This window comes from Shewanella sp. 10N.261.52.F9 (genome assembly GCF_041471165.1).
GTDB lineage: Bacteria > Pseudomonadota > Gammaproteobacteria > Enterobacterales > Shewanellaceae > Shewanella > Shewanella marinintestina.
In genome coordinates, this window is record NZ_JBFRNX010000012.1 from 1 (window position 1) to 57135 (window position 57135).

Genomic DNA, 57135 nt, shown 5'->3' on the forward strand with positions numbered 1-57135 from the left:
CTCGTTATCAGTAACGAGGCATTTTTTTGTGTAAGAAGCGCGATGTATATCAGGGGAGTTCGATGTGCGCCATGAAGACCCTGATTTTAAACAAGAGTATATGAGTGAAACAGGCCCAGTATGGTTCACCAAGCCTGCGCACTCAATCGATGACCCATTTGGTTACGAAGCGTAATATTTGCAATGCCTCGTTATCAGTAACGAGGTTTATTTGACTAAAAAAACGCTGTTGCCAGTATCAAATAAAAAGCCCGCATGGTTATCCATTCGGGCTTTGTTTTTTAGAATCAATAAATCAGTGTTAGTCGATACTGATCAATTCAACATCAAAGATTAAGGTTGAGCCACCGCCAATCTTACCAGCACTACGATTACCGTAGGCAAGTTCACTTGGAATAAAGAAACGGGCTTTTTCGCCAACAACCATTAGCTGTACGCCTTCAGTCCAACCTTTAATCACACGGTTAAGCGGGAAGGCAATTGGCTCACCACGCTCAACTGAACTGTCAAATACACTGCCATCAATTAGGGTGCCATGATAATGCACGGTAACGGTATCGCTAGCCTTTGGATGTACTGTGCCAGTACCCGCTTCAAGTACTTGATACTGCAGGCCTGATACTGTGGTTGTTACGCCGTCTTCTAGTTTATTCTCGGCAAGGAATGCATTGCCTAAAGCGATATTTTCTTTGGCCGCTTTTTGGTTGTTCATTGAGGTAAAGAAGTAAAACACCACACATGCAATCACTACAACAGCTAAAACCACTTTCATTATTGAGACACCTTGTTTTGATTTGACCGCTAATAATAGCGAATCCCTCACCATAGGTAAATCTGAGCCAGCATTGTAAATATTAAGCCAAGTTGATATTTATCAGCTGCTGTTGCTCAGCGAAATAAACTAAGCCTGCACAGATGGTTATATTGCTAATAATGGCTAACCAAAGTATGACTTTAAAGCGACCTTTAGCTGATTTGTGTCTTAGCCATTGCTGCGCCAGTAATGCTCCTGGCCAACCGCCGAGTAAGCTTAATAGGTGCAATCTTGCTTCGCTTATGCGCCAGCTGTTGTTTCTGGCGGCACGTTTATCCCATACAAAGGTCAATAAAGTCATCAGACTGATTATGCTGATATACACAAATGGCCATAGCGGCAAAATTGCTAATGAGTAAGCCAGAGCGAATACTCCAATAAAGCTGACTGCGATAAGGAGTATTAGCGGGTTAGATGAGGTTTTGATTTTATCGGACGCTTTGGCCTTTTTGCCTTGAGCTATCTTTTTTGTAGCACTGGATTTGAGTAAGCGAGCATTTTCAGCATGCACTTTACCGCGTTTATTGAATAGGTCGAACTCTACTGAGTCACCTGCAACAGGTCTGAGCTTAGTATTAAATGCGGAGATATGGATAAATACCTGCTGTTTGAGATTATTGCAGCGGATAAAGCCAAAGCCTTTGGCATCATCCCAACTCTCTATAACACCGATTTGCGACATTTATGTTAGCTTTAATAGTGATTGATACGATAACAGAGTATATGCATTCAGCGAATGGGCCATGCGCAATGGTTCATGTGTGATGGCTCACCCGCGTTAGATATGTATCTAAGATTTAGGATAATTAACAAGACTCGTCTGAGCAGCACTCTTCTTGTAAAAACTGAATAAGCCCTTCTAAGCAATCAAACTGAGGAATGCAGTGTAATACTCGACCTTCACGGTGTTGTTTAACTAAACCTGCCGACATTAAGCTTGCTAGATGGTGCGATAGAGTTGAATTAGGGATCTGTAAGCTTTCTTGCAAATGCCCAACAGGCAAGCCTTTATGGCCAGCTTTAACTAAACATCTAAATAACGTCAGGCGGGTGGGGTGGCCTAGCTCTTTTAAAGCTTTTGCTGCAATTTCAGTATCCATATGCTAACTCTCAACCAATAAATATGTTTCTATAATAATCGAAATAATAGCAGGAATCCGCTAACCGACAAGTGATATTTTTATTAGCAAGTGACCATGCTTACTCTAGGTTGATATTTTCGCTGGTTTTTCAGAGATCCACAGCTTGATTGTTCCTTTCACAACCACTACGCCGTCGGTGTCATAAGCGTTAACTTCAACCAGCATATCACCGGGCACCCATTGCTCAGGTTTCACTTCGGCAATACAGGTGATATCGCTGCCAGCTTTAGCGGTATAATCAACACTCATGCCTTTAGGGATCCACCTTAAATGGTTAGGAATAGACGCTTCAGCCATCACACCCATCGCCATTTCTAGTCCGTTACAGATAGCAATCACATGTACAGTTTGGATGTGGTTATGTACCGCTTTACGTTTTTTGATTAAGCACACACAGCGATTCACATTTAATTCACTAATCATGGGTTTTACTGTTGCGAAATAAGGCGCCATACGGCTCACCATTTTTGAAAAAATCTTGTTGCCAAAAGGCAGCTTGGTGACTCGGTTATACAGTGACATGACTTTAGTGGGCTTATTATTAGTATTGCTCATCTGCTGTTTGTCCTTTGGTTATTCGCTGTTGTGAGCTTACGGCTCGTATCCTATTCAAAGTTGGAACTATAAATAGTCGTGCAACTGGTCGGATGAGGTTAACATTGAATTAACATTGATTGCTAGCATCGATTATTCTGTGTGCAGAAAATAAATACCAATCAGTATAAAGATTTGGTCGCTCAGCGAGAGTTTAGCGGCACTGAGACAAGGTCATTAAGTGCTCCTGCTTTAATGTCATTCGCTGCATCCATGCAGCTCGCAGCGAGTGAAGAGCATAGTTATTCTACGTTTAAGCTCGTTAACGCAGTATCAGAGCCGCTAAAACTCGCCATTCTGGAGCGTTTTTGGCTGCCTACTTCTTCGTTGAACAACTTCACAAGGGACTAACCATTCTTTCAGTTATTCGCCTTGAATTAGTTTGCCCAAAAAACGCTCTGAGTAGATCAACTTCTTATACTGATTGGTATAAACTGTATTTCATTTCTTTTTAGAGGAAGTGGCACGTATAATTTCGGCCGATTAAAACATCTCAGTAAATTAAGGAATAAAGTGAATTATTTAAAGACCTACCTCAAGGGGATGGCAATGGGCGCTGCAGATGTGGTCCCAGGTGTATCAGGCGGTACAATCGCATTTATCGCTGGGATTTTAGACCCACTGCTTGAAAGCATTAAGAAGATTAATCCGTCTTTATTTGGAGTGATTAAAGAAAAAGGCATTAAAGCGGCATTTATGCATATTAATGGTCCATTTCTAGTCTGTGTTTTTGGTGGGATCTTGACGAGTATTTTGACCTTAGCCAAGCTAATCACTTATTTACTCGACACTCATCCAATCCCTGTGTGGTCGTTCTTTTTTGGTTTAATTGTCATCTCAGTCATCCATATGCTTAAGCAGGTTAAAGGCATCACTTTCGCGCGTTTAGCTTTATTTGCTTTAGGCGTAGTGTTTGCTTGGGGCATCACCATGCTCAACCCAATTGCGCTTGAGATGACTTACTTAAATGTATTCTTAGGTGGCTGTATCGCGATTACAGCAATGATCTTACCCGGTATTTCTGGCAGTTTTATTTTGTTATTACTGGGCTTATATACCCCAGTAATCGGTGCGGTTAAAAACTTTGAATTGGGCATTATGGCAACATTTGCCGCGGGTGCTGCGATCGGTATCCTTTGTTTTAGCCATGTATTATCGGCGTTGCTGCGTAAGTTCCACGATGCAACGTTAGTCTTTTTAACCGGATTAATGCTGGGTACACTCGGTAAAATCTGGCCATGGAAAGAAGTACTGACTTTCCGTGAAAACTCTAAAGGCGAAATGGTACCACTTGATGAGCGTGTCTTGTCTCCTATGCAGTATGAGCAAATCACCGGTCAGCCATCACTACTGTTATATGCGGTTATTGCTATGTGCGGCGGTATTCTTCTGGTGTGGGGATTAGAGCGGTTTGCCAATAAAACACGATAAGCGTTTTATTCATTAATACATTGAAAAGTCAGTTCTAAACTGGCTTTTTTTATGTTTAAAAACAACTAGAAAGCGATTTGAATTTGGACTAAATTAAAACTTGTACAAAAAAGTGATCCTTGTACAAGTATGTGGCGTATTGAACATTCTATAAGGGAGTATTATGACTATGAGCCAATTTAATCCAGATAAAATCCAGATCGGTATTAGTGCCTGTTTACTCGGCGAGAAAGTGCGTTTTGACGGTGGTCATAAGGCTTCAAGTTATTGCCGCAAAGAGATAGCCGAACATTTCGATTATGTGCCAGTGTGTCCTGAAATGGCCATAGGCATGGGAGCGCCGCGTAAATCAATCCGTCTTGAAAAAGATGGCGATATTATCTTTGTCAAAAGTGCCGATGGTTCGGTTGATGTTACCGACAAACTCAATGAGTTTAGTGATAAAAAAGTCGCGCAGTTAGATTTCTTAGGAGGCTACATTTTATGTGCTAAGTCGCCAACCTGTGGCATGGAGCGAGTTACTGAGTACAAGTATGGCACTAACAATGGCTGGAAATCGGGCATTGGTGTTTATGCTCGAAAATTGATGGAGCGTTACCCGCTGCTTCCAGTTGAGGAAGAAGGGCGTTTACATGATCTACCTATCCGTGAAAACTTTTTCACCCGAGTTTATGCCTACCATGATTGGCACATGCTAAAAGCGTCAGGTTTAACCAAGAGTAATATTTTAGATTTCCACGCGCGCTACAAATACATGCTGATGGCACACAATCCAAAGTTATATCGCGAACTAGGCCCTTTGCTCGCGGATATGAGCGGCGATCTAGAAAAGATTGCAGACATTTATTTTACCGGCTTTATGCAGATCTTAAAGATTAAAGCGACCCGTAAAAATCACACAAGTGCGCTGCAGCATATCCAAGGTTATTTTAAAAAGCATTTATCAAGTCCGCAAAAAGCGGAACTTGCTGAATCAATCCTTAAATACAACCAAGGACTGCAACCAATCTTAGTGCCGATGACGCTGATTAACCATTATCTGCGTGAGTTTCCAACGCCTTACATTGAGAACCAAGTGTATCTTAACCCGCATCCTCAAGAGCTCAAGCTTCGTTATGCCTATTAGGCATATTGTTTGATTTCTGACGAGGAGTACTGCATGGATAAGGCTGAAGATGAAGCAATATGGTTAACTATTGGAGACGCTGCCCTGCGAACAGGGGTTAACCCGGTGACCTTAAGGGCTTGGCAAAGACGCTTTGGTTTAGTTGTCCCTAAACGAACCCCAAAAGGACACAGGTTATACGGCGAGTCTCATTTAGCCCAAATTGAAGAGATCCTGTTTTGGCTAAACCAAGGTGTGGCCATTAGCAAAGTGAAGCCACTGCTTAAAGCTTCGCAGACAAAAGCTGCGGTAAAGCCTTTAGCTAAACAAGCCTTAAGTGTAGAAGAGCAAAACCTTTGGTTAGATCATATTGAATATTTAAATCAATCTTGTCTCGATTTTAATGCCACCGCTCTCAACGGTAAGCTTACCGAGCTTTCAGGCCTGTATCCGTTTTCAGTACTAAAAAATGGTCTGTATTGGCCTTGGCTAAATGGACTCGAAGGCTTGCTACTGGGACGTCCCGATGCATCTAGTATTGAAACTTGGGTTGTTGAAGAATTGTCAGCTCGTGTCGCCAAACGGCGCTTGGCTCAACTGCAAGGCGACGCTCAAAAGCCTTCGTTGCTGGTTGATTTTCTGGGGGGGAAACCAAGCAATGCGTTGCTTGTTTCTGCCGAGTTATCTGCCTACCACGTTAATCATAACCTTATAAAAATCACCAATGTTAGTGAGCTAAGTTTTATCGTGCAGCGACTCAACTGTAGCCAAGTATTTTTAGTGGCGCAGCCACAATTAACTGCAACGCAAACCCAAGTATTACAAGAGTTTATTGCTAGTGCAAATGCTGACGTTTTTCTGGTTGGTAGTTACGCCAAAATGGTTAATCAAGCATTAGGAATGGCTCAATACGACATACCAAAACTCCTGATGCAGTGTGGCATTGGAACTCCAGCAAAAACCATAATCTCCAACGAAAATAACGCTATAAAAAATACCTCTCAAGAAATTGTCTCTGAAGAAGCTGAGGAAGGAAAACAAGATGCCAAATACTGACTCAACGAATGGCAATACGCTTGTGTGGTTTAGACATGATCTGCGCATTGATGATAACCAAAGTCTAGCGGCTGCTTGCCAGTATGCTACAGAGCATCAAGGCGTTGTGCGGGCAATATTCTTTGTTACGCCTGAGCAGTGGACATTACATGACGCCGCGCCCATTCAGTTAGACTTTATAGAAAGGCAGGTTAATCAACTTGCTATAGAGCTGGCAGAGCTTGGGATCCCGCTGGATATTTGTCACTCGGAAGACTTTGAGGCGATGCCTGCACTGCTGTCGAAATACATCAACTATTGGCAGATTGCTAAGGTGTTTGCCACTAGCGAGCCAGAGTGTAATGAGCAGCGTCGAGATCACGCCGTCATTGAGGCTGGAGTCGATCTTGAGCTTAGTCAGCAACATTGTTTTTTACCGCCTTTATCCGTGCTCAACTTGTCGGGTGAAATGTATAAGGTATTTACGCCTTTTGCTAAAAAGTGGCGTGAGATAGCAAAGCAAGCTCCAATCCAAACTTTAGCCCGCCCAGAGCCGATAGCTACGCCATTACCAATGCCAAACTATGTTGAGTTTGATTGCGAAAAATCCAGTAGCCGCCGCTGGCCGGTCGGTGAGCTGGCTGCACATGCCAAGCTACGTCAATTTGCAAAAGATAAAGTGGCAGATTATCAAGCGAGTCGAGATTTTCCTGCGATTGATGGCACTAGCCAGCTTTCAGCTTATCTCGCTGTAGGCATCATTAGTCCTCGTCAATGTTTGCAAGTGCTGTTAAGTCACTATCCTGATGCGTTAGTGCATGACGAAAGTCCTGGGCGCTGCTGGTTAAACGAATTGATTTGGCGTGAGTTTTATCGTCACTTGCTGGTGGCATTTCCCAAGTTATCTAAAAGTGCCAACTTTAATGCCTTGGCCGACCAAATCAAATGGCGCAATAACCCTCGGGAGTTTCAAGCTTGGTGTGAAGGTCGTACAGGGTACCCGTTAGTGGACGCTGCCATGCGACAGTTAAACCAAACGGGTTGGATGCATAATCGTCTACGTATGGTGACTGCGAGTTTTTTGACTAAACATTTGCTGGTCGACTGGCGCTGGGGCGAGCGCTATTTCAGACAAAAACTAATTGATGGCGACTTAGCGGCTAATAATGGTGGCTGGCAATGGTCAGCAGGAACAGGCTGTGATGCTCAGCCCTATTTTCGAGTATTTAATCCGATTTCACAGTGCGAAAAATTTGATCCAACCGGCGCATTTATCCGTACCTACTTACCAGAGCTTGAACAGGTAGATTTGAAGTTAATTCATAAGCTTAAAATACCCACTCAAGCACAACTTTTTGTTGAAACGGACTATGCTTCTCCTATAGTGGACCATAAGTTTGCCAGAATGCGCGCGATAGATGTTTTGTCAGCGATGAAGAAAGGAAGCGTCAATGCTCAGCAAGTACGTAGCGACAGTAGTGTGGATTTAGACAAGGAGATTTTCGGATGACAGCTAGCGCAGAACGATTAACCACAGACTTGTCATCTTTGAGTGAGACTCAAGGCGACTATGAGCCATCAAGTGACAAACCGTCGCAAGCACAAGTGATGCAGGAAAAAGCACTGATAGATAGCTTCATTCGTCTGTATCAACACCTCAATAAGGACAATTTGCACCTACTTGCTCAGGTTTACAGTAATGACATCGAATTTAGCGATCCGCTACATCATGTCTCAGGTCTACCCGCTCTAACCCATTATTTTGCCAATCTTTATCAGAATGTGGCGTCAATTGATTTTGATATTCATCAGGTTATCCATCAACAAGGTGCTGCAACCCTTAAGTGGACCATGGTATTTAGTCACTCGAAGCTCAATGCCGGCGAGGATATTACTGTTGAAGGCGTTAGCATTCTTGGGCTAAACAACAAAATTTATCAGCATCAGGACTTTTTCGACCTCGGAACCATGTTGTACGAACATATTCCTTTAGTAGGAAGCTTGGTCAAGCTAGTTAAGTCAAAGGCATCACGATGAATACCGCAAAATTAATCAGTAAGCAGCAAAATAGCGTACTTATCACAGGTGCTAGTTCCGGTATTGGTTTGCAGCTGGCTCAAGATTATATCGCTGAAGGCTGGCAGGTATTTGCTTGTGGTCGTAATCAGCAAGCCCTATCGCAGCTTAAAGGTGCTGAACAGTTGGTATTTGATATCACGGATAATGACGAGCTTAAAGCACAGGTTGCTATCGTCAAACTTAAGCTTTCTGCACCGCTAGATTTAGTGATTTTAAATGCCGGAAGTTGTGAGTATATCAATGACGCGGTTAACTTTGACGGCGAGCTGTTTGAGCGCGTGATCCGTACTAATCTTATTGCCATGGGCTACTGTTTATCGGCTTTCACGCCGCTCATTGCCAAGGGCGGTAGGCTGGCATTAATGGGGTCCAGCGCTGTGTATCTACCATTCCCTCGAGCAGAGGCTTATGGCGCCTCAAAGGCTGCAGTGCAGTATTTAGCATCGAGCTTAGCGATTGACTTGAAGCCCCATGACATTGGTGTCAGCGTTATCTGTCCTGGGTTTGTTAAAACGCCACTTACTGATAAAAATGATTTTGCAATGCCGATGCAGCAAAGTAGTGAACAGGCATCAAATGCAATTCGTAAAGGCTTGCATAAAGGCGTTAGAGAGATCCATTTTCCCAAGCGTTTCACTCTGTTATTGAAGTTTATTGCGTTACTACCACGTGGTATTTGGGAGCATTTAAGCGGTGCAAAAGAGCCTGATGACATTAGTCAGATTGAAGACGGTGCATTAGATTTACCCGTCAAAGAAAAGCTGCAAAGTAGCCAGTCAAAAAGCAATCAGCAACAACCTAAAGATAAAAAAGCCAGCACTAAAGAAAAACAAAAGGTGAGCCCATGAATATCGTTGAAAACAGCAAGCAGCGCAAAAGAATAGCGATTGTCGGTACCGGGATCTCAGGCTTAACTAGCGCACATATTTTATCGCAAAAACACGATGTCACTGTCTTTGAGGCCAATGACTACATAGGTGGACACACTGCTACAGTTGATGTGGAAGTGGCGGGTAAAGAGTACGCTATTGATACTGGCTTTATCGTGTTTAATGACCGTACTTATCCTAGATTTGAGCAGCTATTAGCGCGTCTTAACGTTAAGGCCTTAGCCACTGAGATGAGTTTTAGTGTGCACAATGCAACAACTGGGCTTGAGTATAACGGCAATACTTTATCTAGCCTTTTTGCACAAAAACGTAATTTATTCAGACCTAGATTCTGGTTGTTTATTCGGGAAATTTTACGTTTCAACAAGCTTTGTAAGCAGGCTTTTTCGGCGGATAACTATCAATACCAAACCTTGGGTGAACTGCTCGATACCGAAGGCTTTAGTGACTTCTTTAGTGAACATTATATTCTGCCAATGGGCGCTGCCATTTGGTCATCTAGTATTGACGATATGCGGGCTTTCTCACTGCGTTTCTTTATCCAGTTTTTTGAAAATCACGGCTTACTCAATATCGCAGATAGACCCCAGTGGTATGTGCTTGAGGGAGGCTCGCGAAGTTATATTCCTGACTTAATCGCTCCTTTTAAACAATCGATTCATTTAAACAGCCCAGTAACCGCCATTAAACGCACTAACAGCGGCGCGCAATTACAGATAAGCCAAGGTGAGTGGCAAGAGTTTGATGAAGTTGTTTTGGCTTGTCATAGCGACCAAGCACTGGCGATGTTACAAGACGCCACCGCCGACGAACAGCAAGTGCTGAGTAAGCTTGCCTATCAAAATAATGAAGTGGTGCTCCACACAGACGAAAGCTTAATGCCAAAGCGGCAAGCGGCTTGGGCAAGCTGGAACTATCGCCTAGATGGTAATACTCAGCGACAAGCTTCTGTGACTTATAACATGAACATTTTGCAGCGCCTGCCAGCTGGCACGCCAACATTTTGTGTGACGTTAAATCAATCTGAGTTGATCTCACCTGACAAGGTATTACGTACATTTAATTATGCGCATCCGGTTTTTAATGAGCAAAGCTTACAAGCTCAGTCACAACGACAATTAATCTCCGGTGTTAACCACACCCATTTTGCTGGGGCGTATTGGTATAACGGCTTTCATGAAGATGGTGTTCACAGTGCATTTGATGTGTGTGAAGCCTTTGGAATGCGTTTATGACACAAGCACCGTTAAAGGGTGAACCATTTGTTAGCGGCGTGTATAGCGGCAAGGTAATGCATCGCCGCTATAGCCCGACTAAGCACAGTTTCGATTATCAAATGGCAATGTTGGGCATCGATCTCGATGAGCTAGAACGATTAGAAGAGGTGAGTTGGGTATTTTCTTCAAAGGGTTTTGCGCCATTGCGATTTGAGCAAACAGATTATTTAGCAAACTGTGGCAAACAGCAGCAAGATTTAAAGACAAAAGTACTCAACAAAGCAGCAGAATTAGGTGCAGAAGCAGGCTGTAATCGCGTGGTATTTGTGGGGCAAGTTAGACACTTTGGCATCTATTTTAGCCCGATAAACTGCTTTTTTTGTTATCAGGGTGTTCAGCCTAAGTATTTATTGGCCGAGGTGAGTAACACGCCTTGGAATCAACGTCACTATTACTTGGTCAATCTTGAGCATACTCAGCCAACAGATAAAGTGTTTCATGTTTCGCCTTTTATGGATCTTGATATGAAATACGTTTGGCGAGTGAAAGCGCCAAGTAGTGAAGTGAGGGTAGGTATTGAGAACCGCAACACGCAGAAGTTATTTGATGCCAATTTATGTTTATTCAAACGTGAGATGAGCGCCAAAAGTTTGCAATCAATGCTGATTAGTTTTCCCTTGATGACGCTTAAAATCGTTCAGGGTATTTATTGGCAAGCACTTAAACTATTTATAAAACGTGTGCCTTTTGTTGGGCATCCAGGTAAGCCAGCGGAGAAAAGATAATGGAAAATATAACCACTAAAAATAATCTGGCCACAGAGCGTCTACCTGACAGTTTGGCGAGAAAGTTATTGCTCAGCGCATTGCCAGGCTTGGCTGAAGGCCATTTAAGCCTTATCGATGGTGATAAGAGTTATGAGTTTGGCCGTAAAGAGTCTGACTTACACGCCACGATAATCGTTAATAATCCCCGTTTTTATCGACAAATACTCTTATCTGGCTCGATTGGTGCGGGCGAAGCTTATATTCAAGCCCATTGGACCAGCCCTGACTTAACCAAAGTGGTGCAGCTATTTGCGCGCAATTTGCCGTTATTAGATAAGCTTGAGCAAAAGCTATCTTGGTTGACGGCGCCTTTTAGCCGCTTGACTCACCTGTTTAACCGAAATACAGAGGCTGGTTCTAAGCGTAATATCTTGGCCCACTATGATCTGGGCAATGAAATGTACCAGCAGTTTTTAGATAAAGAGATGCTGTATTCAAGTGCGCTTTATCCACACAGCGGTGCGTCTCTTGATGAGGCGCAGCAACACAAGTTAAAAACGATTTGTGAACGTCTAGATTTAACTCCTGGGCAAACTCTATTAGAGGTGGGAACTGGGTGGGGCGCGCTAGCTATTTACGCCGCTAAACATTACGGCGTTAACGTCACCACGACTACGATTTCTGATGCGCAATATGACTACGCGGTGGCTAGGGTGGCCGAAGAAGGGCTGCAAGATTCGGTGACTTTACTCAAAGATGACTACCGCATCTTAACCGGTGAATATGACCGCGTGGTGTCGATTGAAATGATTGAAGCGGTAGGGCACGAATACTTACCGGGATTTTTCAAAAAATTACAGAATTTGCTTAAGCCTAATGGCCGCTTATTGATCCAAGCCATCACTATTGCCGATCAACGTTACGACAGCTACCGCAAGGGGGCAGACTTTATTCAACGCTATATCTTCCCCGGTGGCTGTCTGCCTTCGGTGACACGTATGACCAATGAGCTTACTAAGCATACTGACTTTGTTACTTGGTCGGTTGATGATATGGGGCTTGATTATGCTAAAACGCTGAAAGACTGGCACGATAACTTTGATGCGGCGCTACCTAAGATAAAAGCGCTTGGTTACGGTGATGACTTTATTCGCATGTGGAAGTTCTACTTAAGCTACTGTGAAGGCGGCTTTTTGGAAAGAACCACCAGTACCGTGCATTTAGTCGCAGTGCGTCCACAATATCGCTTGCAGCATAATAGCTAGTCGAGAGTGTTCTGTGATTTCTGGAGTTAGCATGATGCCAAATCGCTTGGTTAAGTTTGCGCAGCAGCACTTGATAGTCATCAATCTGCTAATGTTTCAAGCGGTTTGGTGGCTATCTATCTTGTATTTAAACTCATCCTTGTGGCTGACTATACCGCTATTGTTGGTTCACTTTGGCTTGTCTAGCGAAGTGCGCCAGGATTTAAGCTTGATGCTTAAGGTCGCTATATTTGGATTTGCCTTCGATAGTGCCTTAATGTTAGCGGGGGTGTTTCAATTTCAGCAGTTTCCTTTTTGGCTGTTATTGATATGGTGCCACTTTGCTATTTCATTACGCTACAGTTTAGGCTTTGCCCATAAACTAAATTGGCAGTTTAATGCTTTGCTTGGCGGCATCTTTGGCTGTTTAAGTTACTTGGCAGGGGCGCGTTTTGAAGCGGTAGTGTTGCCGTTAGAATTATTCTACAGCGCATTGATCCTGTTCTTCGTTTGGCTCGTAATGTTTCCCATGTTTGTTAATGTTAGTCGGCCTCAGCTGTAGACCTAGCTGATGACGATAGGGATAAATTATGCGTGTTACATCATTTGTTCGCGTGGTAACTCTAGGTGCTGCAAAATTCATGATCAGTGTGCTGGCGATTCTGTTTGCGTCAACAGTTTCAGCTGAGGCGAAGATTGTTCAGCAGCTGATTGATGAATCGACACATATCGTTTCTTCATCGAGCGAGGGTGTTGACCTTCAAGCAACAAGTTCTCAAGTAGGCCCTTCAGAAGAGATGTCGACAACCTACAAGGCGCTATCTCAGTATCAGCCAGATGACTTTAAAGAAGTTGGTCGTGGAGAAATGCAATGGTGGTGGTTTGCACTGTATCGCGCCAAATTACTCACGTTAGACGGTGACTATAAGCAAGGCGAGTCACCGTTAGTGTTAGATATCGAATACTACCAAGATATTCCGAGTAAACGCTTAGTCGAAGCCACCTTAGATCAGTGGCAGCATTTAGGTGTGAGTGAACAGAACCAACAAAAATGGCTCGCTGCCATCAAGTCTATTTGGCCTGACGTGAGTGAGGGGGACAAGCTGACTCTACGAGTATTGGTCTCGGGTGTGAGCCAATTTTACTTTAATGGTGAACCGTTATCGGATCCGATGCCTAAAGGCTTTAGTGAAGACTTTTTAGCGATTTGGTTATCTGAATCAACCAGCCGTCCAGAACTGAGAAAACAATTATTAGGAGAGCTTGCATGCGACTGTTAATTAAGGTCAAACACGGTATGGCCGCAGTGGTGTTATTGTTGCTAACGGCCTGCTCAAGCTCCGATATTAATGATTATCAAGGTACAACGCCGGATCTTGATTTAAAGCAGTTCTTTGACGGAAAGCTCACAGCCCATGGCACAGTGCAAGACTACAGTGGCAAGGTCGTTAGGCGTTTTACTGTTGATATGCTGGCTAGTTGGCAAGGTAATCAAGGTGAAATTAAAGAGTGGTTTATTTACGATGACGGCGAAAAGCAAATAAGGATTTGGAACATCACCGATCTTGGTAACGGCAAATACTCTGGTACGGCAAATGATATTTTAGGCGAAGCGAAGGGGCAGGCTGTGGGCATGGCGCTGCAATGGGAATACGAGATGATGTTGCCTGTGGATGACACCGAGTACCAAGTGACCTTTGATGATTGGATGTTTTTAATCGATGACAACACGATAATCAATCGTAGTGACATTAATAAGTTCGGCATCACCATGGCTGAGGTCACCTTGGTGATATCTAAAGTTGAATAGTGAGCCGGTTTACTAAAAAGAATCAGTTCAAGGCTATATCAAACCTTGAACTGAATGGTCTTTTATAGCATTTATGATGTTTTGCGGCTGTTATCAACCTGCTTCTTATCGTAATACTCAAATGGAAATACATTTCTAATGCGCTGTGTCAGTGCATCACTGACATTCGCAGACACATGCAGGCGCACACCATTAAGTTTTTCAGCCCTAACCGTACAAGTCAGCTTATTTGATTTGGCAATGGAGCGGCACTCTTTGGCAAATTTGTCAGGAATCTTACCTTTGTGGGATGTGAGGCGACCATCCTTAAAGTGCATCTCAAACACTGTTAAACCTTTTTTACCGCTGAAAATCAGCTTGTAGATAATAAAAATGGCTATGGCGATAAAAATAATTTTAAGTAGGGTTGGGGTCATGCGCTTTCCTTTTCGTTAAATCACTTTAAGCCCTAAAGTTAAGATACTACTCAGGTTGATTATTTTAAAGAGGGCAATGTCGCGAGATTGGAATTTTTATTCTATCCACGTTACCTTAATGTGGAGGCGTTAAATGGATCAACGCTGCTAATAGTTAACATAAACGGTTAGGGAAAACACTTTATGCCGATATCGAATGCGCATCGCTGGCTTGAGATTTGTGAAAAACAAGCCAAACTCCTCGAAAACTTATCTGAAACTTTCCCCCAACGCCAAAGGCAGCATACGCAGCTGAGCCAAAGCTGGCGTAAAGTAGCGGCGGAAATTATTACAGAGCAACCGCTCAAATAGCGACAGTTCATAACGAGTGTGGCTAAAGTTTAATAGCCTTAGTTAGACAAGAGTTAGACAAGATATTATGGCCTTATCTAAATGGCTGAGAAATTTGATTTCTCAGCCATTTTTCTAGAAGACTTAGCAGTTTTTAATGGTGTTATCGGCGTATACTCTTTGACTACATTCATCTGGCTTAGCGGTAATAACAATGGCTCATTTTGTTGGTAAATATGAAGTTGAATTTAAGTATCGACTGAAGTCTAAAATCGATTTTTTACAAAAGCTTAAGCTGTTAGCCGTTGAAGTCATGCTTGAAGATAATGCAGAGTATGATTGCTACTTTGATATGCCGAGTAACACTTTGGGTACGCAACGTAAGAGTGTATGTATTCGAGAGATGCAGCCATCCGGCATTAAATTGTGGATCGTTAAAGGGCCTGAAAAGGATCGCTGCGAAGCGGTCGATATTAGCGACAGTGATAGAGCTAAAAGCATGCTGTTTACAATGGGATTTGAGCGGGTTTTAGAGTTACATAAGACTCGCAGTATCTACTTTTTAGGTGAGTTTCATATCACGGTTGATACCTTAGCTGGAGTCGGTGACTTTGCTGAGCTTGCCATCATGACTGATGACGAGGCCTCTCTTGCACGTTATAAGTCTGAATTACTGGCATTAGCAGCAAGCTTGGGGTTAACTCCTGATATGGAAGAGCACAATTCTTATCGTCAGTTGCAAGAAGCATTACAGGGTAGCTACTCGCAATGACCTGAGTTTGACGGTTTTGCAGGGTGAAGTTTACAGGAACAAATGCTCTTCTTAGGAGTCCTAATGGTTCGGCAACCTCAGTGTTGCAAGTATTTTTGTTGCCAGTTATCGAAAACTTACTGATTGTGTTATCAAATAAAGGAACGCCCATGCAGCTTAATGATATAAATTTGCTACGTCAGCAATGTTACATCAATGGTCAATGGTGTGATGCAAATAATCAAAGCACGATAGATATTGCTAACCCAGCAACTTTTGATGTCATAGGCTCTGTACCAGTCATGGGAGCAGATGAAACTAAAGCGGCAATTGATGCTGCTGAAGCAGCACTGCCTGCATGGCGGGCATTAACTGCAAAAGAGCGCAGTAGTAAGTTAACTCGTTGGTTTGAATTAGTGTTAGCGCACCAAGATGATTTAGCCTTGTTAATGACAACAGAGCAAGGAAAGCCGCTCGTCGAAGCTAAAGGAGAGGTTGCTTACGCGGCATCTTTTATTGAATGGTTTAGCGAAGAAGCCAAGCGTATATACGGCGACACAATTCCTGGTCACCAGGCTGATAAGCGCTTGATGGTAATTAAGCAAAGCGTTGGCGTAACGGCTGCCATTACACCTTGGAACTTTCCTGCAGCGATGATCACCCGTAAAGCCGCGCCGGCATTAGCCGCGGGCTGCACTATGGTGGTTAAGCCAGCACCGCAAACTCCTTTTACTGCTTTGGCTCTGGCTGAATTAGCCGAACGAGCTGGCATTCCTAAAGGCGTATTTAATGTGGTTACAGGTGATGCGGTAGCGATAGGTAATGAGCTATGTGCTAACCCCACTGTGCGTAAGTTATCGTTTACTGGCTCGACGCCAGTAGGGATAAAGCTGATGCAACAGTGCGCGCCTACACTTAAAAAAATGTCGCTCGAATTGGGGGGCAATGCGCCTTTTATCGTGTTCGATGATGCCGATATTGATGCCGCCGTTGAAGGTGCAATGATCGCAAAATATCGTAATGCTGGCCAAACTTGTGTCTGCGCTAATCGAATCTATGTGCAAGATAAAGTCTACGACGCGTTTGCTAGCAAGCTTGCTGCGGCAGTGGCTAAACTCAACATCGGAGTGGGAACTGAACCGGGTGTTACAACCGGCCCGCTTATTAATGCTGATGCCGTCGCTAAGGTGCAATCTCATCTAGATGATGCGTTATCAAAAGGCGCTAAGCTGCTTGCTGGCGGTAAGCTTGCCAGTATTGGCGGCCACTTTTTCGAGCCTACTATTATTACTGATGTCGATAAAACCATGTTGGTTGCTAAAGAAGAAACCTTCGGCCCATTAGCGCCACTGTTTAAGTTTTCTAATGTTGATGATGTTATCCAGCAGGCTAACGACACCGAGTTTGGCTTAGCGGCCTATTTTTATGGTCGCGATATCTCATTAGTCTGGAAAGTGGCCGAGGCATTAGAGTATGGCATGGTAGGTGTAAATACGGGATTAATCTCAACCGAGGTTGCTCCCTTTGGTGGCATCAAGTCATCGGGTCTGGGGCGTGAAGGCTCTAAGTTTGGGATTGAAGAGTACGTAGAGATGAAATATATCTGTATGTCGGTTTAATACGGTCATTGAATCATAGGGGCGAGCCAGCGCCCCTTAAGCTAAATCCATAAACCCAAACTAAGTTAAATAAATAGTTAGTGTCTTATTTAACAACTAATACTGGGCAGTGTGCTTTGTTAACGACCTTTTCTGCAGTATTTGGGTTCAGAAAATGGTTTAAGCCAGTACGTCCATGACTAGCTATCACTATCATGCCTGCATCCATATTTTTCGCGGTTACTAAGATCTGCTCTACAGGATGACCATGGCAAATAGCACTTTCAAAAGGGAAGTATTCATCCATAGAGTCAATGTACTGTTGCATTTCTATTGCGGCTTGTTTTTCCATTCTCTCGTTGAGCTCATCTTGCGTCTCTGCCAATACACGAGTGTGTTTATCGCCAAAGGGTTTGTCGACTACGTGTAAAAGACGGACGCCTACTTCATATAAGTTTGCCATTTCAATTGCGTAACTTATTGCATGTGATGCCGTTTCTGAAAAGTCAGTTGGGCAAAGGATTTGTTTGCTACGCATAACACCCTCCTATATCCCTAGTTTTGCTGTGTCGATAAAGGCTTTTATTGGCTTGTTTAGGGATTGATTGCTTACTTTAAATATAGGCGCTGTATTGCTGTGAGTAAATCAAGTTTGTGAATCGGCATAGTTGTTATTGAATACTGGTTGAGGCGTCCTTACCAAGGCTTTACTCGCATAAAAAAGCCCGCTATAGCGGACTTTATCAAACAGGTAGAGCTTAGGTTTTTATAAACACATTTTGCAGTCGTTTTATGGTTACGCCAAAAATGATGACGCAGCACTCAACAATAGCAATTCCCATTATTAAAGAAAATAGCGCGGGAACATGTCTTATAAAATCCATAAAAGACCTCTAATTTAGGTTTGATAAAGCTAATTTGAGTCATAAATATCCCATAGCTTGTCAGATATATACTTGATAAAAGTCACAAAAATATCAGCCTTAATTATTGTTAATTTTAGCTTTAGTGAGATCAATATCGCAGATGAAATGCGCTATTTCAGTAGGCATATTAATTTCGGTCAAAGGGCTGTCCAAGTCGGAAACATAATTATTGAACTCAATCGTTGTTCATTACGTACTAATTTATTAGGTGAATAATTGCGCAAATTGTGGCAATTCAATTTATACCGACTAGTTTCAATAAGGTGCACAAGAAGATAAGAGACTGCTTATGAACCGAATATCCCTACTATTAATACTACTATTTTGGACAACGGCTGCAGCCGCTGACTATGACCCCAGCTTTAAAATTGGCAAGGAGAAAGCCAAGGTTTGTATGACCTGCCACGGTGAAGATGGCATATCTACTATTGATCCTTACCCTAATTTACGTGGTCAAAAGATGGGGTATTTGATCTCCTCTTTAAAAGATTATCAATCCAGACAGCGCACCAGTGGTTTAGCTATTTTGATGCAACAGCAAGCTGACACACTTAGCGAACAGGATATGAAGGACATCTCCTACTATTACTCGGTTTTGGGCACGAAAAAAGAAGAGGAGTAGGGCATGCTAGTAGGCACTGATAACTATGATGTAAAAGTCGTTCGGTATTTTATTATTGCAGCACTTGGCTGGTCGATAGCGGGTATGTTTATTGGCGTGGTATTAGCCGCCCAGCTTTATTGGCCAGCACTTAATTTTGATTCTGAATATATTCAATTCGGCCGTCTACGTCCCCTGCACACATCTGGGGTGATATATGGCTTTGTGGTTAATATCTTGATGGGTACATCCTTGTATATTGTGCAGCGGACGGGTCAAACAAGGTTATTTAACAGAAGCCTGTCTTGGATGGTGTTTTGGGGCTGGCAACTGGTGCTTATGCTTGCGCTGATTAGTTTGCCGTTAGGTTATACGACCAGTAAAGAGTATGCGGAACTCGAGTGGCCAATAGACATCTTAATTGTCATTGTTTGGGTACTGTATGCAGTACTGTTTTTTGGCACTATCGCGAAACGAAAAGTACATCATATCTTTGTCGCTAATTGGTTTTTTGGTGCGTTTATCATCGTTATTGCACTGATTTTTATCCTCAATAATCTAGCCTTGCCCGCTTACTTTATGAAGTCGTACTCAGTGTTTGCAGGTGCCCAAGATGCCATTGTGCAGTGGTGGTGGGGCCACAACGCGGTAGGTTTCTTATTAACAGCTGGCATCATTGGTATGAACTATTACTTCATCCCCAAGATCTCTGAACGTCCTATCTATTCCTATCGCTTGTCGATTATTCATTTCTGGGGACTAGTCGGTTTCTATACTTGGGCGGGAACCCATCATCTGGTTTACTCATCAGTCCCTGTGTGGGTGCAAAACATCGGTATTGTTATGTCACTTATCTTGTGGCTACCCTCATGGGCAGGTGCATTTAATAGTGCGATGACGCTACTGCAGAATAAAGCCAAGTTGAAAACCGATTACATCATGTGGTTCTTTATGTCGGCTATTTTGTATTACTGCTTAGCGACATTCGAGGGACCATTGCTGGCAATCCGTTGGTTTAATATGTTAGCTCACAACACAGAATGGATTATTGGACATGTGCATTCCGCAGCGCTTGGCTGGGTGGGAATGTCAGGTATAGCAGTATTTTATTATTTCATTCCAAGGCTTTGGGGAAAGGACGGTCTCTGGTCGCAGCGATTACTTAAATGGCACTTTTGGTTAGCCCATCTAGGTGTTGCCCTATACGCTATTGCCTTGTGGGTTGCAGGGATTGGTGAAGGCTACATGTGGCTTGCTCAGCAAGAAAATGGCTCGCTTGTCTACAGTTTTGTTGAGGCTATGGACTTTAAAGCCCCTTGGTTGTTTGTACGTTTCTTTGGCGGTGCATGCTTTGTATTCGGTCTGCTATTGATGGCATTTAACTTATATAAGACGGTTACTGCAACTGAATTAGTGGAGGGTAGTAAAGATGCTTAGTAAAGACTTTACCCAATCTTTGGTGATCCTCATTGTCGCAACTGTGGTTGTCGCGAGTTTCTCAATTGTAGTGCTAATTGTACCGAACTTAGTACGTACTGACGAAATTAGGGCTAACTCGCTGGCTAAACCATTAACAGCAATTGAGGTGTCAGGGCGTGACGTTTATATCAGTGAAGGCTGTCATGTTTGCCATACACAAATGGTACGAAACATAGACCCTGAAGTTAAGCGTGATGGCAGAGCCAATAAAGAAGCAGACGATATCTACGAGTTTCCTAATTTGTGGGGGTCTAAACGCACAGGGCCTGACTTAACGAATCTGGGCCGAAAATACTCTGAGCAATGGCAGCGGATCCATCTAATAAATCCAAGACAGGTTGTACCGACATCATTAATGCCTGCTTATCCATGGTTATTTGAACAGGTGCTCACTGGAGATGAAATTGAAGCCAAAATGCGGGCGCTGCAAACATTAGGCGTTCCATACTCCGATAACGAGATTGAAAGAGCGAGACTTGCGGTTAGAGGCGTAAGTAAAGGGGAGGCTTTGGTTCAATATCTGCAAAGCTTAGGACAAGACACAGCCAGTGATCAGGAGCGTTAATATGACTGTTTTCTGGAATGTATGGGTCGTAGGATTCATCGTTATTTTTCTTAGTTTTATGGCGCTGGTTATTATTAAGTATTGGCGTGACAATCACAGTGCTGATGAACATAAAACCATTGATACCTTTGATGGCATTGATGAAAACGATGCGCCGCCTCCTAGATTGCTGTTTATTTCTTACCTAGTCGCATTTGTTATGTCAGTTATCTTCTTAGTTCTCTACCCGGGGTTAGGTAATTGGAATGGCTTAATGGGCTGGGTGCAAAGTGATGATGCTTTGAGCTCGCCTGTAACCGATTTAGAAATTGAAATGGCGCCATTAAATGATAAAAGTTTAATGGCGCTGGCTAAAAATAAAGTGATTACCAATAGCGGTGCATCATTATTTGAAACTCATTGTGCTGCTTGTCACCGCCGTAATGCGCAAGGGCAAAAACACTTTCCAAATCTGGTTGATAATGAGTGGCTTTATGGAGGCAGCGAGTCGGAGATTTTACATTCGATAGAAAAGGGGCGTCATGGTGCAATGCCAGGCTGGAAAGGTATTTTATCTGATGATCAAATAACTAAGATGGCTTATTACATTGCTTCACTGCAGCCTGAGCGACGTAATTTAAATGCACCACAGGTGAAGATTGATCTTGGTAAAGGCATATTTACTCAATATTGTGCCAGTTGTCATGGCGATGGCACGGTTGCCAATACGCAAATTGGTGCGCCCTTACTCAATGATGCCATTTGGCTGCATGGTGGCAGTATTGAAGAAATTAAACACACCATTGATTTCGGTCTAAATAATCTTATGCCTGGGTTTGAATCGCAGTTAAGTAATAACGAAATCTTAGCTGTTGGCGCTTATATAACTGAGCAGCGTCTAGAACGCGATGCGAGGTTAGCAGCACTTGATCCTGAAGCGGTTAAACGTGGTGAATATTTAGTTAATGCCGGTGATTGCGTCGCCTGTCACAGCTCAGAAGGTGGCGAGCGCTTTGCTGGTGGACTGCCATTTAAAACCCCATTTGGTACCGTATATTCAACCAATATCACCCCGCATGTGAGTGAAGGCATAGGCAGTGATGATTACGCCGATTTTAAGGCTGCCTTGTATGAGGGAAAGGGCCGTCATGGTTATCTCTACCCTGCAATGCCTTACACCTCGTATCAATATTTAAAAGAGCAAGACACTCAGGATTTGTGGAGTTATTTGCAGTCGATTACCGCAGTCGCGAGGCAAAATGATAAGAATGAGATGATCTTTCCATCGAATATTCGTACCGGACTATTGGGTTGGAACTTGGTCTTTATGGATACAGCGCCGCTATCTTATGAGGCTCCTAAGCATGTTGAATTAACTGAGCAAGAGTTAAAAGAGTGGCAACAGGGTAAGTATTGGGTGATGGGACTTGGTCATTGTAGCGAGTGTCATACGCCGCGTAATCTTGCTCAGGCCTTGATCCCTGAGAAGATATTCCAAGGTAATTTAATTGATGGCTGGAACGCGCCTGATATTAGCGCTAAAGAGCTTTATCAAGACCGCTGGGATATGGAGTCACTAACCGACTTTTTACATACCGGGCACTCTTCAAAAGGCTCTGCATTTGCTGGTATGGCTGATGTAGTGAAAAATAGCACGAGTTTAATGACGCGTGATGATATTAAAACCATCTCACGGTATTTGCTGGTGGGCGATGAATACAACACCATTCCAGCAGATACACAGCAACTGAACCCAACGGGTTTTACCCAAGAAGCTTATGCTGATAAGCAATTCAATGCTTATTCATTGTATGCAGAGACTTGTGGGGCTTGTCATGGTGAAGACGGTAAAGGACGAGATCCGATTGCACCAACTCTGCTAAATAACGGCATCATTATGCACAGTGATCCGTTTAATACAATTGCTGTGACAATACGTGGGCTGTCACCGACCTACTTAGATGAAGAACGTAATTTTATGCCGATGACCAGCTTCCAAAATGTATTGACGGATACTGAGCTGGCAAATCTTATTAGCTTCGTTCGTTACTATTTAGGTGATAGAAAAGAGCCGGTTACAGCTGAGCAGGTTAAAGCGGTTCGTAGGCAATTAGAGAAAGCTGGCTTTGCAGGCAATCTGCATACCACGCCTGATATGTATGACCATAGAGACGGTGATATTAGTATCGACTAATCTCAGGACAGTTTTATGCCATATTTAAAGCCTACACTGTGTAGGCTTTTTTATTTTAGGACTAGACAGAGGCTCGTTTGAGCTTAAATCATTTAGGTTGTGGGGAATGTATCCGTAGCCTTGAACTGCATGAATTGATGACGATTACGGCTTTTGTTTCGACAGTCAAATTACAGGCATGAAAAAGCCGCTTAAATTTCTTTAAGCGGCTTATCAAAATTGGTGGCCCCTCACAGACTTGAACTGTGGACCTGACGATTATGAGTCGTATGCTCTAACCAACTGAGCTAAGGGGCCGACTTAAGATAGTCGTCACTATCGAAAGCGGAAAGAAGTATACGAGGTTTGTAACTGCTTGTCACCAGCGATTTTGCTAAAAACTGCTTATAACAGCACGACTGCCTATCTGTTAATCAATATTGCGTTAGTTTTTATATTAGCAGTTAAACTGAATAGAACTTTTGCGGTTAATTCAGAAATTTAGCATTGAATAAGAAAGGTCTAAACTTGATTCGTAAGAATGTTTAATACAGCTGATTTTGTTTACCAACATTAATTTTAAGCAAAAAAAAGCTGCCGATTCGGCAGCTTTTCTATTTGAGATGCCATGTAAAACGGCTACTCAATATCAATAACTAGACTACTCGTCTAAGAATGACTTTAAGATCTCTGAGCGAGAAGGGTGACGTAACTTACGTAGCGCTTTAGCTTCAATCTGACGAATACGTTCACGTGTTACGTCAAACTGCTTACCCACTTCTTCTAGCGTGTGGTCAGTGTTCATGTCGATACCGAAACGCATACGCAGTACCTTAGCTTCACGAGCTGTAAGACCTGCTAGTACTTCGTGAGTCGCGTTCTTCAAGCTTTCGCCTGTCGCTGAATCAAGAGGTAGTTCAAGCGTCGTATCTTCAATAAAGTCACCTAAGTGCGAATCTTCATCGTCACCAATAGGCGTTTCCATTGAGATAGGCTCTTTAGCAATCTTAAGTACCTTACGGATCTTATCTTCAGGCATTAACATGCGCTCTGCCAACTCTTCAGGAGAAGGCTCACGTCCCATCTCTTGCAGCATTTGACGAGAGATACGGTTAAGCTTGTTGATCGTTTCAATCATATGTACTGGGATACGGATCGTTCTTGCTTGGTCAGCAATAGAGCGAGTGATCGCCTGACGGATCCACCAAGTTGCATAGGTCGAGAACTTATAACCACGACGGTATTCGAACTTATCTACCGCTTTCATCAGACCGATGTTACCTTCCTGAATTAGATCCAAGAATTGTAGACCACGGTTGGTGTACTTTTTCGCGATAGAAATTACTAGACGTAAGTTCGCTTCAACCATCTCTTTCTTCGCACGACGAGCTTTCGCTTCACCGATAGACATACGACGGTTGATATCTTTAATAGCACCAATAGCAAGACCTGTTTCTGTCTCGATTGCGTCAAGCTTTGCACGGCAACGTTGAACATCAAATTCAACCATTTGTAGACCTTCTACATATGGTTTACCTGATGCTAACTCGTCGTTGAACCACTCGATGCTGCTTTCGTTGCTAGTGTATACTTTGACGAAGTTTTTCTTCGGCATTTTGGCTTGTTCAACACAAAGCTTCATGATCAAACGTTCTTGAACACGGACTTTGTCCATCATAGAGCGCATGTTCTTAACTAAGCGGTCGAACTGCTTAGGCATCAAACGGAACTCTTTGAAGATCTCGCCAATTTCAAATAGTGCTACAGTCGACTCTGGGTGACCACGACCTTTGTCAGCGATAATTCTTAATGCATTTTCGTGAGCTAGACGAAGTGTTGTGAACTTCTCTTTAGCTTCTTCAGGATCCGGACCTTTTGGACCTTCCTCTTCCTCTGCATCATCGTCATCATCATCGTCATCGTCATCTTCATCATCTAAATCATCATCAGATAATTCTGAACCAACGTGAGTCGCTGTTGGAGCGACATCTTCTGCATTTGGATCGACAAATCCAGAGATAATGTCAGAAAGTCTGACTTCTTCAGCTTCGTAACGGTCGTATTGCTCAAGGATCATGGCAATCGCTTGCGGATATTCCGCAACCGATGCTTGAACCGTGTTGATGCCTTCTTCGATACGCTTAGCGATAACAATCTCGCCTTCACGGGTTAGAAGTTCAACGGTACCCATTTCACGCATATACATACGTACTGGGTCGGTAGTACGACCTAATTCAGCTTCTACTGTTGCAAGTGCAGCAGCAGCTTCTTCTGCAGCATCATCATCGGTGCTGTCTTCAGACATCATGATTTCATCAGCATCCGGAGCCTGTTCATAGACTCGAATACCCATGTCATTGATCATCTGGATAATATCTTCAATCTGGTCAGAATCGACCATGTCTGCAGGTAAGTGATCGTTCACTTCTGCATAGGTTAAGTAACCTTGCTCTTTACCTTTGGCGAGCAACAATTTAAGTTGCGACTGCGGAGTATGATCCATAGATATCATCCAAGTTGGGAATACAGTTAAAACGACGGGCAAAAAACAGCCACGCAAGTCGTCAATTATAGCCTTCGGCGCTTGTCTGTGCTAGTCCAAGTGTTTACTTTTGAGGCTGAATTTTTAATTAAGCCTTGTTTTTAATCACTGAAATTAGCTTACTAAGCTGTAACCGCTCTTCTTTCGTTAGGTTCTTCTTCATACTCAGTTCTTGATAACGTTGTTCAAGATACTGGTTGTTTAACCAAACGAGTGTTTCCTTTAACTTTTGAAGCAAGTTTTCATCCGCCACTTGATGATCCCATTGGGTCAGTTTTTTTAGGGTGCTGAATTGGTTATCGCCCCTAAACTGTTCAAGTAGTTGTGCGCTGCTTATCACTTGTCCGCGAGTTAAATCTAATACAAGGGTCAGCAAGTCAATGCCGGCCATCTGTATATGTTTTAGCGCTGGTTGTTCAGGTAAGTTCTCACCTAAACGTGGGTGCTGTACCAACAATGCAATGGCTAATCGCAATGGAGTACCACGTCCTTTCAACGCTTTGTGCTGATTTGGCTTTTCAGCTGTCTTAGTCGAAAAGTTGAATTTTCGTTTAAGTTCATCAGCACCGTTCATTCTTAGCTTATGTGCTAAATCTTCAAGTAACAGGCTCTGTAAAACGGTGTCCTGTACTTTTTCTATCAGTTTGATGGCATTCTTTGCCAACACACTTTTATCTTCATTACCGTAGGTTTTTGTTAGGTTTTCAAACAAAAACTCGGGTAGCGCCATCGCTTGGTCGATACTGTTTTCAAATTGCTCTTTACCAATTTGTCTGACTAAAGTATCGGGGTCTTCCCCTTCAGGAAGGAACATAAAACGAACTTGATTACCAGGCTTGAGCAGAGGTAATGCTGTTTCTAATGCGCGCCATGCAGCTTCTTTACCTGCTTTGTCACCGTCGTAGCAACAGATGACTTCTTTTGCACTACGAAGTAATAGCTGGAATTGATCAGCTGTGGTTGACGTTCCTAGCGAAGCGACAGCGTAGTCAACGTCAAATTGTGCTAGTGCAACCACGTCCATATAGCCTTCAACGATTAATACTCGCTGTGGGTCTCGATGACGCTGTTTAAGTTCGTAAAGACCGTAAAGTTCATTGCCTTTATGAAATATGGGCGTTTCTGGAGAATTCAAGTACTTTGGCGTACCTTCTCCTAAAACTCGGCCACCAAAGCCAATGACTCGTCCGCGTCTATCGCGAATAGGAAACATGAGTCGGTCACGGAATCTGTCATAGCGTTTACCGCTATCATTCTCAATAACCATACCGGCGGTGAGTAGCTTATCTTGCGAATCTTGGTTCTGGCGGTAACGACTTAGTAAGCCATCCCAACCGTCGGGTGCAAAACCGATATTGAAGTGTTCAACCACTTCTTTTGAAAGGCCTCGATGCTCAAGGTAATCAAGGACTTTTTGTTTGTCAGTGTGCTGTCTAAGCTGATTTTGAAAGAAGTTACTGGCTTCTTCCATTAACTGATATAAGTCGCGACTGAGTTCTTGGTCGCGTGGTTTGCCAGTGCCTTGTTCCCGTGGAACTTCAAGTCCCAGTTGTCCAGCGAGTTCTTCAATGGCATCAACAAAGTCGAGTCGGTCATATTCCATGACAAAGTCGATAACGTTGCCGTGCGCGCCGCAGCCAAAACAATGATAAAACTGTTTATCTCTGCTAACTGTAAAAGAGGGAGATTTTTCGCTATGAAAAGGACAACAGGCAGAGTGATTTTTACCCGCCTTCTTCAGGGGCACTTTAGGGTCGATTAAGTCGACAATATCAGTGCGAGCTACTAGCTCATTAATAAAATCACGAGGTATCGCCATTAGTGTTGTTAAATGCCGCCTTTATTACGTGAAATCAAAAATTACGTGAAATCAGGAATTTCGGAAATAAAATTAGGGAATTTCTAAAACAAACAAGCCGCGCAGAAGCACGGCTCATTCATGCAATAAAACTAAAGTTACTTAAGTTTTGCACGGATCATAGCGCCAATTGCCGCCATGTCAGCTCTACCCATAACTTTTGGTTTTAAAGCTCCCATTACTTTACCCATATCCGCCATGGTGGACGCGCCCATCTCAACGATGCTTGCATCAACTAACGCAATCACTTCCTCTTCAGAAAGCGGTTGAGGCAGAAATTTTTCTAAAACTAGAATTTCATCTGCTTCAATTTGTGCTAGCTCGTCACGACCTGCTGCTTCATATTGAGCAATAGAGTCACGACGCTGTTTTACCATTTTGGTTAAGACCGCTATAGCTTGGTCGTTAGTCAGAGTCTCGCGGGTGTCCACTTCGACCTGCTTAACGGCGGCTAGTGCCATACGAATAGTCCCCAAACGCAGCTTTTCTTTCGCGCGCATGGCTTCTTTCATTTGGTCTTTTAGCTGATCAACTAGGCTCATAATGAGATTAGTATAAACGTACGCGACGTGCGTTTTCGCGAGAAAGCTTCTTAGCAAGACGCTTAACTGCAGCGGCTTTAGCACGCTTACGTGCAGTAGTTGGCTTCTCGTAGAATTCACGAGCGCGAACGTCAGCTAGGATACCAGCTTTTTCACAAGAGCGCTTGAAACGACGTAGAGCTACGTCGAATGGTTCGTTTTCACGTACTTTAATAATTGGCATACGCCATCACCCCTTAGGTGTAGGTTGTATTGAGACAATTACTTGACTCAGATAATTTAAAAATGGTGCGGAATTCTATACCGACTTAGACCCTCTTGTAAACCCCTTATAGCGATCAGAATGTGTCAATATCGGCGATATTATCCGCAGACCGCAACAGCGCTATGGAGTAATTAAAGCACAGCAGGTAGAATTAGCGGTAATTATGTCAACCGAAGACGAGAAATAATGCGGGTTTTAGGTATAGAAACATCCTGTGATGAAACAGGTATTGCAGTTTATGATGATGAAAAGGGTCTGCTATCGCATGCGCTTTATAGTCAGGTTAAATTGCATGCTGACTATGGTGGAGTCGTGCCAGAACTTGCATCACGAGACCATGTTCGCAAGATTGTGCCTTTAATACGCCAAGCACTTGCTGATGCGGGTATGACTATTGATGATCTTGATGGTATCGCTTATACCAAAGGCCCGGGTCTTATTGGTGCATTGCTCGTAGGTGCTTGTGTTGGTCGCGCTTTAGCTTTTTCTTGGGATAAGCCAGCGATAGGTGTACACCATATGGAAGGACATCTACTTGCGCCAATGCTAGAAGACGACGTGCCAGCATTTCCGTTTCTTGCTTTGTTAGTTTCTGGTGGTCACTCGATGATCGTTGGTGTCGAAGGTATTGGTCGTTATGAAGTGTTGGGTGAATCTGTTGATGACGCAGCTGGTGAAGCATTTGATAAAACGGCTAAGCTAATGGGGCTTGATTACCCAGGCGGACCAAGACTATCAAAACTCGCCGCTAAAGGCGTGCCAAATAGTTACCGTTTCCCTCGTCCGATGACGGATAAACCTGGGCTAAATATGAGTTTCTCAGGCCTTAAAACATTCGCGGCGAATACCATTGCAGCAGAGCCTAAAGATGATCAAACTCGCGCGAATATAGCTTGCGCATTCGAAGAAGCGGTTGTCGATACTTTAGCAATTAAATGTAAGCGAGCACTTAAGCAAACGGGTTATAAGAATCTTGTGATTGCAGGCGGTGTTAGTGCTAACACCCGCTTACGTTCGTCTTTAGCCGAAATGATGCAAGGCTTAGGTGGTAAGGTTTATTATCCGCGTGGAGAGTTTTGTACCGATAACGGAGCGATGATTGCTTATGCGGGCCTACAGCGTTTAAAAGCTGGACAAACTGAAGACTTAGCGGTTAAAGGACAGCCAAGATGGCCGTTAGACACGCTAGAGCCAGTAGATTAAAGTCTGCACAATTAGATTTTGAAAACGGCGCTCTAGAGCGCCGTTTTATATTCTGAATAAGGTGTACTAGTTAAAAACCATGGTTAGCATTACTGACGCGGAACCAGCCTGCGATGCTATAACGATTAACTGTAGTAGGCAGTACTTCATGAGGGAAGTGCTCGCTTAAAAACACCACCCACTTACCAAATTCAGGCGTAATGGTTTCAAGCTTATTGTCGGCCTTATCGTAAACTACCAGCTCACCAGCATGCTCTGGTTGCCAGTCATGGTTTAGAAATAACACTGAGGTCAGGATACGGTTTCGGGTACCCTGCAATACATCTGAATGCTTTTGATAAAAAGCGCCGGGCTCGTAAATAGCATAGTGGCTTTCAAAATCAAATAATCCCAGAAATAATCGCTTATTCATGCCTTCGCGCAGTTGAGTCATTAGCTCTAAATATTGTTTATCGGCAGGACGTTGCTCTGTTAACCAGCGGATCTGGTCGCTACGAATACTCTCTACAAATTGTTGCTCACCGCCACGGCCAATGGCAGCAGGGCGAAAATCATCCCAAGTTGCATTTTTAGAGGTTTGTAATAACTGTTCGCAAACAGTTGCAGGCAAGGTGTTGGACAGCACGATATAGCCGGTTTCAACCAATGCATCAGCAATAGTATCCATCACAGCTTCACTTAGTTGTGGAAGCATAACTTTGTACTCGGAAAAAGGGAGCAAACACGATAGCTGTACTGGCAGGCCTGAGTAGGCACTGTATTCGAGGTAGTGTCAGAAGGAGATATTTATTTGATGTATCTCCAGTAAAAATCGGCGCGATTATAGACTGGGATAACGAAAAAGCAATCTAATTAAAAACCGCTGTTGACAAGGTTGTGTTTAGGTAAAGCTGCTGAGTAATAGCTGTAAGCTATTTTCGCGTGTAGCTAGGGTGAAAGGTTAACGTTTTACGGTATTTTAGAGTGTTTTTTTCGCGATACTTTAGACTCTTCACCGCGAATTAAGCGCTTAATGTTATCTTTATGGCGAATAACAATTAGTGCTGACAACATGGTGACTGGAATGGTGAACCTGTCGTCAAGCCACCAAGTATAAACTGGGGCAAGTAACGCGGTGCAAATAGCCGCAAATGATGAATAACGCGTGACTAAAGCGATGACGATCCAAGAGCCCATTAAACAAAGAGCTAAATCAGGACCAATGGGAGCCATCGCGCCAAATGCGGTTGCCACGCCTTTACCGCCTTTAAAGCTAAAGAATATGGGGAAAATATGTCCAAGACAGGCTGCAATAGCAATTACCCCAAGAGCGATTGGGTCGACACCTAACCTAAAAGCTAAATACGCTGGCGCTGCACCTTTTAGCATATCAAAAAACAGTACCAAAGCGGCTGAGCTAGCACCACCAATACGTAAAACGTTAGTGGCGCCAGGATTACCTGAACCTTGGCTACGAGGATCTGGAAGGCCACGCATTTTACACACCAGAACAGCACTGGATATTGAGCCTGCAAAATATGCGGCCAAAATCATGACTATGGTGAGTACTGTTATGGTCAAATTGGTTTCCTTATCCGTCTTAGGGTATTATCGCGCCACATAAAAGAACGTGCTTATTGTGCTTGGTTCGTTACCGAACAATTAAACGCATAACGAGTACATAAAATGCTGTCGGAAATACTTTATTAGCAGCCTTGCTCTAAAAGCGACAACTTTTTATTAATCTTTATATAGCGAGGCTTATCCTACTTTGCTTTGGTCTCGTTATAAAGAGCGTTAGCGTATTATTTAGCTTTGCGGCGGATTATATCCCTTTTGTCCGTTTTAGCTTATCAGACCTCAGTGTCATGGATTAGAGTTTTGGAGAAATCATGGATAAAGTACTGATTAGAGAGCTTAGAATTGAAACCGTAATCGGGGTCTATGAGTGGGAAAAGCAAATTCACCAGAGTTTGCTTATTGATTTAGATATGGCTTGGGATAACCGTCCTGCTGCGGCTAGTGATGATTACCAACATGCCCTTTGTTATGAAACGGTCTCAAATAAATTAACGGCTTTAATTACCGAAAAGCCTATCGAGTTGATTGAAACTGTGGCAGAAATGATCGCAACTTATGTGATGGCTGAATTTAATGTGCCTTGGGTTAAAGTCAAGGTGATGAAGCCTGGTGCAGTGCCTACAGCGTCCGCGGTTGGTGTTGAGATTGAGCGAGGTCACGCATAGATGGCTAAGATTTTTATTAGCCTTGGCAGTAATATTGAGCCAGAGCGTCACCTTAAGGCTGCTTTAACTGATCTTGATTATCATTTTGAACAATTGGAACTGTCGTCTGTATTTGAAAGTGAAGCGGTCGGCTTTGACGGCACTAACTTTTTAAATATGGTTGTTGCTGCCGAAACTGAGCTATCAATCGCTGAGGTTGTCAGTACCTTTAAGCAGATTGAGCAAGATCACGGCCGAGTAAAAGGCGCTAAAAAGTTTGCCCCAAGAACGTTAGATTTAGATCTATTGCTGTATGACGACATTGTCAGTTCGCAGCCGATAGAACTACCTCGGGCTGAAATTCTTTATAATGCCTTTGTATTATGGCCATTAGCGGAAGTCGCCCCATCTTTGCTGCACCCTGTTGTTAATCAGTCGTACCAAACCCTTTGGGATAATTATGACAAGCAACAGCAATCCCTATGGCCAGTTGAATTTAATTGGTCTGCTTAAACCCATATTAATTTAGGATAGTTATGGATACCTTTCAGGTGATTATATTGGCTCTAATTCAGGGCCTCACCGAGTTTTTACCGATTTCTAGTTCTGCACACCTTATCTTACCCGCGCAAATTTTAGGCTGGGAAGATCAAGGTTTATCATTTGATGTTGCTGTAAATACCGGTTCGCTATTAGCTGTAGTGATGTATTTTCGTCGCGAACTATTCTCTATGTTTACCGCATGGACCGGCAGTATTGCTAGCCGTAAACAAACTGAAGAAAGCAAACTAGCTTGGTGGATTATCTTAGCGACTATCCCAGCGGTTATTGTGGGCTTTACTGCAAAAGATTTTATTTCTACGCATTTGCGTAATATGGAAGTCATAGCTGCTACCACAATTATCTTTGGTTTATTACTTTGGTGGGCAGATAGAATGCAGCGCCAAGGTTTTAACGAGTTTCAAGTAGGTTGGAAAAAGGCTCTCATCATCGGTATTGCACAGGCTATGGCACTGATCCCTGGTACATCTCGCTCAGGAGCGACCATTACAGCAGCACTAATGTTAGGCTTAACACGTGAGGCAGCTGCACGCTTTTCATTTTTAATGTCCGTGCCTGTCAGCCTAGGCGCTGCAATATTGGTGACTAAGGACTTACTAGAAAGTGGTCAAGCTATCGATTATCAAGCGTTAGGCTTAGGGATTGTGGTTTCGTTTTTAGCAGCCTACATCTGTATCCATTATTTCTTAAAGATCATTAGCAAGATGGGAATGACACCATTTGTTATTTATCGCCTAGCATTAGGTGTGGTGTTGTGTGGTCTTATTTTTCTTTAAATAGACCATTCCTTTAACGTTTTAGTTATCCAGCTAATGATGAGCACGATATGAATAGTATTTATCTTTGCCCTGTATGTCAGTCACCATTTAAGGTGCATGAAGAGTCAAAAGGGTTACATTGCGAAAACAAGCACCATTTTGACATTAACGAACATGGCTACTGGGTATTTAGCCAACCGAAAAAGCCAAAAGCGGATTCACGTGCAGTGATGCGCGCTAAGCGTTATGTTTTGGAGTCAGGAATTTATATTCCGTTAGCGCAAGCTATTGCGAAGGTGATTGCAGATTTACCACTGGTGACCTCGGCAAAGGCATTATCGCAACTTGACTATGATTGTGGTGATGGTTACTTCCTGCGGACGATTAAAGGGATTTTAGCCGAGTTAAAACCAGAGTTAGCATTAAGCCAAACGGGAATTTGTGAGGCTGAAAATGCGATATTCGCGGCAGCTAAAGCTGAGAGTAGCCCAACCTACATTGTATCAACACTTAAGCATTTACCTTTTGCTAATGATAGCTTTGATTTAGTGACATTGATTGATAAGCAATTAAAAGGTAAAGAACTGACTCGAGTGTTAAAGCAAGATGGCGTGTTACTGCAGGTTGCAGCTGGTCCAAGACATTTATGGCAAATACGTGAATTTATCTACCCAGATCTATCTGAAAAGCCTGTTAGCGACAATTTACCGAAAGAGCTAACCTTGTTACATAGTGAACGTATATCGCTGTCAGTAAGCGTGTCTGGAGAGCAAGCGATTGCTTTGCTTGAGATGACTCCTTATGCATGGCGAGCAAATGACAAAGTGAGACATGATATCCAACACGCTCAGTTCGATACATTAGAAGTCGACTTTGTTATTAACGTGATGACTAGAAAATAATTTGCGCACGGGGTAACCTTTGCTTATTCAACTAAATGGAAATCGAAAACTGATGATGCGTAATTTGCTGTTGTTCATCTTAGCGTTTTTGCCACTGGCATCTTTTGCTAATGTTTATCCTATTGCTCAAGATGGTAGTCGCCTCGTTGGTGAGCTACAGCAACATGTGGTGCAAAAGGGCGATTATTTCCAGACTATTTCAAAGCAATACAATATTGGTATTTTGGAATTGATGCAGTCTAATCCCGGTGTCGATCCATTTTTACCAACACCGGGAACGACCTTGTTGATCCCTACGAAAATGTTGCTCCCTGATGTGCCGCGAAAAGGCGTGGTGATTAACTTGGCAGAGCTGCGCTTATATTACTTTCCTAAAGGCGGTAAAGAAGTGCATGTTTTCCCGGTTGGTATTGGCCGGGTTGGTCGTGAAACACCTGAAATGGTCACTAAGATTAAGTCACGCATTCCTAACCCAAGTTGGACACCACCTGCGAGCATTCGTAAAGAGCACTTAGAAGAACGTGGAGAGGTACTTCCTAGAGTTGTTCCCGCTGGCCCAGATAATCCATTGGGTAAGTTTGCAATACAGCTTTCTTATGGGGATGGTAGTTACCTAATTCATGGCACCAATAAGGATTTTGGTATTGGTATGCGCGTAAGTGCGGGCTGTATCCGCCTAAATCCAGATGATATTGAATGGTTGTTTGATAAAGTTAAGTACGGCGAGCAGGTCACTATCATTAATGAAACCGTTAAAACCTCAACTGAGCCTGATGGTCGTCAGCTTATAGAGGTACATTCACCTTTATCTACCGCTGATGGTGGCGATAATACTGTTCGTGAAATGAAACGTGGTGTGGTTGAGTTTATCGGTAAAGATGAAGTGGATTACACTAAAGCTAATGACGCTTTACTTAGCCAAGCAGGGATCCCTGTAAATATTCAAAGCTAATTATTAATCGCTAAATACAGATTCAAATACTGTTTAAAGGCGTCCTTAGTGGGCGCTTTTTTGTGTCTGCAAGTTTACGGAGTGAGCTCATAGAATGTGATGTTTATATTTACGGATAATGTAGTAAAGGTAAATAGAGACGTTGTTTAGCAGATTAAGCGCAGCTGATAGCAGATAAATTTAAGGCTTGGTCAAGTGTAATACTCGAAACCAAGCCTTTGGATCTAACCTGTTTAAAAGCAGGTAAAGCTCCTAAACGTAATTACTTCTTGTAAGAAGATGCTACGTTGTCGATACGGTCGTTAGCACGCTGAGCTTCTGCTTGTGCGTCCATAGCTGCTGCTTTAGCATCGTTGATGTCTGCAGACAGTTTACCGTGATCTGATTTTAGAGAGCTAACTTCAGCTGAAAGCTGGTCAACTTTGTTACCTAGGTTTGCAACGCTTTCTTCAAGAGCAGTAGTGTTTGCACAGCCACCTAGAAGGGCAGTCATTGCTACACCAGCAATCATAAGTACTTTTTTATTCATCGGGAATTCCCTTTATATAGGTTGGTTTAAATAAGCACAGCTGCACATCACAACTGAACTCGTTAATTATGTCACAGAGAAAAAATTTTGCTATGCCTTTTAACGCTAAGCTCTGAATAACTTAGTGAAAATTTGAGCAATTGCAAGTTAAGTGCAAATAAACCGTGAACAAGGTATGTATAATCTTAGTTCATAAATGTGAACTTATTATGTTTTTTATTTAGTCTAAATGCCTCGTAACTCTTTAATCTCTTGGACTGCAGCTATTCTAGCTATATTGAGTTGCGTACGGATGTCCGCGCCTTTAAAGCCTTGTGCAATGATAGATTGAACTGCAACCGCTGAGGCAGCTGAAAAACAGCTTTTTAGATAGGCAGCTTGTGGGTAAGGACTCAATTCTAGTCCTTTGCGACCTTTACTATCTGCTTCACAGGCCAATAAGAGCTGTTCAAGACGTTGGGGTTTGCGCCAAAAATCAGCTTTATCAAACAGTTTTACTATGGTGTCTGCTCTGAGTTCGGTGATTTTATGAATATTTTGATGTTGATCGCTAACCAAAAGCGCTAAATCTAGGTAGTCATTAGGTACTCTAAAGCGTGTACATAGTGCTTTGATTAACGGTAAGCCTTTTTGCCCGTGGCCGTGATGCTTTGGCAGATGCTCTTTTGGACTTAGAGCTTTACCTAGGTCATGGACTAAAGCGGCAAAGCGCACAGAGTTATCTTTGCTGAGCTTCGCGGTTTGCTCTAGTACCATTAATGTATGCACGCCCGTATCGATTTCTGGGTGCCACTTCTCTGGTTGCGGTACACCAAATAATGCTTCGATTTCGGGGAATAGAACCGCTAACGCACCGCATTGTCTCAAGACTTCAAAAAAGATTTGCGGGGCATCAGTGGATAACGCTTTATTGAGTTCGACATAAACACGTTCAGCCGTTAATGCTTCTAGCTCACCACTTTCGCTAAGCTGAGTCATTAATGCCATCGTCTCTGGCGCAACCTTGAAACCTAAAGAGTGAAAGCGCGCAGCAAAACGGGCAACGCGTAAAACTCGAAGCGGATCTTCGATAAATGCATCTGATACATGCCTGAGTAGACGCTTTTCAAGATCGACAATACCTTGGTAAGGATCATATAGGTTACCCGCATCATCTTGTGCAATAGCATTTATCGTGAGATCACGGCGAAGTAAATCTTGGTCCAAGGTGACATCGGGGGCTGCATCCACGCTGAAGCCGCCATAACCTTTCGCAGTTTTACGCTCAGTGCGCGCAAGGGCATATTCTTGGCTTGTCTTTGGGTGTAGAAATACCGGGAAATCTTTGCCTACTTGAGTAAATCCTTTAGCCAGCATCTGCTCAGGCGTTGCACCGACAACCATATAGTCATGATCTTTCACTTCAAGGTTAAGTAATTTATCGCGGACAGCGCCGCCAACGAGGTAAATTTTCACAAGATTGCTCACTTACATAACAGGGTTGTGATTGTAACATGGTTCGAGTTTTTGCTTTGGGCATTTATGTTTTGTTCAACATCACCATATTTACCCGCATTATGGTCAAAGCTGCATTAAATTAATGCAGCTTTGATACTATAACAGCGAGGCTCAAAAACAGTGTTAATCACGGCTTTATGTTAAGCGGTATTATGTGCGCTAAAGCTTATTTAGTGGCGGCAAATTTTGACAAGCATTGCTCTTAGCTTTAACGTGAGCTGCGTATTGGCTATTAATAGTGTATTTAAAGCTCTAGCGTTAGTTTTAGCAATTTAGTTAATATTATGCCTAACCCGTGTTTAACACTATGGCAGTGGTATAGTGTGACTAGCGTATTAAAGTGCTTACCCAAAATCGAGGTAAGTTTTGCATGGTTTTAAAAGGATAAAAGCTCGCATGTATAAGGCTTTCTTTGGCTTAAATGACAATCCGTTTTCTATTGCACCAAATCCTCACTATTTGTTTTTAAGTGATCGCCATAGAGAAGCGCTGGCACATCTAACTTATGGGCTAGGTGAAACCGGCGGTTTTGTATTGTTAACCGGAGAAGTGGGTACAGGTAAAACCACTGTATCGCGCTGCCTATTAAAACAGCTGCCAGATAATACAGATACCGCGTTTATTCTTAATCCATCGCTAACAGAGTCGGAGCTGCTTGCGACCTTATGCGATGAGCTCGGGATTGTTTATGGCGAGGATCCAAGTCTTAAACAATTAACGGATTTAATCAGTAAATTCTTACTTGAAAATCACAGTAAAGATCGTAACACGGTATTGATTATTGATGAGGCACAGCATCTTAGGGCTGAAGTGCTAGAACAGCTAAGATTGCTGACAAATCTAGAAACAGACACTAAAAAGCTGCTGCAGGTGATCTTGATTGGTCAGCCTGAATTACAGCAATTGCTTAAGCGCCAAGAGCTTCGTCAATTGGCGCAACGCATTACAGCGCGATACCATTTGTTGCCATTAACCATAGAAGAGGTAGCGCTGTATGTGCAGCATCGTCTGCAAGTCGCTGGGCGTCATGAGCCGCTATTTCATAAGAGTGCGATTAAGGCGTTACACAAATACAGCGGCGGTATTCCCCGCCTGATAAATCTATTATGCGAACGCGCGTTAATGGCGAGTTACGCCCAATCGAAAGTGCCGATTGATAACAAAATGATACGCCTAGCATCAGCTGAAGTGTTAGGTGAAGAACCAAAACAAAACAATGTATTAAAGCCCGTGGCAATAGCGGCATCATTAGCTTTGACTTTTGGCGCTGCCTTATACCTGTTTCTGCCGCAAAATAATCAGGCAGTGAATACTGCAAAAACAGTATCGAAAACAGAGCCAGCGGCTCAAGTGAATGCTCAGGCCAAAGTGGAAAGCCAAAAATTAAGCAGTAGCCAGCGAGTGCTGAATAATGCGATTTCTCAAAGTCGAGATATTGATAGCGCTTATGCCAGTATTTTGGGCTTGTGGGGTAAAGTACCCTATATCGGTCTATCAGCTTGTCAGTCTGCGCAGCAGCAAGGCTTAGATTGTTTTCAGCAGCAAGGTAATTGGCACTCATTGGTACGGCTAAATTACCCTGCAGTGGTTTATCTCGCCGATGATAACCAACAAGCTTTCTATGGCACCTTGATATCTAGACAAGGCGAACAAGTGCTACTGCAACTTAATGAGCAGCAACTATGGGTTAGCCGCGATTGGTTTAATCGACACTTTACCGGTACGTTTGAAATATTGTGGCAGGCGCCACGAAATCAACCCAAAGAGATTGGTCAATCGGCGAATCAAGCCCAAGTACAGTGGTTAGAAAATAGTTTAGCGCGGGTGACCGATAGCGCGCCACGGTTAGTGGACCATTTCGACACTGAACTTGAGCAAAAGCTTAAGGCGTTTCAGCGTCAGCATGGATTAATTGCAGATGGCATTGCTGGCTCACAAACGTTAATACAGCTGAATTTGTACTTGAGTGAGGCTGGCCCGCGCCTAGGTCAAAGCAAGAGGTTGTATTAATGTCGATTTTACTCGATGCGGTGACGCGCGATAAACAGCAATCTCAAGCCATTACCCATGATGTGGTGTTAACGCCAAGAGCGCAATATAAAGCGAAGCAACAGGATCATGGAGGCGTTAAATTTGCGGCTCTTTTCGTGCTTTCATTGTTATTGATGGTTGTTGCGGCTTGGCTGGTAAGTAAAGCGCTTTCGCCTATAACTGAGACAGTCTCGTCTATCCATGAACATACTGCTCCGGATAGCATTAGCCAAAATCCCAGCAGTGAAAATATCAGCACTGAAAACATCAGTAGTCAAAATAGTACTACTCAGCAAAAGCCAGTAGCTGAGGTTCGATTAGCGGGCAAAGTCGCCTTGCCGGTCGCGCAGACGCTAGCACCGCAGACAGCGCTACATGTCAGTGGTCGTTCAGGCTTTAATACTGGGGCTAATTCAAGAGCTAACTCTACTCAACCAGAAGCGGCTAATTACATCAGTAATAATTATGATGAGGCGTTAGACAACCCATTAATGGCAGCCTTACTCAACGCACAAGAAAGTGTTGAACAAGAATTTCCACAGACGGCGACAAAGCAGCAAGTTAATACCGTCGTAGAAGATAATAATCGTTATAGTAATGATTATGAGCCAATAATTTTAGGGGCCAATAGCAATAAGCGCGGTAACGATTTACTCGACTCTTTGAAGTATGAAGTTGAGTACGCCGCCAATGAAGTGGGACTGGAAACAAATGAGCCCGATCCTAACAATAATCTGCTGGCAGCTTTCGAGGCGGCTTTAAAAGATGTAGAGCGAGAAAAATCGGTAGAAACACCAGTGACGGAAGCGAAGCTGGATCCTATTCCTACAACACCTAAGTCTGACGCTATCCCTAAATATGGTCAATTACCAGCAGGGTTGCAGCTACAAGTACCAGAATTCAATATCAATGCTCATGTTTATTCAAGTGTGGCTGATAACCGTTGGTTAAATGTTGATGGGGCAGAGTTGCAAGAGGGCGACAGTATTCAAGGTAAATTGACTATTGTTGAAATAAGGCCAAGAGATGTGGTGCTAGCGATTCAAGGTACTGAATTTAAAGTACCTGCAATCTAGAGTAACGCGCATATAAAACAATGTGCAGCATTAACAAAAAGGCCTAACTCACGTTAGGCCTTTTTGTTTTTATCATTCTGACGAATAGCAATTAATTATATAAATAGTAAGCCAAAAACAGTGTTAGCCCATAACCGACTGTGTAGCAAAGGCTAAGTGCTGGTACATATTTAAGGTAGCTGACAAAGGTCAATTCTTTCACTTTGCTCATGGCAATAATCCCAGCCGCAGAGCCAATCACTAACAGTGAACCACCAACGCCTACGGCATAAGTTAAACCTAACCATTCAGGCGTGTTGAGCACTGGCTCTGCTTTTAATAGCGCGGCAGTCAGTGGCACATTATCTAGCAGCGCCGAGCCAATACCAGCAACAAAATTCGAAATGTTGGGATCATACTGAGCGTAAACTTGGGCGAGTAAATCTAGCGTACCTATTTCTTTAAGCATGCCAACTAGCAGTAAAATACCTAAGAAAAATAGCAGTGTGTCGTACTCGACCTGGCGAATATACTCAAGGATTTGCAGCTCTTCTTTATCACTTCTAGTCGTATGTCCAACTAAAAACATCACTGAAAGGCCGGTTAAAAAGGTTAAAACTGGTGGAATACCAAATAGGATATTGAGAGCCATCGTCATGACGATAGTGGTAAAGAAGATCACCGCAATGAGTATATCAACCGATCGCACTTGCTTAGTGATAGGGCTGGTACTGACTTGCCCCTCAGCTTTTAACGAAAACAGCAAGGCTAAGAGCATGACGCTGATGGCCGCTGGCACAAATAGCATGAGCAATTCTGACATACCGACATGACCGCCAAGGAAAATCATTAAGGTGGTCACATCACCTGTAATCAAAGCAACGCCGCCAGAGTTAACGGCAAAGATAATAAGTACGGCCATACGCCTACGTATGTGCTTATCGAGTTTAAACGTCGTGAGTAAGCCAAGAGAGACTAAGGTTGCAGTGACATTGTCACAAATAGCCGATAAGACCAGCGAAAACATCGCGACTTGTATCATCAACATACGTACAGATACACGCTGAGGAAACAGCTTTTGCACCAAGATTTGAATCATGCCCTTGGCATTAAGGTAGGCCACAAAAGTCATTGTTGACATTAAAAACAGCCAAAGAGTTGCTATTTCTAACAGGTTTTCATTGAGTTGGTGTTCGACGAGCTTTTCATGGCTTGGGTCGCCAGCTGCCATAAACAAGGCTATCCAGGAAATACAGCCAAAAAACAGCGTGGTTTTTGCTTTATTGAGGTGGGTGACCTCTTCAAACACAATACTTAATAAAGCCAGTACTGCGAGTGAAATCAAAAATGCGTACAACATAGGGCTACTCACATTGGTGATGTTATGACGTACCTAAACTTATGCTGGGTCGCCAATTTAAGTTTATTTTAAGGTTTGTGGGTGAAGCGGGGGCGATCAGACCATAGTGAAAAGCATAAGGCAACTAATACTTACCTCTAACTTTTGCGTGTAACGTGATCTGTGTTGTGATGGTTTTGTGAGTATTTAGCGATATAAACTAAATTCTACAACCTAAATAGGGATAATAACTGTCGTTGTTTAGTTTTTACTAATTTTGCGGTTGTCTTTGCTGGACATGCGGCATCATTTGAATAGGCTATGTATGCTGTTCTAAGAGTTTTTTTGGCGAAACTTATCGTTAACCGTGTAGCGTAAGGTATTTCACCTATTTTCCTGTGGCAGCGCGGAAAGCGTTAAAGAGGGAAGTTAGACGAGCGCATCCCTTTTGCATTGACGGGCGTTACAGATATAAAAAAGGAACACTAATAAGTGTTCCTTTGATGTTTAGCTATTACGTTTAAGCCATTACGTGTAACCGAGTGCTTAAGCGTAATTATGCTTTAGCAAGCTTGGCAAATACGCGATCAGCAGCTGCTAGTGTTGCCTCAAGCTCTTCTTCACCATGAGCAAGTGATAAGAAACCTGCTTCATAAGCGCTAGGAGCAAGGTAAACACCTTCGTCTAGCATTAGGTGGTAGAACTCAGCAAACATCGCAGTGTCACACTTAGTCACTTGAGCAAAATTAGTCACAGTTTCTTCGTCAGTGAAGAAGAAACCGAACATGCCACCAACGTAGTTGATTGCCATTGGAATGCCGTGCTTATTAGCCGCAGCTTTAAAGCCTTCAGCAATATACTCAGTCTTAGCTGCTAGTTGCTCGTAAACGCCTTCTTCACAAAGCGCTTCCATCTGTGCAAGACCAGCAGACATCGCAATTGGGTTACCAGACAGTGTACCTGCTTGGTAAACTGGGCCTGTTGGTGCGATAAACTGCATGACATCTTTACGACCGCCGAAAGCACCGACTGGCATACCGCCACCGATAACTTTACCTAGAGTTGTTAGATCTGGCGTGACGCCGTAGTGACCTTGTGCGCCGCTCTTAGATACGCGGAAACCTGTCATTACTTCGTCGATAATCATCAGTGCGCCATACTGATCACAGATAGCACGTAGACCTTGTAAGAAACCGTCGATTGGCGGGATACAGTTCATGTTGCCTGCAACAGGCTCGATGATGATACAAGAGATCTCTTCAGGGTATTGCTCGAAGATAGCCTTAACTGAATCTAGATCGTTGTAAGTTGCTGTTAGCGTGTGCTTAGCGAAATCTTCAGGAATACCTGGAGAGCTTGGCTGACCCAGAGTTAGTGCGCCAGAACCTGCTTTTACTAGTAGGCAGTCAGCGTGGCCGTGGTAGCAGCCTTCAAACTTAAGAATTTTGTCACGGCTAGTGAAGCCACGTGCTAAACGGATAGCACTCATGGTGGCTTCAGTACCTGAACTCACCATACGAACTTGTTCAATTGAAGGAACCATCTCGATGACTTTCTCAGCCATAGTGATTTCAAGTTCAGTTGGTGCGCCAAAAGATAGGCCATTTTCAACAGCAGTTAATACCGCTTGACGAATTTTAGGGTGATTGTGGCCTAAAATCATTGGGCCCCAAGAACCTACGTAGTCGATATACTTTTTGCCATCTGCGTCAAAAATATAAGCGCCATCAGCTTTTTCGATAAAGCGAGGTGATCCACCTACACCAGAAAATGCACGTACTGGAGAGTTTACGCCACCTGGGATGGTCTTTTTAGCTTGTTCAAATAGTTCGTCAGAACGAGTCATTTTTAATCCTTAAATTTGTAGCCGATTTAAAAATCAGCTTTTCGAGAATACCAATTAACAGGGCGTTCGTACTGCTCAAGTTGAGAGTCAACACCTAACGTCAGTGCAAACAGCGCCATGCGGATTAACAGACCATTATCGGCTTGTCTAAAGATAGCCAAATTTGGATGGTCGTTAAGATCGTTATCCAATTCGTTTGCTTGTTCACGAGAATCTCGTGGCAATGGATGCATGATCACAGTGTTTGATTTGCAATGCTGTGTATAAATACTTTGGTTTAAACGGAACTTACCACGGTATTTGTTCGCTTCTTCTTGAGAGGGGAAGCGTTCTTCTTGAATACGCGTTAAATAGAGTATATCAGCGCGATCTAAATTGCCTTCAAGTTGATCTGTTATTGTGATCTTATGGCCAGCATTTTCAATGTCACTGATCACAGAGTCAGGCATTGCTAGCTCTTTTGGTGATACGAGTGTGAAGCTGACATCTTTATACATGCATAACAGACGCGAAAGAGAGTGGACTGTACGGCCAAATTTCAAATCACCCACCATAGCGATATTCATGCCGCTTATGTCACGACCGCCTGCTGCCAGTTCTTTTTGAATGGTAAACAGGTCTAAAAGTGCTTGAGTAGGATGCTCGTTAGCACCATCTCCGCCGTTGATAACTGGCACGCGGCTACCTTTAGCAAACTCACTCACCGAGAAAGAGTCTGGATGGCGCATAGCAATGACATCAGAGTAGCTAGAGAGTACGCGGGCAGTATCGTAAAGCGATTCGCCTTTTGATAATGACGATGATGCCATGCCAACGGTTTCGTTAACGCGACCGCCAAGTAGGTTAAAAGCACTAGCAAAGCTGACGCGAGTACGGGTACTCGGTTCGAAAAATAGGTTGCCTAAAACTGCACCGTCTAAAACAGTGGTACGTTTTTGTCTTAAAGCATAGGGAGTCATGCGAGTAGCAACGGAGAAAACTTTTTCAACGGCTTCCAAATCAAGTTGGTTTACCGACAGAATGTGCGAACCTTGAAACTGAGTCATCAGCCTATATTTCCAATTTCTGAGGGGCGGTATAGCGACGCTATAGCCCAAATTTATGTAGGGTGGCTGAGGCGGCACTATAGCAGAATCTAATGGGCAGATAAATATCACAAGTACAGAACAATGGATTAAATTATATAGATTTTTGACTTATCACGGTGCCTTGAAACATTCTGTTGCGGCAAATCTAGCGAAAACCTTGCCAAACAGCTTGTTGAAGCGTAAAAATGCGCATGAGTAATCATATTTTCAATGCACAACAATATATTTGGAAGGCTTAGTTTGGACCATTTTATTTGGAATATTGACCCTATCGCGATAAGTGTAATGGGGCTCACGGTACATTGGTACGGCATTTTGTTTGCACTGGCGATTGCGTCAGGCTTTCAGGTGATGAAACGCATTTATATTAAAGAAAACCTACCGGTAGAGTCGCTTGATAATCTGCTGATGTATTGTGTGGTGGGCATTATCGTTGGCGCGCGTTTAGCCCATTGTTTGTTTTATGACCCAGCGTATTACTTGAGTCATCCTCTGAAAATTTTAGCTATCTGGGAAGGCGGTCTTGCCAGTCATGGCGGTGGTTTAGGCGCAATTTTAGCGCTGTACTATTATCAGCGTCAGGTGAAGTTGCCTTTCTTGTTCTTACTGGATCGTTTAGCGATTGCCACGGCAATATTTGGCTTCTTTGTTCGTATGGCTAACTTTGTTAACTCAGAGATTTTAGGTTTACCGAGCACTGTACCTTGGGCGATTGTATTTGAGCGTGTCGATATGCTGCCGCGCCACCCTGCACAGCTGTATGAAGCCATTGCTTACTTATCAATTTTTGCCTTGCTTTGGGCTATCTATAAGTTGACTGATATGAAGCAAAAGCACGGCGCGATTTTTGGATTATTCCTAGTGCTAGTATTTAGTGCGCGTTTCTTAATTGAGATGGTGAAGGTCAAGCAAGCTGTGTACGCCGATGCATGGACGTTTAGCGCAGGTCAGCTACTGAGTATTCCTTTCTTAGTCGTGGGTGTGGTGCTACTGGTTTTGCCTTATGTGAGAAAACCGAAAGCTTAACTAAATTCAGCTGTACTAAATGAAAGCCGTAAACTTAATGTTTACGGCTTTTTTATGTGAGTTGTAAAACGAATAATCAGTCGGGGCGGGGGATTAAATGCAGTGGCGCTGCATCACTTAAATAAGCTTCATCGACCTGATCTAACTTGTTGTAGCTAATCATCTGCCGTATGCCATCGATATAGGCTTGGCCTCGTTCTGAGTATTTATCTAATGTACCCGCTAGTTCCATTCCGGTAATGGGTTTATTTTGAGCCCGCAGCTTTGCCCGTAACTCTCTTAGTTTTTTATAGGCATTGTTAGTGTTGAGGTTAAGCATATAACCTTCTACAGATGCCAGTGGCGTGTCAAAGCGGGCTAAACCATAGTTACCTAACTCTTTACGTTGCTGCTTGGGGATCATACCTTTGCCGCTAAAGTCCCACTGACCAAAAAATGCGTTGCCCTCAACCGTAAAGCGAGATGTTGCCCAGCCACTTTCTTCTGCCGCTTGAGCCAGTACCAATGATGGCGGCATGATATCAACTTCTTCTAATAGTGCCTGGCGTTGTTCCTCGGTAAGTGCGGTATTGTCGTCTTTGGTGATTTTGTATTTATGAGCAATTTTTTGTAGTACTGCATCGTTTAGCGGCGCTTCGGTAATCAGCTTGCGTTCTAGTAAAATATTCTCGTTAGCGACCAAGATAAGAGGTGCAAGCAAGCGAAAGAACACCATCTTTTTTTGTTGTACCGGTATTTCATTAGAAGTCTTCTGCCAGCGCTCACTTACCGATTCAAACGTAAGGCGAGGAACCTCTCTATTGCCTTCTTGCCAGCTTTTTGTGTTGTAGTTGAGTGAATCAAATAAAGCCATCAACTCATCAAGCGAGTTGATACGAATATCTTTTGGCATTTTGGTCGGCCGCTTGTCTGATACGGTAGTAAAGCTGGTTTGAGTTTCATTTGAATTAGGTGTAGTGGCTAAATCTGCTGCTGTTACATTTTGCTTTTGACTGTTATCTGCTTGGAGTTTAGAAGAGTCAGTTTTTGATTTTTCAATCTTTTCTAGCGATATTGGTTCTTGAGTTTTATTCGTAACCGTATGACCTGCACTTTCAGGATTAAACTGAGAATTCGCTGCATAGAGGACAAGGACTAGCATGATGGCTGCAAGGGCAATAAGTGTTTGGGGCTTTTTAAGCATAAACAGTCCTTTATGTTTGAGGGGCTTTATACTTAACTTAATTTAGCCTAAATCAGACCAAGATTCTTTTTTTGTTTTTATTCCTTTAGCTGAACAAAGGCTTTTGAATACATAAGCAGGCAATAAAAAAGCCCAAACCACCGATGCAAAGTTCGGGTATTTGGGCTTTAGTTTAATTGCTTTACTGAATAGAGGTCTGTTACTGACTTAAATTAGACGCTGTTTGCGTTGAGTAATAATAGGCAACATCTTTCATTTCATTTTCAGATAGCATACCCGCCTGTGCTTGCATCAGTGGGTCAGCGCGATCGCCGCGCTTAAAGTCGACTAATTGCTTAAACAGATAAGCTGCTTTTTGGCCTTTCAAGTCAGGGTATGTCTTCATCATGCCGAGCATGGCATCACCGTGACAAGCGATACAGCGTTGATTAGCCAGTGCTTCACCTTTGCTAGCATCAGCTTGATAGTTTAAGGCCTTCGCCTCAAGCTTTAGTCCTTGTAATGCCAGAGTATCCTTAAAAGAGGTATCTTGCGCTGACACTCCAGTAACCATTAGCAAAGACAAGCTGCCGGCTATGATTTTATACTTCAACATATTAGTCTTCCTTAGTCGCTGTTGGAATAGGCGGCATTTGGTCGCTATCCAAAGGCTTACGTCTAAAGATCTTCATGTCGATACCTGTCTCATCATAATAAGTTGATAGATAATCTAGAACAGGATCCCAAGTGTCAGATAAATCCCACAAACCTTGAGTATCAACCATCCATTGAATAGTATCGCGCCAAACTTCGCGGTTACCCTTGTTTTGAGGAATAATCAACGAGGTGTGACAAGCATTACACTGGTAGTTAACCATCTCCCAACCCGGAGCCATAATTAGCCCTGAAACAGGATCTACTGGGTAGCTTTTAGCTGCATCAGCAGCCATCGCAGGAGAGAGGCAACTTAAGGCAAGCAAGCTTGCCGTAAACACAGTCTTTCTCATTATACGACCCTTACTGCCACTCGGTGACAGCCGTTAAATAGGTAACCTTTTGGGTTCCACTGTGGTTGAACCATTGGCTGAGTATCACCCTTGGTATCGGTCGCACGTGCCCAGATTTCATAGTAGCCAGCTTGTGGCAACTTAAGGTCAATGTTCCATTGTTGCCAAGCTGTAGGGTTTACAGGCTTAGTCAATGAGGCTGTTTTCCAAGTTGTACCGTAGTCGTAGCTGACTTCAACTTTTGCCACATCACGCATACCAGCCCATGCATGGCCGCTTACTGAAAGCGTTTTGCCCAGTGGCATTTCAGTGCCGGTTTGTGGCGAAGTAATTAACGACTTAACAATCATCTCTTCGATAATCTTAAAGTCTTTATTTTCTACTTTCTCACCAGGTGCAACTGGGAATTTTGGTACTTGGTAAGCTGGCGCTTCCATCTTCTTACCGTCATGAACGCGATCGCGAACGCCCATACCTGTGGCACATTTTTGTGAAACAGAGCCAGGACGGCCACCGAATACGATACGCAGTGGGTAACCGTGCATGTATGGAATATCTTCGCCGTTCATGCCCCAGGCAATCATGCCGTTCTCGTTCATTGCCGCATCGATTGGTACACCGCGTGATATTGCCGCGCCTTTGCCACTGATATGTTTGTCTGCGCCGTAGTGAGCAGTGTAAACAGCGTCACTCTTCACACCACAGTCTGCCAATACATCTTTAATTAATACGCCAGTCCACTCAGCGCAGAATACCGCCGTATTACTCCACTGGTTACCTTTGGCATTGGGGTAGAAGTTTTCACGGCTGTTACCGCCACATTCCAGCACTAACTGCTGAGTGTGAGTTTTGAACTTCTTCTTTAGTTCAGCAATAGTGTATGTTTTAGGCGTTTCGATTGACTCACCATCAACGGTGAACTCCCAAGTATCTGGATCAATCTTATCGAATTCTGGCATCTGACCGTTCCAGCGAATAAAGGCTACGTCGGCTGGAGTTTTTACTGGGGCAAGCAGATGTTCTGGAGGGAATGCGTTTAATGGGCTTGAGTTAAGCACTTTAAAGTGGCTTGGTAAGTCATCTACATTCTTCCACTTAACAGCAGATACGTCCATTGGCTCAATACCAGCTGGGCGATTAGATGCAAATGCCCAGTTTAGTGGCAGCATGGCTGTTACAGAGGTCGCCGCAGCGCCCTTTAAAAAATTACGTCTATCGATAGCCATTAATCTTGCTCCTTACCGGTATTGAAATAAATCGCCATAGCCTGCATCTGCTCTTCAGTTAACAGTTTGGCGACTTTGCTCATAGTCTTATCTTGGCGTTTATCTGCTTTAAAGTTCTTTAATTGTCCAACCATGTATTGCACGTTTTGCCCCTTTAAATTAGGGATTGAGGCGAATTGATTACTACCGTCGACTCCATGACAAGCGATACACATTTTGAGCAGCTTCTGATCATCTTCAGCCTGTGCTTGGCTACTGAAGCCAAACATTGAGGCAGAGATCATGACTAGTGCTGCTATTTTATTTTTTAATACACTCATTACGTGCCCTTATCGGGATTATGTTATTTACGTTCGGTCAGCGGCTTTCTAAATAAGAAAATCACATTCCCTTTGCAAAGAGCTCGATTACTACAAATATCAAATCACGACCCTGCAACGTTTTTATATCAAGGCCATCGGATGCATCTTTTCGTTTTGTGGCATAAGAAGGCGATTGAGTTCGTAAAACTACAGAAAAATGTGACCTTTAGCCTGTAAAAAATTCTAAAAAGTTGTGAAAGTATCGACTTTTTAGAAAGGTTTTGCGTTTAATTAGCTTTAGCCAGTTAATTAATGGTGGTAACGGAGTTGTGTAATGATTGTTGTTGGATTATTGGTCTATGGTATTGAATATACGCGAATTAAGTTGTTAGTCGCTGGTGGGGGGGAATTATAAACAATATTGTATGTTATTTGGGTTGGCGCTTTATTGGATTTTAGTTATTTTGGATAGTACGCAAGATTGAATTGTCAGTGCGAACTATTAGGTTTGTTAAGCATGATTTGAAATTATTGTTATGTACTAAGTTTATTTTTTGTTGGTTATTGTTTTAAGCCATCGCTATTGGACACGTTGAAACCAATTTCAAAACGGGACTAATTTTAGAACTAGATGGATTTTAATGCGGGGTTATTTTTAATGTGGAGTTAAGTAATATAAACAAACCAAAGGGCCTGAGTTCATATCTAATGTTTGAGCTGATATTTGTTTCCAAAATTTTAGTATCTATTATGGCTGTGCTTGGATTATCCCTCGTAGCAGAACATGTCAGCCCTAAAGTGGCTGGGATTTTGTCTGGCTATCCACTCGGGACGGCAATTGCATTGTTTTACATTGGCCTAGAGATTTCACCTGAATTTGCTGCTAGCAGCGCAATTTATACTTTAGCTGGCTTTAGTGCGTCTTTGGTGTTGGTTTGTAGCTATTACTATACGAGTGCACTTCTGCAGCTAAGAGTAAAAGTCACTAACGGGTTAAACTGCTTTCTGTCGACAATAGCGGCTGTGAGTAGCTTTTTAATTGCCGCTTATCTGATTAGCTTATTTAGCTTCACTCTTAACATCAGTTTTATTTTAAGCTTGCTCGCCGTATTGGTGTTTGGCGGCTTGCTTAGCAAAATACGCGATGCAGAAGTTGATGATAAATTGCCTACCACCTTTAAAATTACGTTATTTAGGGCTGTCACTGCGGCGTTAATCGTGTTGATTGTCACTGGGATTGCTAGGGTCGTTAATGAAAATTGGGCGGGAGTATTATCGGCTTTTCCAATTACCTTATTGCCTTTTTTAATGATTATTCACCTAAGTTATGGTTCAGCAAAAGCGCATACCATCATTAAACATTATCCTTTCGGTCTCGGGGCGTTAATGATATATGCTGCCTCAATCGCATACTTGTATCCAAAAATAGGACTGATTGCAGGGACTGTAGTGTCGTTTATATTGGCAACCCTGTACTTACTTTTACTTGCAAGCGTTCAACACTATATCCGCGCTTATCGTAGGCGTAATGCGCTACCTTAATAAAAGTATTACCATTATTGTGAAGTAAAGAAAGTCGTTTTTTGCTGATGCCTTTGTTTACTAGGCGGTAATCAAAAAGCTTAAACTTGCCCAGAGCGGATCTCTTTTTGTAACGCCATCCAATTGATCACTCCAACGATATTGTCCTTGCTTTGTTGGTATATATACACTTCACCGCGACGCTCTTTAGAAAGTAGTTGATAGACTTCATTTAAGGTGCTGGAGTCAGGTAACCCTTGAATAGGGTGGTGAGTTAAGGTGGTATCTTCATCGCGCACTTGTAGTTCAAGCTGTAACATTTCGACTAAACCGCTGCTATTACGGACTAATACAGAGCGACCCTCTGCACGTTTTAATACTTCTAAAAGTAACTCATCATTATTGTCTACAATCACAAAACGCTTATCCATTAAATGGCGTACACCTACTTTTTGTAGGCCAAGATTTACCGGTGCAACTTTGTAGCCGAGCCCCATGATTTCAAGCTGCCTAAAGAATATCGACTTGGTATTAAAGCCCTGGTGCGCGATAAGAAATGCAGGAATAACCACGAACATAGAGGGCAGAATAATCGATGCGTTGTTGGTGAGCTCGATTAATGCGACTAACGCGGCTAACGGTGCACTTAAGCAAACTCCCATCATGCCCGTCATACCTATGATGGTATACAAGCCAATATAAGGAGCGATGCTTGGGAACATAAGCGCACTAATTAACGCTAAAATAGTGCCGAGTAAGGCTCCAATGCCGTATAAGGGACCAATTAAGCCTCCAGGTATACCTAAGCCTATCGCAGCAATGGTCGCAATAATTTTACCGATTAAAATTAGGGTTAAAAACAAAATGCTAGGGTGCTGGTTAATGGTTTCCGCAATGGCTAACTCTCCACTGCCAATTGCTTGAGGTAAGGCTAAGCCGACTAAAGTTGTTACTGCACCGGCTAATAATAATCGATTTAGCAGAGGCCACTTTTGGCCCATCTCGGTGACTTTTAATAAGCTGGTATTAAAGAAGGCTGCAATACAACCCAGCACCACACCGAAAATTGCCAGCAACGGGTATTGGTTTAAAGGAATGACTGCAACACCAATCTGCTCAAACTCATGTACGTCGCCAAATACTAGCTGACTGCTCAGTGCCCCGCAGATTGCCGATAGCATGATAGGGAAGAAGTAGTGGATTTTGTATTCTCGCAGAACCACTTCAAATACAAAGATGACCGCAGCCAGCGGCGCATTAAAAATAGCGGAAATACCTGCTGCAATGCCACTGGCACACATGACTCGCACACTGTTATCGGGGAGATTAAATTTTTCAGCTAATACGCTAGCGCTAACTGCACCTAAATGGATGGCGGGGCCTTCTCGACCGACTGAAAAATTAGTCGCTAGTGCGAATAATGCCTGAAAGAACTGGCCTGGAGCAGATTGTAAGGGGATTTTACCGTAATGTAGCTTAACTCGGTGAATAACATAGGCTATCCCCATACGTTTATAACGCTGAGATCCCATTTTTGCGACACCCCAGATTAAAAAGGAGCCGAAAAGCGGTAATAATACTCGCCAGTCTTCGATGATATCCGTAAAATTCAGTTCTTGGGTCTTGGTGAAGGTGTCGCACCAGACTAGTAATAATCGAAATAGAAGAATGACGCCAGATGCAAAAAGTGCAAAGAGTAATGCGAGCAAACATAACTGCACGCTGACCTTGGACTGAGACAATATGTCTTTAAGGTCGGTATGTAGGTATTTTTGAAACTGCTCTCGCTTTTTTACGATTGCCTGATGCACGTAATTTCCAGAATGTATGTTTGTCACATTGATAGATAGATGTGAGCTTTTTTATTAAGGGACTGTTACTTAATGTCGAATTATCATCGTTGGGTCGATCGCTTGCAAGTGATTGAACGACAAATTAGGCCCTCAAGTGGGTATTTATTGCTTTTAGTCATAGTAGCCTTTGTATTAGGCGCGCTCAGCTACGATGTCGCCAAGCAACATTACTTGCCAAAGGTTGAGGTTCAAATTGACAAATCAGCACAATATGTACAAGAGTTGCAGCAACAAGCTCAAACATTAGCTGCTCGCAATATTGAATTGGCGCTCGAGCGTGAGGCTAATAAGAATATGCAGGCGATGTTTGTTGAGCAAAACGCTAAACAAAATGAACTTGAGCGCGAACTGGCGTTTTATCGCAGCGTAATGGCACCTGAAAATAATGCTGATGGTGTTGCTATTAATGGTCTTGAGCTAGAAGAAAGTCTGGAGCCACGTCAATATAGAATTAAATTAGTATTGACTCAGTTAGAGAAACGTAAGCGCTCTTTGTCTGGCCGCAGCGAAATCACTTTAGTGGGTTTACAAGATGGAAAAACGGTTAGTCTTAAGCTTGCAGATTTAACTGATGACTCGTTTAAATTCAAATTTAGATACTTTCAAGTGCTAGATGGTGAATTTACATTGCCAGAAGGTTTTAGCTTATCTAGAGTGAAGGCCAAAGTCGTTGTTCCTGCGAGCCGCTGGACTAAAGGATCGCAAACCGAACAGGAATATAGTGCACAAGATTTACTTGTGGATGAAAAAGAGCAGGGCATATTACTTGAACAAAACACTCAGGTATTAGATAATTCTGCACAGCAAACTGATGTAAGAGGTAGTAATGACTGAACAAGCTGACGATGCTTTGCCAATCCGTTTTACTGATGCGGCGGCTTCAAAAGTAAAAACCTTGCTCGACGAGGAAGAAAATGACGCGCTAAAGTTACGTGTATACGTGACGGGTGGCGGTTGCTCAGGTTTCCAGTACGGCTTTACGTTCGATGAGAAAGTAAATGAAGGCGACTTCACTGTTGAGAAGCAAGGTGTTCAGTTGGTCGTAGATCCAATGAGCTTACAGTACCTTGTTGGCGGCGAAGTGGATTATACATCTGGACTCGAAGGTTCACGCTTCTTCGTTAAGAATCCTAACGCAACAACAACTTGTGGTTGTGGTGCAAGCTTCTCAGTGTAATCCATATCGATTGATAACTCTGAATACTAAAAAAGCCGTCTTATGACGGTTTTTTTGTGTCTGTAGCTTGGCTATTAGCTTAACTGGCGGATCAGATTAGCGCATGATATTAAGGTTTAGTGCTCTGCTGAAGTAGCGGCTGACTTTAGGCGTAAACGCAATCCAAACTTGTACAAATGACAAGATGATAAGTACAGCAAACACGAACCAATCAGGCAACTGCATGCTAAAACTGCCAATGCCATAGCTAGATGGTTCTGCAGGTACCATATTGTCAGGATCTTGCAGAACAATAGGCAGCGCACTCGCAATTGCTAACTGCAGTGAGGTATAAACCCTAAGCATAAGCAATCCAGCTTTTTGTTTACCAATTATGGCAAGCACCATAAATAGGGTCAGAATACAAAACAGTACGCCTTGCTTAGCCATTAAGCCACTGATAGAGATCGCCACTAAAAATATAAGCAAGGCAATTAGCCGCTTAGGCATGTTGATTTTTTCAGCTTGGGTGGTTGTTGTGTGATGAGTGGCGTTAGGAGCGTGTGAGGTTTTGCTAGGTTCTGACTTTGCGGGGATTACTGGCTTTTCACTATCCACTTTTTGATTCTCTTTGTCGTTTTATTAGCAGATAAAAAGACCAAGATGGCAAGCTAGTGCAGCTTACCATCAAAGGCTCTTAATGATTAGTGACGCTTCTTAGGCACTAAACGTTCTTCAAGCTCATAAGGTGGAATTACCACACCTAAATCTTCTTGTACTGGGAATACGGCTACAAATAGGTCGTCATCTTGCATACCTGGAACCCAACGCTCTAACCACTCATCAACAGGGATCGCTAGTGCTTGGCAATCAGCCCACTCGTCAACAGCCCATGAGGCAGCGGCTTCTTCTGTTGGCCACATAGGAATACAATCTTCCTCTTCGGTGGTCAGCATTACACAACCGTCTAAATCCTGTAATGACCATAGTGTTTTGTGTTCTTTCACTTGCTCAACTAGATAGTCGTAGCGAGCTTCTGGAGTCATTTCAGTAATTTGTTTAAGGCTTTTGCTTTTGTTGCTCATGGTTTACATCTCTTAATATTAAATGAGGCGAGCCTTGAAACTAATGAAAGCGCGCCGATTGAGGCGGATAATAACATCTATACCAACCACTATAAAGATTTGCTAATTCTGCAGCCGTTTTGTGCTTTTGCGACAAGAGCGTTGTTGAACTAGGAAGAGATAGTTTACATTTTTATACTGTTTGCTATTAGACATAATTGAACATAAACAGAGCTTAATTTAGCTCTGTTTATGTTCATTACAAGCTATTCTTTAGCATCAAATACTTTATAAATAACGCCAGCGATTATTGCTCCGACAATGGGGGCTAACCAAAACAACCACAATTGTGAAATAGCCCAATCACCGACAAACAATGCTTGCCCAGTACTACGGGCTGGATTGACCGATGTATTGGTTACCGGAATACTAATTAAATGAACAAGGGTGAGACCAAAACCAATGGCGATTGGCGCAAAACCTTTGGGTGCTCGCGAGTCCGTAGCGCCAAGAATGATAATTAAGAAAAACATTGTCATTACTATTTCACAAATAAGTGCAGCTGTTAGGCTGTAGCCACCAGGAGAGTGCTCACCATAACCATTTGACGCAAAGCCTGCAGATAGATCAAAGCCATCTTGACCCGTGGCGATAAGATATAGCGCACCAGCGCCCACAATAGCGCCAGCTACTTGAGCAACAATGTAGGGTAATAGCTCTGATGCGGGGAAACGTCCCCCCGCCCAAAGACCGATTGATACGGCAGGGTTTAAGTGGCATCCAGAAATATGACCAATGGCAAACGCCATGGTAAGTACTGTCAAACCAAACGCCAATGCGACCCCGAGTAGACCTATGCCGACCTCTGGAAACGCTGCAGCTAAGACGGCACTACCACAACCACCTAAGACAAGCCAAAGTGTACCGATAAACTCGGCAGTCATTTTTTGAGTCATATTCATATAACAGTTCCTTGTGTTCTAAATCATGGCAGTTTGTCGTTAGCAATTTGCCGATTATTAAAATAAGACATTGTTACTTTAAGTTGTTCTAAATAAAAAAGTAAATAAAAACAGCATGAATTTATTGTGTAAATGCTTACTCAATCTCTTCGTTAGCGTAAACTTCTACAGCGGGTTAATTTTGTACTGCTTAGTCTGCATATAACTTAGTTTTAATATTATTTAGATTTGTAGCGTTCACTTTTTACCATTTGAATAAGAGTGGCTGCTATCTCGGTGTTATCTTGATGACCTCTAAAATACAACGCACCCTTTCCATAAGCGTAAACTGGCACATCTATCGCGTCATGACCGCCAGTTGTCCATCCAGTATAGGTCAACTTATCAATTACTTGCTTAAGATCGTCGCTAATCTCTTGCTGAGGCTTATGGGTTGATAAACGAGAGTTGAGTTTGCGTCTGAGCCCATCTAGGGTGTTCTCTTTGATCGTAATACCGATATGCGGGTGTAAAAATGCACTGAACGAAGCAAAGTCATTGAGAACTTCAGGGCTCTCAACGATTAGCTTGGCTATGGTTCTTGGCAGACTATGTACTTGGTGCAGCAGTTGGCCTCGCCACTGATAGGTGCCATCTCTACCTAAAGTGAGTCCTCCTGTTGAGTGATCCGCAGTTGCAACGAGTAGGGTGTCTGGGTGGTTGTCGACATAGCGCTTAGCTAAAGATAGTGTTTTAGCAAAATCATCCATTTCATTCATGGCGCATGCGATATCGTTGCTGTGGCCACACCAATCAATTTGGCTTGCCTCTATCATCATGACAAATGGTGAGTCTTGATTTGACAGTAATGCTAATGACTTGCGAGTCATTGATGCTAGGCGATGTGGATCTTTACTCTCAAGTGCTGCTGGTAAGCCTTTCGCTGCAAACAACCCTAATGCAGGTAGTCTTTCCAGGCTATTAAGATCGCTTAACTTATCGACATATTGATAACCATATTCCTCGAATTCAGCGGTCAAGTCTCTATCATCACGAACAAAGTACTGAGTTCCGCCTCCCAACATGAGATCTGCGATGGGCCGTTTTTGAATGAGGTTACTTAAGTAGCTATCGGCTATTTGGTTATAATTTCTACGACTTTCGTTATGGGCTAAAAAGCTCGCTGGAGTGGCGTGGTTAATTTGTGAAGTTACCACCACTGCAGTGACTTTTCCTTGCGCTTTAGCCATTTCTAACAGAGTAGGGAACGGACCGCCTTGATGGTCAACAGATATCGCACCATTATAAGTTTTATAGCTGGTGGCCAGTGCCGTTGCTGAGGCCGCAGAGTCGGTGACATATGTGTCATCGTCAGGGTACGTGCTAGACATGCCTACGAGCAATTGATCGAAAATAGTCTTGTCGACTCTTTTAGTGTTAGGGTCGTCACTGTAATACCGATAAGCAGTGGTATAGGCGGGGCCCATGCCATCACCAATTAGATAGATAATATTTTTAGGTAAGTATTCTGCTGCAATTACAGGAGCAAAGGGAGCATCTGTTTGTGCTGTCGTGACGGGGCTGTATAAGTTGGCGTAAATTAGGCTGGATATAATAACTGATGCACGAAGCGCAGAGTTTAAGCTAATCATACTAGGGCAATCCTTTTATATTCAGCGGCTAAAGCGTGTTTTATTAACTTACGCTTTAGCCGCTGTTTAGATGAGTAGGCAATTAGTGGTGGGCTAGTGGAACGTTA

59 protein-coding genes and 1 tRNA gene (1 of these 60 only partly in view) are annotated in these 57135 nt (G+C 43.1%); 31 read left to right on the plus strand and 29 right to left on the minus strand.

Annotated features, from left to right (window positions below):
• Positions 1-301: 301 nt before the first annotated feature.
• The 4 genes from AB4298_RS07685 to AB4298_RS07700 form a co-directional block, all read right to left on the minus strand.
• A complete protein-coding gene (locus AB4298_RS07685; RefSeq protein ID WP_371986241.1) occupies positions 302-772 on the minus strand; it encodes an FKBP-type peptidyl-prolyl cis-trans isomerase in 471 nt (156 codons plus the stop codon).
• A gap of 82 nt (positions 773-854) precedes the next feature.
• Positions 855-1496 (minus strand): DUF1294 domain-containing protein, encoded by a 642-nt coding sequence (locus AB4298_RS07690; RefSeq protein ID WP_371986243.1) that lies wholly within the window; start codon positions 1494-1496, stop codon positions 855-857.
• A gap of 124 nt (positions 1497-1620) precedes the next feature.
• The gene (locus tag AB4298_RS07695; RefSeq protein ID WP_248997660.1) at positions 1621-1914 is read right to left on the minus strand and encodes an ArsR/SmtB family transcription factor; all 294 of its coding nucleotides are present in this window, start codon (positions 1912-1914) and stop codon (positions 1621-1623) included.
• 105 nt (positions 1915-2019) lie between these two features.
• Complete coding sequence (locus AB4298_RS07700; RefSeq protein WP_371986244.1) at positions 2020-2511, minus strand: hotdog fold domain-containing protein; 492 nt, start codon at positions 2509-2511, stop codon at positions 2020-2022.
• A 552-nt stretch (positions 2512-3063) separates the two neighbouring features.
• On the opposite strand from AB4298_RS07700, the gene AB4298_RS07705 reads away from it, so the two are divergent.
• From AB4298_RS07705 to AB4298_RS07760, 12 genes are all read left to right on the plus strand, one after another.
• On the plus strand, positions 3064-3981 hold the full coding sequence (locus AB4298_RS07705; protein WP_371986246.1) for a polyprenyl-phosphate transporter: 918 nt from the start codon (positions 3064-3066) through the stop codon (positions 3979-3981).
• A 169-nt stretch (positions 3982-4150) separates the two neighbouring features.
• Positions 4151-5107 (plus strand): YbgA family protein, encoded by a 957-nt coding sequence (locus AB4298_RS07710; RefSeq protein WP_371986248.1) that lies wholly within the window; start codon positions 4151-4153, stop codon positions 5105-5107.
• 33 nt (positions 5108-5140) lie between these two features.
• Positions 5141-6142 carry a MerR family transcriptional regulator gene (locus AB4298_RS07715; RefSeq protein WP_371986249.1) on the plus strand — a complete coding sequence of 334 codons (1002 nt, stop codon included), beginning with the start codon at positions 5141-5143 and terminating at the stop codon, positions 6140-6142.
• The gene (phrB, locus tag AB4298_RS07720) at positions 6129-7631 is read left to right on the plus strand and encodes a deoxyribodipyrimidine photo-lyase (protein ID WP_371986250.1); all 1503 of its coding nucleotides are present in this window, start codon (positions 6129-6131) and stop codon (positions 7629-7631) included. The genes AB4298_RS07715 and phrB overlap by 14 nt, the downstream gene beginning before the upstream one ends.
• Complete coding sequence (locus AB4298_RS07725; protein ID WP_371986251.1) at positions 7628-8158, plus strand: nuclear transport factor 2 family protein; 531 nt, start codon at positions 7628-7630, stop codon at positions 8156-8158. Before phrB ends, AB4298_RS07725 begins: the two co-directional genes overlap by 4 nt.
• Positions 8155-9048, plus strand: coding sequence for an SDR family NAD(P)-dependent oxidoreductase (locus AB4298_RS07730; RefSeq protein ID WP_371986252.1), 894 nt, complete (start codon positions 8155-8157; stop codon positions 9046-9048). The genes AB4298_RS07725 and AB4298_RS07730 overlap by 4 nt, the downstream gene beginning before the upstream one ends.
• The gene (locus AB4298_RS07735) at positions 9045-10325 is read left to right on the plus strand and encodes an NAD(P)/FAD-dependent oxidoreductase (protein WP_248997652.1); all 1281 of its coding nucleotides are present in this window, start codon (positions 9045-9047) and stop codon (positions 10323-10325) included. The genes AB4298_RS07730 and AB4298_RS07735 overlap by 4 nt, the downstream gene beginning before the upstream one ends.
• Positions 10322-11092 (plus strand): DUF1365 domain-containing protein, encoded by a 771-nt coding sequence (locus AB4298_RS07740; protein WP_371986253.1) that lies wholly within the window; start codon positions 10322-10324, stop codon positions 11090-11092. The genes AB4298_RS07735 and AB4298_RS07740 overlap by 4 nt, the downstream gene beginning before the upstream one ends.
• The gene (locus tag AB4298_RS07745) at positions 11092-12339 is read left to right on the plus strand and encodes a class I SAM-dependent methyltransferase (RefSeq protein WP_371986254.1); all 1248 of its coding nucleotides are present in this window, start codon (positions 11092-11094) and stop codon (positions 12337-12339) included. Before AB4298_RS07740 ends, AB4298_RS07745 begins: the two co-directional genes overlap by 1 nt.
• Positions 12340-12370: 31 nt before the next feature.
• Complete coding sequence (locus tag AB4298_RS07750; RefSeq protein WP_248997649.1) at positions 12371-12880, plus strand: DUF2878 domain-containing protein; 510 nt, start codon at positions 12371-12373, stop codon at positions 12878-12880.
• Positions 12881-12908: 28 nt separating this feature from the next.
• Positions 12909-13598, plus strand: coding sequence for a chalcone isomerase family protein (locus tag AB4298_RS07755; RefSeq protein WP_371986255.1), 690 nt, complete (start codon positions 12909-12911; stop codon positions 13596-13598).
• Entirely contained in the window at positions 13586-14128 is a 543-nt protein-coding gene (locus AB4298_RS07760) for a DUF3833 domain-containing protein (RefSeq protein WP_371986256.1), read from the plus strand. The genes AB4298_RS07755 and AB4298_RS07760 overlap by 13 nt, the downstream gene beginning before the upstream one ends.
• A 71-nt stretch (positions 14129-14199) precedes the next feature.
• On the opposite strand, the gene AB4298_RS07765 is transcribed toward AB4298_RS07760, so the two are convergent.
• Positions 14200-14544 carry a DUF3634 family protein gene (locus AB4298_RS07765; RefSeq protein WP_248997646.1) on the minus strand — a complete coding sequence of 115 codons (345 nt, stop codon included), beginning with the start codon at positions 14542-14544 and terminating at the stop codon, positions 14200-14202.
• A gap of 183 nt (positions 14545-14727) precedes the next feature.
• Between AB4298_RS07765 and AB4298_RS07770 the strand changes: the two genes are divergently transcribed.
• The 3 genes from AB4298_RS07770 (at position 14728) to gabD (ending at position 17244) form a co-directional block, all read left to right on the plus strand.
• The gene (locus AB4298_RS07770; RefSeq protein WP_248997645.1) at positions 14728-14895 is read left to right on the plus strand and encodes a hypothetical protein; all 168 of its coding nucleotides are present in this window, start codon (positions 14728-14730) and stop codon (positions 14893-14895) included.
• A 193-nt stretch (positions 14896-15088) separates the two neighbouring features.
• Positions 15089-15646 carry a class IV adenylate cyclase gene (gene cyaB / locus AB4298_RS07775; RefSeq protein ID WP_248997644.1) on the plus strand — a complete coding sequence of 186 codons (558 nt, stop codon included), beginning with the start codon at positions 15089-15091 and terminating at the stop codon, positions 15644-15646.
• A gap of 149 nt (positions 15647-15795) precedes the next feature.
• Positions 15796-17244, plus strand: coding sequence for an NADP-dependent succinate-semialdehyde dehydrogenase (gene gabD / locus AB4298_RS07780; protein WP_371986257.1), 1449 nt, complete (start codon positions 15796-15798; stop codon positions 17242-17244).
• An 85-nt stretch (positions 17245-17329) separates the two neighbouring features.
• On the opposite strand, the gene AB4298_RS07785 is transcribed toward gabD, so the two are convergent.
• Positions 17330-17761, minus strand: coding sequence for a universal stress protein (locus AB4298_RS07785; protein ID WP_371986259.1), 432 nt, complete (start codon positions 17759-17761; stop codon positions 17330-17332).
• A 677-nt stretch (positions 17762-18438) separates the two neighbouring features.
• On the opposite strand from AB4298_RS07785, the gene AB4298_RS07790 reads away from it, so the two are divergent.
• From AB4298_RS07790 to AB4298_RS07805, 4 genes are read left to right on the plus strand one after another with little or no spacing between them, the layout of a single operon-like run.
• Positions 18439-18771 carry a c-type cytochrome gene (locus AB4298_RS07790; RefSeq protein ID WP_220779443.1) on the plus strand — a complete coding sequence of 111 codons (333 nt, stop codon included), beginning with the start codon at positions 18439-18441 and terminating at the stop codon, positions 18769-18771.
• Positions 18772-18774: 3 nt separating this feature from the next.
• Positions 18775-20187, plus strand: coding sequence for a cytochrome-c oxidase, cbb3-type subunit I (ccoN, locus tag AB4298_RS07795; protein WP_220779445.1), 1413 nt, complete (start codon positions 18775-18777; stop codon positions 20185-20187).
• Positions 20180-20794 carry a cbb3-type cytochrome c oxidase subunit II gene (locus tag AB4298_RS07800; RefSeq protein ID WP_220779447.1) on the plus strand — a complete coding sequence of 205 codons (615 nt, stop codon included), beginning with the start codon at positions 20180-20182 and terminating at the stop codon, positions 20792-20794. Before ccoN ends, AB4298_RS07800 begins: the two co-directional genes overlap by 8 nt.
• 1 nt (position 20795) lies before the next feature.
• On the plus strand, positions 20796-22967 hold the full coding sequence (locus AB4298_RS07805) for a c-type cytochrome (RefSeq protein WP_371986262.1): 2172 nt from the start codon (positions 20796-20798) through the stop codon (positions 22965-22967).
• 220 nt (positions 22968-23187) lie between these two features.
• On the opposite strand, the gene AB4298_RS07810 is transcribed toward AB4298_RS07805, so the two are convergent.
• The 5 genes from AB4298_RS07810 to rpsU form a co-directional block, all read right to left on the minus strand.
• A tRNA-Ile gene (locus AB4298_RS07810) sits at positions 23188-23264 on the minus strand.
• Between the two features lie 343 nt (positions 23265-23607).
• Positions 23608-25449, minus strand: a complete 1842-nt coding sequence (gene rpoD, locus AB4298_RS07815; RefSeq protein WP_248997639.1) for an RNA polymerase sigma factor RpoD — start codon at positions 25447-25449, stop codon at positions 23608-23610.
• Between the two features lie 127 nt (positions 25450-25576).
• Positions 25577-27307 (minus strand): DNA primase, encoded by a 1731-nt coding sequence (gene dnaG / locus AB4298_RS07820; RefSeq protein ID WP_371986263.1) that lies wholly within the window; start codon positions 27305-27307, stop codon positions 25577-25579.
• Between the two features lie 137 nt (positions 27308-27444).
• Positions 27445-27888 carry a GatB/YqeY domain-containing protein gene (locus tag AB4298_RS07825; RefSeq protein WP_220765702.1) on the minus strand — a complete coding sequence of 148 codons (444 nt, stop codon included), beginning with the start codon at positions 27886-27888 and terminating at the stop codon, positions 27445-27447.
• Between the two features lie 7 nt (positions 27889-27895).
• The gene (gene rpsU / locus AB4298_RS07830; protein ID WP_006080725.1) at positions 27896-28111 is read right to left on the minus strand and encodes a 30S ribosomal protein S21; all 216 of its coding nucleotides are present in this window, start codon (positions 28109-28111) and stop codon (positions 27896-27898) included.
• Between the two features lie 228 nt (positions 28112-28339).
• On the opposite strand from rpsU, the gene tsaD reads away from it, so the two are divergent.
• Positions 28340-29356 carry a tRNA (adenosine(37)-N6)-threonylcarbamoyltransferase complex transferase subunit TsaD gene (gene tsaD, locus AB4298_RS07835; protein WP_248997637.1) on the plus strand — a complete coding sequence of 339 codons (1017 nt, stop codon included), beginning with the start codon at positions 28340-28342 and terminating at the stop codon, positions 29354-29356.
• 70 nt (positions 29357-29426) lie between these two features.
• Here tsaD and AB4298_RS07840 read toward each other — a convergent pair whose 3' ends face one another.
• Both AB4298_RS07840 and plsY read right to left on the minus strand, forming a co-directional pair.
• Positions 29427-30050 (minus strand): 2OG-Fe(II) oxygenase, encoded by a 624-nt coding sequence (locus tag AB4298_RS07840; protein WP_371986267.1) that lies wholly within the window; start codon positions 30048-30050, stop codon positions 29427-29429.
• A gap of 254 nt (positions 30051-30304) precedes the next feature.
• Complete coding sequence (gene plsY / locus AB4298_RS07845) at positions 30305-30916, minus strand: glycerol-3-phosphate 1-O-acyltransferase PlsY (protein WP_371986269.1); 612 nt, start codon at positions 30914-30916, stop codon at positions 30305-30307.
• A gap of 311 nt (positions 30917-31227) precedes the next feature.
• Between plsY and folB the strand changes: the two genes are divergently transcribed.
• Genes folB through AB4298_RS07870 form a run of 5 tightly spaced genes read left to right on the plus strand, consistent with a single transcriptional unit; the run spans position 31228 to position 34733 of the window.
• On the plus strand, positions 31228-31581 hold the full coding sequence (gene folB, locus AB4298_RS07850) for a dihydroneopterin aldolase (RefSeq protein WP_248997635.1): 354 nt from the start codon (positions 31228-31230) through the stop codon (positions 31579-31581).
• The gene (gene folK, locus AB4298_RS07855) at positions 31582-32073 is read left to right on the plus strand and encodes a 2-amino-4-hydroxy-6-hydroxymethyldihydropteridine diphosphokinase (protein WP_371986270.1); all 492 of its coding nucleotides are present in this window, start codon (positions 31582-31584) and stop codon (positions 32071-32073) included.
• A 23-nt stretch (positions 32074-32096) separates the two neighbouring features.
• Complete coding sequence (locus AB4298_RS07860; RefSeq protein WP_248997633.1) at positions 32097-32897, plus strand: undecaprenyl-diphosphate phosphatase; 801 nt, start codon at positions 32097-32099, stop codon at positions 32895-32897.
• A 50-nt stretch (positions 32898-32947) separates the two neighbouring features.
• On the plus strand, positions 32948-33781 hold the full coding sequence (locus tag AB4298_RS07865; RefSeq protein ID WP_248997632.1) for a putative RNA methyltransferase: 834 nt from the start codon (positions 32948-32950) through the stop codon (positions 33779-33781).
• Between the two features lie 52 nt (positions 33782-33833).
• A complete protein-coding gene (locus tag AB4298_RS07870) occupies positions 33834-34733 on the plus strand; it encodes a L,D-transpeptidase family protein (protein ID WP_371986406.1) in 900 nt (299 codons plus the stop codon).
• Positions 34734-34995: 262 nt separating this feature from the next.
• On the opposite strand, the gene AB4298_RS07875 is transcribed toward AB4298_RS07870, so the two are convergent.
• Together AB4298_RS07875 and AB4298_RS07880 are read right to left on the minus strand one after the other, a co-directional pair.
• A complete protein-coding gene (locus AB4298_RS07875) occupies positions 34996-35262 on the minus strand; it encodes an Lpp/OprI family alanine-zipper lipoprotein (RefSeq protein ID WP_220782781.1) in 267 nt (88 codons plus the stop codon).
• Positions 35263-35487: 225 nt separating this feature from the next.
• Positions 35488-36717 (minus strand): multifunctional CCA addition/repair protein, encoded by a 1230-nt coding sequence (locus AB4298_RS07880; protein ID WP_371986272.1) that lies wholly within the window; start codon positions 36715-36717, stop codon positions 35488-35490.
• Positions 36718-37155: 438 nt separating this feature from the next.
• Here AB4298_RS07880 and AB4298_RS07885 point away from each other — a divergent pair, with 438 nt between their 5' ends.
• Together AB4298_RS07885 and AB4298_RS07890 are read left to right on the plus strand one after the other, a co-directional pair.
• Complete coding sequence (locus AB4298_RS07885; protein ID WP_248997629.1) at positions 37156-38769, plus strand: ExeA family protein; 1614 nt, start codon at positions 37156-37158, stop codon at positions 38767-38769.
• A complete protein-coding gene (locus AB4298_RS07890) occupies positions 38769-39866 on the plus strand; it encodes a general secretion pathway protein GspB (protein ID WP_371986273.1) in 1098 nt (365 codons plus the stop codon). The genes AB4298_RS07885 and AB4298_RS07890 overlap by 1 nt, the downstream gene beginning before the upstream one ends.
• A 91-nt stretch (positions 39867-39957) precedes the next feature.
• Here AB4298_RS07890 and nhaD read toward each other — a convergent pair whose 3' ends face one another.
• From nhaD to AB4298_RS07905, 3 genes are all read right to left on the minus strand, one after another.
• A complete protein-coding gene (gene nhaD, locus AB4298_RS07895; RefSeq protein ID WP_220782777.1) occupies positions 39958-41205 on the minus strand; it encodes a sodium:proton antiporter NhaD in 1248 nt (415 codons plus the stop codon).
• A gap of 535 nt (positions 41206-41740) precedes the next feature.
• Positions 41741-43030: a glutamate-1-semialdehyde 2,1-aminomutase gene (gene hemL / locus AB4298_RS07900; protein WP_371986274.1), complete on the minus strand. Its 1290-nt coding sequence runs from the start codon at positions 43028-43030 to the stop codon at positions 41741-41743.
• Positions 43031-43056: 26 nt separating this feature from the next.
• Positions 43057-44076, minus strand: coding sequence for an aspartate carbamoyltransferase (locus AB4298_RS07905; protein ID WP_371986275.1), 1020 nt, complete (start codon positions 44074-44076; stop codon positions 43057-43059).
• A gap of 252 nt (positions 44077-44328) precedes the next feature.
• Between AB4298_RS07905 and lgt the strand changes: the two genes are divergently transcribed.
• The gene (gene lgt, locus AB4298_RS07910) at positions 44329-45144 is read left to right on the plus strand and encodes a prolipoprotein diacylglyceryl transferase (protein ID WP_371986276.1); all 816 of its coding nucleotides are present in this window, start codon (positions 44329-44331) and stop codon (positions 45142-45144) included.
• 76 nt (positions 45145-45220) lie between these two features.
• Here lgt and AB4298_RS07915 read toward each other — a convergent pair whose 3' ends face one another.
• The 5 genes from AB4298_RS07915 to AB4298_RS07935 form a co-directional block, all read right to left on the minus strand.
• The gene (locus AB4298_RS07915; RefSeq protein WP_371986277.1) at positions 45221-46327 is read right to left on the minus strand and encodes a glucosaminidase domain-containing protein; all 1107 of its coding nucleotides are present in this window, start codon (positions 46325-46327) and stop codon (positions 45221-45223) included.
• A gap of 199 nt (positions 46328-46526) precedes the next feature.
• Positions 46527-46922 carry a c-type cytochrome gene (locus AB4298_RS07920; protein WP_248997623.1) on the minus strand — a complete coding sequence of 132 codons (396 nt, stop codon included), beginning with the start codon at positions 46920-46922 and terminating at the stop codon, positions 46527-46529.
• 1 nt (position 46923) lies between these two features.
• Positions 46924-47313, minus strand: a complete 390-nt coding sequence (locus tag AB4298_RS07925; protein ID WP_371986278.1) for a cytochrome C — start codon at positions 47311-47313, stop codon at positions 46924-46926.
• Positions 47313-48539 carry a molybdopterin-dependent oxidoreductase gene (locus AB4298_RS07930; RefSeq protein ID WP_371986279.1) on the minus strand — a complete coding sequence of 409 codons (1227 nt, stop codon included), beginning with the start codon at positions 48537-48539 and terminating at the stop codon, positions 47313-47315. The genes AB4298_RS07925 and AB4298_RS07930 overlap by 1 nt, the downstream gene beginning before the upstream one ends.
• Positions 48539-48859: a c-type cytochrome gene (locus AB4298_RS07935; RefSeq protein ID WP_371986280.1), complete on the minus strand. Its 321-nt coding sequence runs from the start codon at positions 48857-48859 to the stop codon at positions 48539-48541. Before AB4298_RS07935 ends, AB4298_RS07930 begins: the two co-directional genes overlap by 1 nt.
• Positions 48860-49591: 732 nt before the next feature.
• Between AB4298_RS07935 and AB4298_RS07940 the strand changes: the two genes are divergently transcribed.
• Entirely contained in the window at positions 49592-50383 is a 792-nt protein-coding gene (locus AB4298_RS07940) for a hypothetical protein (RefSeq protein WP_371986281.1), read from the plus strand.
• A gap of 80 nt (positions 50384-50463) precedes the next feature.
• On the opposite strand, the gene AB4298_RS07945 is transcribed toward AB4298_RS07940, so the two are convergent.
• Positions 50464-52173: a chloride channel protein gene (locus AB4298_RS07945; protein WP_371986283.1), complete on the minus strand. Its 1710-nt coding sequence runs from the start codon at positions 52171-52173 to the stop codon at positions 50464-50466.
• A gap of 72 nt (positions 52174-52245) precedes the next feature.
• Here AB4298_RS07945 and AB4298_RS07950 point away from each other — a divergent pair, with 72 nt between their 5' ends.
• The gene (locus AB4298_RS07950) at positions 52246-53049 is read left to right on the plus strand and encodes a DUF6776 family protein (protein ID WP_371986285.1); all 804 of its coding nucleotides are present in this window, start codon (positions 52246-52248) and stop codon (positions 53047-53049) included.
• Complete coding sequence (erpA, locus tag AB4298_RS07955; protein ID WP_248997616.1) at positions 53042-53392, plus strand: iron-sulfur cluster insertion protein ErpA; 351 nt, start codon at positions 53042-53044, stop codon at positions 53390-53392. Before AB4298_RS07950 ends, erpA begins: the two co-directional genes overlap by 8 nt.
• A gap of 96 nt (positions 53393-53488) precedes the next feature.
• On the opposite strand, the gene AB4298_RS07960 is transcribed toward erpA, so the two are convergent.
• From AB4298_RS07960 to AB4298_RS07980, 5 genes are all read right to left on the minus strand, one after another.
• A complete protein-coding gene (locus AB4298_RS07960) occupies positions 53489-53989 on the minus strand; it encodes a hypothetical protein (RefSeq protein WP_346347773.1) in 501 nt (166 codons plus the stop codon).
• 86 nt (positions 53990-54075) lie between these two features.
• Complete coding sequence (locus AB4298_RS07965) at positions 54076-54456, minus strand: DUF2750 domain-containing protein (RefSeq protein WP_248997615.1); 381 nt, start codon at positions 54454-54456, stop codon at positions 54076-54078.
• Between the two features lie 245 nt (positions 54457-54701).
• Positions 54702-55397 carry an aquaporin Z gene (aqpZ, locus tag AB4298_RS07970; protein ID WP_371986286.1) on the minus strand — a complete coding sequence of 232 codons (696 nt, stop codon included), beginning with the start codon at positions 55395-55397 and terminating at the stop codon, positions 54702-54704.
• A 218-nt stretch (positions 55398-55615) separates the two neighbouring features.
• Positions 55616-57028, minus strand: a complete 1413-nt coding sequence (locus AB4298_RS07975; protein ID WP_371986287.1) for an alkaline phosphatase — start codon at positions 57026-57028, stop codon at positions 55616-55618.
• 93 nt (positions 57029-57121) lie between these two features.
• Positions 57122-57135, minus strand: the 3' portion of a protein-coding gene (locus tag AB4298_RS07980) for an alpha/beta hydrolase family protein (RefSeq protein WP_371986288.1). Its footprint extends 2503 nt past the window's final position; only the last 14 of its 2517 coding nucleotides appear in the window; its start codon lies beyond the right edge, outside the window; its stop codon occupies positions 57122-57124.

Excerpts from the sequence above, each read along its gene's own strand:
- AB4298_RS07785 (WP_371986259.1), bottom strand. The coding sequence starts at position 17,761 with ATGCGTAGCAAACAAATCCTTTGCCCAACTGACTTTTCAGAAACGGCA.
- AB4298_RS07930 (WP_371986279.1), bottom strand. The coding sequence starts at position 48,539 with ATGGCTATCGATAGACGTAATTTTTTAAAGGGCGCTGCGGCGACCTCT.
- AB4298_RS07965 (WP_248997615.1), bottom strand. The coding sequence starts at position 54,456 with ATGAGCAACAAAAGCAAAAGCCTTAAACAAATTACTGAAATGACTCCA.
- cyaB (WP_248997644.1), top strand. The coding sequence starts at position 15,089 with ATGGCTCATTTTGTTGGTAAATATGAAGTTGAATTTAAGTATCGACTG.
- AB4298_RS07805 (WP_371986262.1), top strand. The coding sequence starts at position 20,796 with ATGACTGTTTTCTGGAATGTATGGGTCGTAGGATTCATCGTTATTTTT.
- ccoN (WP_220779445.1), top strand. The coding sequence starts at position 18,775 with ATGCTAGTAGGCACTGATAACTATGATGTAAAAGTCGTTCGGTATTTT.
- AB4298_RS07745 (WP_371986254.1), top strand. The coding sequence starts at position 11,092 with ATGGAAAATATAACCACTAAAAATAATCTGGCCACAGAGCGTCTACCT.
- AB4298_RS07700 (WP_371986244.1), bottom strand. The coding sequence starts at position 2,511 with ATGAGCAATACTAATAATAAGCCCACTAAAGTCATGTCACTGTATAAC.
- AB4298_RS07920 (WP_248997623.1), bottom strand. The coding sequence starts at position 46,922 with ATGTTGAAGTATAAAATCATAGCCGGCAGCTTGTCTTTGCTAATGGTT.
- AB4298_RS07890 (WP_371986273.1), top strand. The coding sequence starts at position 38,769 with ATGTCGATTTTACTCGATGCGGTGACGCGCGATAAACAGCAATCTCAA.
- AB4298_RS07685 (WP_371986241.1), bottom strand. The coding sequence starts at position 772 with ATGAAAGTGGTTTTAGCTGTTGTAGTGATTGCATGTGTGGTGTTTTAC.
- dnaG (WP_371986263.1), bottom strand. The coding sequence starts at position 27,307 with ATGGCGATACCTCGTGATTTTATTAATGAGCTAGTAGCTCGCACTGAT.
- AB4298_RS07800 (WP_220779447.1), top strand. The coding sequence starts at position 20,180 with ATGCTTAGTAAAGACTTTACCCAATCTTTGGTGATCCTCATTGTCGCA.
- AB4298_RS07710 (WP_371986248.1), top strand. The coding sequence starts at position 4,151 with ATGAGCCAATTTAATCCAGATAAAATCCAGATCGGTATTAGTGCCTGT.
- tsaD (WP_248997637.1), top strand. The coding sequence starts at position 28,340 with ATGCGGGTTTTAGGTATAGAAACATCCTGTGATGAAACAGGTATTGCA.
- AB4298_RS07790 (WP_220779443.1), top strand. The coding sequence starts at position 18,439 with ATGAACCGAATATCCCTACTATTAATACTACTATTTTGGACAACGGCT.
- AB4298_RS07870 (WP_371986406.1), top strand. The coding sequence starts at position 33,834 with ATGATGCGTAATTTGCTGTTGTTCATCTTAGCGTTTTTGCCACTGGCA.
- AB4298_RS07885 (WP_248997629.1), top strand. The coding sequence starts at position 37,156 with ATGTATAAGGCTTTCTTTGGCTTAAATGACAATCCGTTTTCTATTGCA.
- folK (WP_371986270.1), top strand. The coding sequence starts at position 31,582 with ATGGCTAAGATTTTTATTAGCCTTGGCAGTAATATTGAGCCAGAGCGT.
- gabD (WP_371986257.1), top strand. The coding sequence starts at position 15,796 with ATGCAGCTTAATGATATAAATTTGCTACGTCAGCAATGTTACATCAAT.
- AB4298_RS07925 (WP_371986278.1), bottom strand. The coding sequence starts at position 47,313 with ATGAGAAAGACTGTGTTTACGGCAAGCTTGCTTGCCTTAAGTTGCCTC.
- AB4298_RS07860 (WP_248997633.1), top strand. The coding sequence starts at position 32,097 with ATGGATACCTTTCAGGTGATTATATTGGCTCTAATTCAGGGCCTCACC.
- AB4298_RS07770 (WP_248997645.1), top strand. The coding sequence starts at position 14,728 with ATGCCGATATCGAATGCGCATCGCTGGCTTGAGATTTGTGAAAAACAA.
- hemL (WP_371986274.1), bottom strand. The coding sequence starts at position 43,030 with ATGACTCGTTCTGACGAACTATTTGAACAAGCTAAAAAGACCATCCCA.
- lgt (WP_371986276.1), top strand. The coding sequence starts at position 44,329 with ATGCACAACAATATATTTGGAAGGCTTAGTTTGGACCATTTTATTTGG.
- AB4298_RS07735 (WP_248997652.1), top strand. The coding sequence starts at position 9,045 with ATGAATATCGTTGAAAACAGCAAGCAGCGCAAAAGAATAGCGATTGTC.
- AB4298_RS07825 (WP_220765702.1), bottom strand. The coding sequence starts at position 27,888 with ATGAGCCTAGTTGATCAGCTAAAAGACCAAATGAAAGAAGCCATGCGC.
- phrB (WP_371986250.1), top strand. The coding sequence starts at position 6,129 with ATGCCAAATACTGACTCAACGAATGGCAATACGCTTGTGTGGTTTAGA.
- AB4298_RS07760 (WP_371986256.1), top strand. The coding sequence starts at position 13,586 with ATGCGACTGTTAATTAAGGTCAAACACGGTATGGCCGCAGTGGTGTTA.
- AB4298_RS07915 (WP_371986277.1), bottom strand. The coding sequence starts at position 46,327 with ATGCTTAAAAAGCCCCAAACACTTATTGCCCTTGCAGCCATCATGCTA.
- AB4298_RS07875 (WP_220782781.1), bottom strand. The coding sequence starts at position 35,262 with ATGAATAAAAAAGTACTTATGATTGCTGGTGTAGCAATGACTGCCCTT.
- nhaD (WP_220782777.1), bottom strand. The coding sequence starts at position 41,205 with ATGTTGTACGCATTTTTGATTTCACTCGCAGTACTGGCTTTATTAAGT.
- AB4298_RS07840 (WP_371986267.1), bottom strand. The coding sequence starts at position 30,050 with ATGCTTCCACAACTAAGTGAAGCTGTGATGGATACTATTGCTGATGCA.
- erpA (WP_248997616.1), top strand. The coding sequence starts at position 53,042 with ATGACTGAACAAGCTGACGATGCTTTGCCAATCCGTTTTACTGATGCG.
- AB4298_RS07940 (WP_371986281.1), top strand. The coding sequence starts at position 49,592 with ATGGCTGTGCTTGGATTATCCCTCGTAGCAGAACATGTCAGCCCTAAA.
- AB4298_RS07765 (WP_248997646.1), bottom strand. The coding sequence starts at position 14,544 with ATGACCCCAACCCTACTTAAAATTATTTTTATCGCCATAGCCATTTTT.
- folB (WP_248997635.1), top strand. The coding sequence starts at position 31,228 with ATGGATAAAGTACTGATTAGAGAGCTTAGAATTGAAACCGTAATCGGG.
- AB4298_RS07695 (WP_248997660.1), bottom strand. The coding sequence starts at position 1,914 with ATGGATACTGAAATTGCAGCAAAAGCTTTAAAAGAGCTAGGCCACCCC.
- AB4298_RS07725 (WP_371986251.1), top strand. The coding sequence starts at position 7,628 with ATGACAGCTAGCGCAGAACGATTAACCACAGACTTGTCATCTTTGAGT.
- AB4298_RS07935 (WP_371986280.1), bottom strand. The coding sequence starts at position 48,859 with ATGAGTGTATTAAAAAATAAAATAGCAGCACTAGTCATGATCTCTGCC.
- aqpZ (WP_371986286.1), bottom strand. The coding sequence starts at position 55,397 with ATGAATATGACTCAAAAAATGACTGCCGAGTTTATCGGTACACTTTGG.
- AB4298_RS07740 (WP_371986253.1), top strand. The coding sequence starts at position 10,322 with ATGACACAAGCACCGTTAAAGGGTGAACCATTTGTTAGCGGCGTGTAT.
- AB4298_RS07975 (WP_371986287.1), bottom strand. The coding sequence starts at position 57,028 with ATGATTAGCTTAAACTCTGCGCTTCGTGCATCAGTTATTATATCCAGC.
- AB4298_RS07755 (WP_371986255.1), top strand. The coding sequence starts at position 12,909 with ATGCGTGTTACATCATTTGTTCGCGTGGTAACTCTAGGTGCTGCAAAA.
- rpsU (WP_006080725.1), bottom strand. The coding sequence starts at position 28,111 with ATGCCAATTATTAAAGTACGTGAAAACGAACCATTCGACGTAGCTCTA.
- AB4298_RS07690 (WP_371986243.1), bottom strand. The coding sequence starts at position 1,496 with ATGTCGCAAATCGGTGTTATAGAGAGTTGGGATGATGCCAAAGGCTTT.
- rpoD (WP_248997639.1), bottom strand. The coding sequence starts at position 25,449 with ATGGATCATACTCCGCAGTCGCAACTTAAATTGTTGCTCGCCAAAGGT.
- AB4298_RS07905 (WP_371986275.1), bottom strand. The coding sequence starts at position 44,076 with ATGACTCAGTTTCAAGGTTCGCACATTCTGTCGGTAAACCAACTTGAT.
- AB4298_RS07750 (WP_248997649.1), top strand. The coding sequence starts at position 12,371 with ATGATGCCAAATCGCTTGGTTAAGTTTGCGCAGCAGCACTTGATAGTC.
- AB4298_RS07715 (WP_371986249.1), top strand. The coding sequence starts at position 5,141 with ATGGATAAGGCTGAAGATGAAGCAATATGGTTAACTATTGGAGACGCT.
- AB4298_RS07730 (WP_371986252.1), top strand. The coding sequence starts at position 8,155 with ATGAATACCGCAAAATTAATCAGTAAGCAGCAAAATAGCGTACTTATC.
- AB4298_RS07865 (WP_248997632.1), top strand. The coding sequence starts at position 32,948 with ATGAATAGTATTTATCTTTGCCCTGTATGTCAGTCACCATTTAAGGTG.
- AB4298_RS07950 (WP_371986285.1), top strand. The coding sequence starts at position 52,246 with ATGTCGAATTATCATCGTTGGGTCGATCGCTTGCAAGTGATTGAACGA.